At 43.1% G+C, this 57,671-nt stretch carries 57 protein-coding genes and 3 tRNA genes (1 of these 60 running past the window's edge); 26 read left to right on the top strand and 34 right to left on the bottom strand.

Annotated elements, in window-relative coordinates:
* Positions 1-232 carry the 3' end of a hypothetical protein gene (locus QXL29_06855; protein ID MEM2284310.1) on the top strand. The gene continues 233 nt to the left of window position 1, outside the view, so 232 of the gene's 465 nt are visible here — the last part of the coding sequence; its start codon lies beyond the left edge, outside the window; the stop codon is at positions 230-232.
* Between the two features lie 31 nt (positions 233-263).
* Here QXL29_06855 and QXL29_06850 read toward each other — a convergent pair whose 3' ends face one another.
* Positions 264-530, bottom strand: coding sequence for a MoaD/ThiS family protein (locus QXL29_06850; protein ID MEM2284309.1), 267 nt, complete (start codon positions 528-530; stop codon positions 264-266).
* 592 nt (positions 531-1,122) lie between these two features.
* On the opposite strand from QXL29_06850, the gene QXL29_06845 reads away from it, so the two are divergent.
* From QXL29_06845 to QXL29_06830, 4 genes are all read left to right on the top strand, one after another.
* Positions 1,123-1,196 (top strand) — tRNA-Thr (locus QXL29_06845).
* Positions 1,197-2,206: 1,010 nt separating this feature from the next.
* On the top strand, positions 2,207-2,344 hold the full coding sequence (locus QXL29_06840; protein ID MEM2284308.1) for a hypothetical protein: 138 nt from the start codon (positions 2,207-2,209) through the stop codon (positions 2,342-2,344).
* Positions 2,345-2,486: 142 nt separating this feature from the next.
* Positions 2,487-3,866, top strand: coding sequence for an acetyl ornithine aminotransferase family protein (locus QXL29_06835; protein ID MEM2284307.1), 1,380 nt, complete (start codon positions 2,487-2,489; stop codon positions 3,864-3,866).
* A complete protein-coding gene (locus QXL29_06830) occupies positions 3,859-4,065 on the top strand; it encodes a hypothetical protein (protein MEM2284306.1) in 207 nt (68 codons plus the stop codon). The genes QXL29_06835 and QXL29_06830 overlap by 8 nt, the downstream gene beginning before the upstream one ends.
* Before the next feature lie 77 nt (positions 4,066-4,142).
* On the opposite strand, the gene QXL29_06825 is transcribed toward QXL29_06830, so the two are convergent.
* A tRNA-Pro gene (locus QXL29_06825) sits at positions 4,143-4,247 on the bottom strand.
* Between the two features lie 59 nt (positions 4,248-4,306).
* On the opposite strand from QXL29_06825, the gene thpR reads away from it, so the two are divergent.
* From thpR to QXL29_06810, 3 genes are read left to right on the top strand one after another with little or no spacing between them, the layout of a single operon-like run.
* A complete protein-coding gene (thpR, locus tag QXL29_06820) occupies positions 4,307-4,885 on the top strand; it encodes an RNA 2',3'-cyclic phosphodiesterase (protein MEM2284305.1) in 579 nt (192 codons plus the stop codon).
* Positions 4,878-6,311: a CCA tRNA nucleotidyltransferase gene (cca, locus tag QXL29_06815; GenBank protein MEM2284304.1), complete on the top strand. Its 1,434-nt coding sequence runs from the start codon at positions 4,878-4,880 to the stop codon at positions 6,309-6,311. Before thpR ends, cca begins: the two co-directional genes overlap by 8 nt.
* A gap of 34 nt (positions 6,312-6,345) precedes the next feature.
* Positions 6,346-6,762, top strand: coding sequence for a hypothetical protein (locus QXL29_06810; GenBank protein ID MEM2284303.1), 417 nt, complete (start codon positions 6,346-6,348; stop codon positions 6,760-6,762).
* A gap of 31 nt (positions 6,763-6,793) precedes the next feature.
* Here QXL29_06810 and QXL29_06805 read toward each other — a convergent pair whose 3' ends face one another.
* The 10 genes from QXL29_06805 to QXL29_06760 all read right to left on the bottom strand — a co-directional run bounded on the left by QXL29_06805 (position 6,794) and on the right by QXL29_06760 (position 16,002).
* On the bottom strand, positions 6,794-7,234 hold the full coding sequence (locus QXL29_06805; protein MEM2284302.1) for a DUF61 family protein: 441 nt from the start codon (positions 7,232-7,234) through the stop codon (positions 6,794-6,796).
* Between the two features lie 61 nt (positions 7,235-7,295).
* Positions 7,296-7,931 (bottom strand): V-type ATP synthase subunit D, encoded by a 636-nt coding sequence (locus QXL29_06800; protein MEM2284301.1) that lies wholly within the window; start codon positions 7,929-7,931, stop codon positions 7,296-7,298.
* On the bottom strand, positions 7,903-9,336 hold the full coding sequence (locus QXL29_06795; GenBank protein ID MEM2284300.1) for a V-type ATP synthase subunit B: 1,434 nt from the start codon (positions 9,334-9,336) through the stop codon (positions 7,903-7,905). Before QXL29_06795 ends, QXL29_06800 begins: the two co-directional genes overlap by 29 nt.
* Positions 9,326-11,107 carry a V-type ATP synthase subunit A gene (locus QXL29_06790; protein ID MEM2284299.1) on the bottom strand — a complete coding sequence of 594 codons (1,782 nt, stop codon included), beginning with the start codon at positions 11,105-11,107 and terminating at the stop codon, positions 9,326-9,328. Before QXL29_06790 ends, QXL29_06795 begins: the two co-directional genes overlap by 11 nt.
* Positions 11,108-11,461 (bottom strand): V-type ATP synthase subunit F, encoded by a 354-nt coding sequence (locus QXL29_06785; GenBank protein MEM2284298.1) that lies wholly within the window; start codon positions 11,459-11,461, stop codon positions 11,108-11,110.
* Positions 11,442-12,416, bottom strand: a complete 975-nt coding sequence (locus tag QXL29_06780) for a hypothetical protein (protein MEM2284297.1) — start codon at positions 12,414-12,416, stop codon at positions 11,442-11,444. The genes QXL29_06785 and QXL29_06780 overlap by 20 nt, the downstream gene beginning before the upstream one ends.
* Before the next feature lie 4 nt (positions 12,417-12,420).
* Complete coding sequence (locus QXL29_06775; protein MEM2284296.1) at positions 12,421-13,017, bottom strand: V-type ATP synthase subunit E family protein; 597 nt, start codon at positions 13,015-13,017, stop codon at positions 12,421-12,423.
* Between the two features lie 27 nt (positions 13,018-13,044).
* Positions 13,045-13,524 (bottom strand): ATPase, encoded by a 480-nt coding sequence (locus QXL29_06770; protein MEM2284295.1) that lies wholly within the window; start codon positions 13,522-13,524, stop codon positions 13,045-13,047.
* Positions 13,525-13,672: 148 nt separating this feature from the next.
* Positions 13,673-15,703 carry a V-type ATPase 116kDa subunit family protein gene (locus QXL29_06765; protein MEM2284294.1) on the bottom strand — a complete coding sequence of 677 codons (2,031 nt, stop codon included), beginning with the start codon at positions 15,701-15,703 and terminating at the stop codon, positions 13,673-13,675.
* The gene (locus QXL29_06760) at positions 15,703-16,002 is read right to left on the bottom strand and encodes a hypothetical protein (protein ID MEM2284293.1); all 300 of its coding nucleotides are present in this window, start codon (positions 16,000-16,002) and stop codon (positions 15,703-15,705) included. The genes QXL29_06765 and QXL29_06760 overlap by 1 nt, the downstream gene beginning before the upstream one ends.
* A 350-nt stretch (positions 16,003-16,352) precedes the next feature.
* On the opposite strand from QXL29_06760, the gene QXL29_06755 reads away from it, so the two are divergent.
* Positions 16,353-17,882 (top strand): PINc/VapC family ATPase, encoded by a 1,530-nt coding sequence (locus QXL29_06755; GenBank protein MEM2284292.1) that lies wholly within the window; start codon positions 16,353-16,355, stop codon positions 17,880-17,882.
* A 12-nt stretch (positions 17,883-17,894) separates the two neighbouring features.
* On the opposite strand, the gene QXL29_06750 is transcribed toward QXL29_06755, so the two are convergent.
* The 8 genes from QXL29_06750 to QXL29_06715 all read right to left on the bottom strand — a co-directional run bounded on the left by QXL29_06750 (position 17,895) and on the right by QXL29_06715 (position 25,011).
* Complete coding sequence (locus QXL29_06750; protein ID MEM2284291.1) at positions 17,895-18,647, bottom strand: geranylgeranylglyceryl/heptaprenylglyceryl phosphate synthase; 753 nt, start codon at positions 18,645-18,647, stop codon at positions 17,895-17,897.
* Positions 18,634-18,948: a hypothetical protein gene (locus QXL29_06745; protein MEM2284290.1), complete on the bottom strand. Its 315-nt coding sequence runs from the start codon at positions 18,946-18,948 to the stop codon at positions 18,634-18,636. The genes QXL29_06750 and QXL29_06745 overlap by 14 nt, the downstream gene beginning before the upstream one ends.
* 132 nt (positions 18,949-19,080) lie before the next feature.
* Positions 19,081-20,766, bottom strand: coding sequence for a hypothetical protein (locus QXL29_06740; GenBank protein ID MEM2284289.1), 1,686 nt, complete (start codon positions 20,764-20,766; stop codon positions 19,081-19,083).
* A gap of 315 nt (positions 20,767-21,081) precedes the next feature.
* Positions 21,082-21,447, bottom strand: coding sequence for an Lrp/AsnC family transcriptional regulator (locus QXL29_06735; GenBank protein MEM2284288.1), 366 nt, complete (start codon positions 21,445-21,447; stop codon positions 21,082-21,084).
* Positions 21,448-21,492: 45 nt separating this feature from the next.
* Positions 21,493-22,020 carry an NTPase gene (locus QXL29_06730; GenBank protein MEM2284287.1) on the bottom strand — a complete coding sequence of 176 codons (528 nt, stop codon included), beginning with the start codon at positions 22,018-22,020 and terminating at the stop codon, positions 21,493-21,495.
* Between the two features lie 5 nt (positions 22,021-22,025).
* The gene (locus tag QXL29_06725) at positions 22,026-22,991 is read right to left on the bottom strand and encodes a helix-turn-helix domain-containing protein (GenBank protein ID MEM2284286.1); all 966 of its coding nucleotides are present in this window, start codon (positions 22,989-22,991) and stop codon (positions 22,026-22,028) included.
* A gap of 67 nt (positions 22,992-23,058) precedes the next feature.
* Entirely contained in the window at positions 23,059-23,763 is a 705-nt protein-coding gene (locus QXL29_06720; protein MEM2284285.1) for a fibrillarin-like rRNA/tRNA 2'-O-methyltransferase, read from the bottom strand.
* Positions 23,764-23,769: 6 nt separating this feature from the next.
* The gene (locus tag QXL29_06715; GenBank protein ID MEM2284284.1) at positions 23,770-25,011 is read right to left on the bottom strand and encodes a C/D box methylation guide ribonucleoprotein complex aNOP56 subunit; all 1,242 of its coding nucleotides are present in this window, start codon (positions 25,009-25,011) and stop codon (positions 23,770-23,772) included.
* A gap of 644 nt (positions 25,012-25,655) precedes the next feature.
* Between QXL29_06715 and QXL29_06710 the strand changes: the two genes are divergently transcribed.
* From QXL29_06710 to QXL29_06690, 5 genes are all read left to right on the top strand, one after another.
* Positions 25,656-25,859, top strand: a complete 204-nt coding sequence (locus QXL29_06710; protein ID MEM2284283.1) for a 30S ribosomal protein S30e — start codon at positions 25,656-25,658, stop codon at positions 25,857-25,859.
* Positions 25,860-25,917: 58 nt separating this feature from the next.
* Positions 25,918-27,234 carry a Glu-tRNA(Gln) amidotransferase subunit GatD gene (gene gatD / locus QXL29_06705; protein ID MEM2284282.1) on the top strand — a complete coding sequence of 439 codons (1,317 nt, stop codon included), beginning with the start codon at positions 25,918-25,920 and terminating at the stop codon, positions 27,232-27,234.
* Positions 27,224-29,137, top strand: coding sequence for a Glu-tRNA(Gln) amidotransferase subunit GatE (gene gatE / locus QXL29_06700; protein ID MEM2284281.1), 1,914 nt, complete (start codon positions 27,224-27,226; stop codon positions 29,135-29,137). Before gatD ends, gatE begins: the two co-directional genes overlap by 11 nt.
* 145 nt (positions 29,138-29,282) lie before the next feature.
* A tRNA-Leu gene (locus QXL29_06695) sits at positions 29,283-29,384 on the top strand.
* A gap of 190 nt (positions 29,385-29,574) precedes the next feature.
* Positions 29,575-31,908, top strand: a complete 2,334-nt coding sequence (locus QXL29_06690) for a plasma-membrane proton-efflux P-type ATPase (protein MEM2284280.1) — start codon at positions 29,575-29,577, stop codon at positions 31,906-31,908.
* A gap of 378 nt (positions 31,909-32,286) precedes the next feature.
* Here the strand turns inward: QXL29_06690 and QXL29_06685 are convergent, their stop codons facing one another.
* From QXL29_06685 to QXL29_06670, 4 genes are all read right to left on the bottom strand, one after another.
* Complete coding sequence (locus QXL29_06685; GenBank protein MEM2284279.1) at positions 32,287-32,910, bottom strand: indolepyruvate oxidoreductase subunit beta; 624 nt, start codon at positions 32,908-32,910, stop codon at positions 32,287-32,289.
* 5 nt (positions 32,911-32,915) lie between these two features.
* On the bottom strand, positions 32,916-34,811 hold the full coding sequence (iorA, locus tag QXL29_06680; GenBank protein ID MEM2284278.1) for an indolepyruvate ferredoxin oxidoreductase subunit alpha: 1,896 nt from the start codon (positions 34,809-34,811) through the stop codon (positions 32,916-32,918).
* A 183-nt stretch (positions 34,812-34,994) separates the two neighbouring features.
* The gene (locus tag QXL29_06675) at positions 34,995-36,593 is read right to left on the bottom strand and encodes a CTP synthase (protein MEM2284277.1); all 1,599 of its coding nucleotides are present in this window, start codon (positions 36,591-36,593) and stop codon (positions 34,995-34,997) included.
* Between the two features lie 6 nt (positions 36,594-36,599).
* The gene (locus QXL29_06670) at positions 36,600-38,135 is read right to left on the bottom strand and encodes an NAD(P)H-hydrate dehydratase (protein ID MEM2284276.1); all 1,536 of its coding nucleotides are present in this window, start codon (positions 38,133-38,135) and stop codon (positions 36,600-36,602) included.
* Positions 38,136-38,208: 73 nt separating this feature from the next.
* Between QXL29_06670 and rgy the strand changes: the two genes are divergently transcribed.
* The 3 genes from rgy (at position 38,209) to tpiA (ending at position 43,923) form a co-directional block, all read left to right on the top strand.
* Entirely contained in the window at positions 38,209-41,712 is a 3,504-nt protein-coding gene (rgy, locus tag QXL29_06665; protein MEM2284275.1) for a reverse gyrase, read from the top strand.
* Between the two features lie 259 nt (positions 41,713-41,971).
* A complete protein-coding gene (gene fbp, locus QXL29_06660) occupies positions 41,972-43,141 on the top strand; it encodes a fructose-1,6-bisphosphate aldolase/phosphatase (protein ID MEM2284274.1) in 1,170 nt (389 codons plus the stop codon).
* A gap of 50 nt (positions 43,142-43,191) precedes the next feature.
* Positions 43,192-43,923 carry a triose-phosphate isomerase gene (gene tpiA, locus QXL29_06655; GenBank protein ID MEM2284273.1) on the top strand — a complete coding sequence of 244 codons (732 nt, stop codon included), beginning with the start codon at positions 43,192-43,194 and terminating at the stop codon, positions 43,921-43,923.
* Positions 43,924-43,966: 43 nt separating this feature from the next.
* Here the strand turns inward: tpiA and QXL29_06650 are convergent, their stop codons facing one another.
* The 3 genes from QXL29_06650 to QXL29_06640 all read right to left on the bottom strand — a co-directional run bounded on the left by QXL29_06650 (position 43,967) and on the right by QXL29_06640 (position 45,868).
* A complete protein-coding gene (locus QXL29_06650) occupies positions 43,967-44,797 on the bottom strand; it encodes a mechanosensitive ion channel family protein (protein MEM2284272.1) in 831 nt (276 codons plus the stop codon).
* Positions 44,797-45,552, bottom strand: coding sequence for a DUF432 domain-containing protein (locus QXL29_06645; GenBank protein ID MEM2284271.1), 756 nt, complete (start codon positions 45,550-45,552; stop codon positions 44,797-44,799). The genes QXL29_06650 and QXL29_06645 overlap by 1 nt, the downstream gene beginning before the upstream one ends.
* Before the next feature lie 130 nt (positions 45,553-45,682).
* Complete coding sequence (locus QXL29_06640) at positions 45,683-45,868, bottom strand: preprotein translocase subunit Sec61beta (GenBank protein MEM2284270.1); 186 nt, start codon at positions 45,866-45,868, stop codon at positions 45,683-45,685.
* A 63-nt stretch (positions 45,869-45,931) separates the two neighbouring features.
* Between QXL29_06640 and QXL29_06635 the strand changes: the two genes are divergently transcribed.
* Both QXL29_06635 and QXL29_06630 read left to right on the top strand, forming a co-directional pair.
* The gene (locus QXL29_06635; protein MEM2284269.1) at positions 45,932-46,201 is read left to right on the top strand and encodes a MazG nucleotide pyrophosphohydrolase domain-containing protein; all 270 of its coding nucleotides are present in this window, start codon (positions 45,932-45,934) and stop codon (positions 46,199-46,201) included.
* Between the two features lie 445 nt (positions 46,202-46,646).
* Complete coding sequence (locus QXL29_06630; GenBank protein MEM2284268.1) at positions 46,647-46,907, top strand: hypothetical protein; 261 nt, start codon at positions 46,647-46,649, stop codon at positions 46,905-46,907.
* A 351-nt stretch (positions 46,908-47,258) separates the two neighbouring features.
* Here the strand turns inward: QXL29_06630 and QXL29_06625 are convergent, their stop codons facing one another.
* A complete protein-coding gene (locus QXL29_06625; GenBank protein MEM2284267.1) occupies positions 47,259-48,881 on the bottom strand; it encodes a hypothetical protein in 1,623 nt (540 codons plus the stop codon).
* 425 nt (positions 48,882-49,306) lie between these two features.
* Here QXL29_06625 and QXL29_06620 point away from each other — a divergent pair, with 425 nt between their 5' ends.
* The 3 genes from QXL29_06620 to QXL29_06610 all read left to right on the top strand — a co-directional run bounded on the left by QXL29_06620 (position 49,307) and on the right by QXL29_06610 (position 49,920).
* Positions 49,307-49,501 carry a hypothetical protein gene (locus QXL29_06620; GenBank protein MEM2284266.1) on the top strand — a complete coding sequence of 65 codons (195 nt, stop codon included), beginning with the start codon at positions 49,307-49,309 and terminating at the stop codon, positions 49,499-49,501.
* A 63-nt stretch (positions 49,502-49,564) separates the two neighbouring features.
* Entirely contained in the window at positions 49,565-49,732 is a 168-nt protein-coding gene (locus tag QXL29_06615; GenBank protein MEM2284265.1) for a hypothetical protein, read from the top strand.
* A complete protein-coding gene (locus QXL29_06610; protein MEM2284264.1) occupies positions 49,720-49,920 on the top strand; it encodes a hypothetical protein in 201 nt (66 codons plus the stop codon). Before QXL29_06615 ends, QXL29_06610 begins: the two co-directional genes overlap by 13 nt.
* On the opposite strand, the gene QXL29_06605 is transcribed toward QXL29_06610, so the two are convergent.
* The gene (locus QXL29_06605; GenBank protein ID MEM2284263.1) at positions 49,917-50,390 is read right to left on the bottom strand and encodes a zinc ribbon domain-containing protein; all 474 of its coding nucleotides are present in this window, start codon (positions 50,388-50,390) and stop codon (positions 49,917-49,919) included. The genes QXL29_06610 and QXL29_06605 overlap by 4 nt on opposite strands.
* Before the next feature lie 115 nt (positions 50,391-50,505).
* Between QXL29_06605 and QXL29_06600 the strand changes: the two genes are divergently transcribed.
* A complete protein-coding gene (locus QXL29_06600; protein MEM2284262.1) occupies positions 50,506-50,889 on the top strand; it encodes a hypothetical protein in 384 nt (127 codons plus the stop codon).
* A 7-nt stretch (positions 50,890-50,896) separates the two neighbouring features.
* Here QXL29_06600 and QXL29_06595 read toward each other — a convergent pair whose 3' ends face one another.
* On the bottom strand, positions 50,897-51,421 hold the full coding sequence (locus QXL29_06595) for a hypothetical protein (protein ID MEM2284261.1): 525 nt from the start codon (positions 51,419-51,421) through the stop codon (positions 50,897-50,899).
* A gap of 200 nt (positions 51,422-51,621) precedes the next feature.
* On the opposite strand from QXL29_06595, the gene QXL29_06590 reads away from it, so the two are divergent.
* Entirely contained in the window at positions 51,622-53,013 is a 1,392-nt protein-coding gene (locus QXL29_06590; GenBank protein ID MEM2284260.1) for a hypothetical protein, read from the top strand.
* A 177-nt stretch (positions 53,014-53,190) separates the two neighbouring features.
* Here QXL29_06590 and QXL29_06585 read toward each other — a convergent pair whose 3' ends face one another.
* On the bottom strand, positions 53,191-54,408 hold the full coding sequence (locus QXL29_06585) for a tRNA (guanine(10)-N(2))-dimethyltransferase (protein ID MEM2284259.1): 1,218 nt from the start codon (positions 54,406-54,408) through the stop codon (positions 53,191-53,193).
* An 86-nt stretch (positions 54,409-54,494) separates the two neighbouring features.
* On the opposite strand from QXL29_06585, the gene QXL29_06580 reads away from it, so the two are divergent.
* Complete coding sequence (locus QXL29_06580) at positions 54,495-54,827, top strand: hypothetical protein (GenBank protein MEM2284258.1); 333 nt, start codon at positions 54,495-54,497, stop codon at positions 54,825-54,827.
* Here QXL29_06580 and QXL29_06575 read toward each other — a convergent pair.
* On the bottom strand, positions 54,817-56,181 hold the full coding sequence (locus QXL29_06575; protein ID MEM2284257.1) for a RuvB-like domain-containing protein: 1,365 nt from the start codon (positions 56,179-56,181) through the stop codon (positions 54,817-54,819). The genes QXL29_06580 and QXL29_06575 overlap by 11 nt on opposite strands.
* Positions 56,182-56,262: 81 nt before the next feature.
* On the opposite strand from QXL29_06575, the gene QXL29_06570 reads away from it, so the two are divergent.
* Positions 56,263-56,751, top strand: a complete 489-nt coding sequence (locus tag QXL29_06570; GenBank protein ID MEM2284256.1) for a hypothetical protein — start codon at positions 56,263-56,265, stop codon at positions 56,749-56,751.
* Positions 56,752-56,760: 9 nt separating this feature from the next.
* Here the strand turns inward: QXL29_06570 and QXL29_06565 are convergent, their stop codons facing one another.
* The gene (locus QXL29_06565; protein MEM2284255.1) at positions 56,761-57,144 is read right to left on the bottom strand and encodes a Trm112 family protein; all 384 of its coding nucleotides are present in this window, start codon (positions 57,142-57,144) and stop codon (positions 56,761-56,763) included.
* Positions 57,141-57,671 (bottom strand): phosphoglucosamine mutase (locus tag QXL29_06560; protein ID MEM2284254.1); only part of this gene is annotated, 531 nt, incomplete at its 5' end. The genes QXL29_06565 and QXL29_06560, both read right to left, overlap by 4 nt.

Here is a 57,671-nt window from a genome sequence, read left to right as displayed (position 1 = left end):
AGCAAACGTTGACGGAGAGTTTCTAAGCAAGTTGGTCGAGTTAATAAGGAAGCATGAGAAGCTTGTTTTGATGGGTCTCTTAGACTCTGAAGGTAACGTGCCAGTCACAGTAACTTCAGATTACCTAGTCTTAGGCAATCACAGGTACTCGAAAGGTTCTCTAACGCTACTTAAGTCTACACTAGCTCTATTTCTAGAGGTAGCTGGACTTGTGAAAGTCGTGGAAGTGTGAGGAGTAGTAAGAGAAGACTAAACCAGCTTACTCAACCACCCATCTCCGGTGTTAAGAAAGTCACGCTGTCGCCGTCTCTAAGAACATGATTTAAGTTAAGTACACCAACTCCGTTGACTGATATGTATAGGAAGAGCCTCCCCTCAAGAATCCCCTCACCAACTCTCCTACTAATCTTGTCTCTAATAATTTTTAGGAGGTCAGCAAGCGTTGAGCCCTCGCTCAACTCAACTTCATAAACTCTTCTGCCCTCAACTAAATCACTAGCTCTACCAAGGAATGTTACTCGTACCCTCACACCCCCTCCCATGAAGCACTTAGATAAGAGGATATTTTAATTATATATTAACGCAGTTAAATAATACAGCTACTACAGTCCAACAACAGCTATGCTACCTCAATTATCAAGATTCTTACAACACAAGCTCTACGGAAGTGAAGAGCATTTGCTACTAAAAACCCTTTAGATTGAGGAGACGGGTGAATACTTCATAGCAGACAATAAGAGAGTTTATGTATGTATGGACAGCGGGCGCAGTTAGGAATGTTTTCCCAACACTCAGCTTCACTGGTTGAGGTGAACCCACACCCGTCCATGAACGAGCACTCTAGGCATGAGGATAGGTGACTAAGATAAAGCCTGAAAAGCATTTCTGAGTATCTGCCGCTCAGCTCCACTGACAGGAGCTTTTAAGTCTCCGCACTTCCGAAAATCACAATCTGACGTATGTTAGTGAAGCATCATAAATTTTATGAGTTGCTTACTCCCCAGGTTTTCTAGGAGGGAAAAACAATGTCCTTAGACCGTGGTAACTTAGAAAGAATAAGAAGAGACAAACAGAGAGGCAGAAAAACTAAAAAGCCTTCAACACTTAAAATACATAGTGTGAGCCGCCGTAGCTCAGCCGGGTAGAGCACCGGCCTCGTAAGCCGGGGGTCGCGGGTTCGAATCCCGCCGGCGGCTCTTGCCTTAAAAGGGTTGATGACTTATAGACATGCCATGATTTAAATGATTGGTCTTGCGGATTCATGAGTTTCGTTACGAGTTCTGCTGGATGTGGGTCTCTTTCGGAGATCAGTAATTTAACAAGATTATAAACTAGTAGTTTTACGTCTTGAGGTATTGTTGAAAGACTATCTACGTAGTCTATCGGCATAGGGAATCCTGTTAAGCCCAATACTAACACTACAGCTCCTATCACATCCTCAATACTCCAACTTGACGGATAGATAGGTATAAACAACCTTACGTGGAAGACGATTCAGCTCTAATAGTTTCAGGTAGCGTGTTGAAGAGCTTAAGCTTCTACTGGAGGAAGAAGATAGTAAACTACCAGTCCACGCTGAACAGCACGGGTTGAAAGCATTTAGGAAGCTTAGGAAAATGTACAAGAAGTGGAGAAGGGAAGTAAAGAACTATATTGATTAGGCTATGAAGAACGCTGTGGGGTGGCTTACTGAAGAGGTATTTCAAAAGCTTTGGTTAGCTACCCGAGGTACCTAGCTCAAAACTGTGATAAGTTCTTCAATGTGAATTTCGAAGCAGTTCACGTCTGAACATACGGATACCTCCTGAGGAGAATTGCCGAGGTATGCGAGGAGTGCAGCATCGGGGTTGAGCTCGTTAGTGAAGAGAACACGTCCATAACATGCTCACCATACAGAATAAAAAGACCAAAACCACAATAGAGTATATAGAGGCCTGCTGAAGTGCTACAAACACAACAGAGTATTCAACGCAGACCTAGTAGAAGCACATGATATCCTACTCAAGACAGAAACTATAGCCACTAAGTCCCGCACTGTGTAGGGTAGAGCGCCCGAGACCGAGCACAGGACTGAATTCAACTCTAGCCTGGGGATGTAGCCTTAAACCTCTCCAGAACCCTCGCTCTTCAGGACAAGGAGGAGGTCAGCTATTAGTAGTGCGTAAGTACCTCATAGCTACTTAAGTTCTTAGGCAATAGATTCATAATGTCTGAGAACGTAACTAGGAAACATACTAGGCACGAGAAAGTGTTTCCTAGAAAGATACGACAAAACATAGAAGATATAAGAGGTGAGGGAAGCAAAGCTTGCGTGATTCAATATCACATAATCTTAAGGAAATGAAACTTCAAGCTAAGGCTGAGAGTCTCGTGAGTTGAGTCGTTGGGTTCGAATCTTGTAAGGGCTTAGTTTTTAACAATAAAAATGTTTTATGCGTTAGTAAAATTTTTATACTTGCGCGAGTAATACTATTGGTGAGTAAATAGTGTTTTATTATTATGACAGGTACGATCCTAAGAGTCTGCCTAAAATAGTTGTAGAGCCGCCTGGTCCTAAGTCTAGGGAGATTATCGAGAGAGATCATGAGTTGCTAATGCAGTCTTTTGTTAGGTGGTACCCTCTCGTTGCTAAGAGTGGGTACGGAGTTGTGATAGAGGATTTTGACGGTAATTTATTCGTTGACCTCAACTCAGGTATTGCTGTCATGAATGTCGGGCATAGTCACCCTAGGATAGTTAAGGTTGTTGAAGAACAAGTCAGGAAACTAATACATTATTCACTCACAGACTTCTACTACGAGGAAGTAGTTGAGTATTCTGAGAACTTGTCTAGGATACTCCCCATTCCTGGTAAGAAGAAATTCTTCTTCGGTAACAGCGGTGCTGAGGCTATTGAGGCCGCAATGAAGATCAGTAAAGGTATTGCCGGAGGTAAGAGACCGTATATAATGGCTTTCATAGGCTCTTTTCACGGTAGAACGCACGGAGCAATGTCTTTAACAGCTAGCAAGCCAGCACAGAGGAAAGGCTTCCAGCCACTACTTCCTGGAATAATCCACGTTCCCTACCCATACCCGTATAGGTGCCCGTTCCACGTAGACCCTGAAGAATGCGGTGACGCGGTAATAGGGTTTATAGAAGAGTGGATATTTAGAAGAATGGTAGACCCTGCAGAAGTTGCTGCAGTGTTCATAGAGCCTATACAGGGTGAGGGAGGCTACGTAGTACCGCCTGATGACTTCTTCCCCAAACTAAGGAAGCTAACGAGAGACAACGGGATACTACTAGTCGCTGACGAAGTTCAGAGCGGGTTTGGGAGGACTGGCAAGTGGTTTGCGATAGAGAATTGGGGTGTAGACCCAGACTTAATAACTATGGCTAAAGCGGTAGCCTCGGGCATACCGTTAGGTGTAGTGGGTGGGAGAGAAGAAGTGATGAGTCTGCCACCAGGGTCTCACGCAAGCACTTTCGGGGGGAACCCTGTAGCTCTGAAAGCTGGCACTGAAGTCATAAAGATAATTGAGAGTGAGAAGCTTCTTGAGAACGCTGAGAAAGTTGGTAGTTACGTGCTGAAGAGAGCTAAGGAATGGATGGACCAGTACGAGATAGTTGGTGATGTGAGAGGGAAAGGTTTGATGATAGGGATAGAATTAGTCAAGAACAGAAAGACTAAAGAGTACGCTAGGAAGGAATTAGAGTCTTTCCTAACCAAGTGTTTTAAGAAAGGTGTTGCAGTGATAGGTGCTGGGTTCTCAGCTATAAGGATAGCACCTCCCCTAGTCATATCGCAAGAAATAATGGAGAGGTCGATGAACATAATGGAAGAAGTCCTTAAGGAGGTTATGAGGGAACACAGTATTGCTTGAAGAGACGGTAATCAACGCGTTGAAAGAACTTAAATCAGCTACTTTCGAGGATTTACGTAAGTATCTACGTGAGGAGAAGAAAGAAGAATTTCTAGACATTGAACTAAGAAGAGTCTTAACAAAACTTCTTAAAGAAGGTAAGATAGAGAAAGTACCTGACCCTAGAAAAAACAAGTTTCTTTTCAGTATTAGGTCTTGACTTAAGAAAGCGTCTCAGCCCTTATTTTCTCTCCTGATTATTTACTAAACCTTAGGAGATGACCGACGCGAATTGTTTGGTGGGGCCGCGGGGATTTGAACCCCGGACCACCAGCGATCCGGAGGTACCCATCGGGGAGGCTTCCCCAGGCTGGCATCCTATCCAAGCTAGACGACGGCCCCTACACCAAAGATTTCTGTTTAAGTTATCTTTTAAATATTTAAGCCTGATCAAAATTTGGTTGAGAGTCTTGGTAAGACTCTTCGTAGCTGTCGAGATAGAGAATAGCGATGTTTTGAGGAACGTGACTAGGTTTAGAGACGCTATCGTGTCTTGCTCTAAAGGAAAGGGAATTAAGGGGGTTGAGGACGAGAACATACATTTGACTCTGAGATTTATTGGTGAGGTTCCTGACAGTTACGTTCCACAAATAAGTGAGTGTGTGTCACGCGCTAACGAATTCACCAAGTTTCAGGTAAGGATTGAGGGTGTTGGTGCGTTCCCCTCCGTAAGCAGGCCTAGAGTGTTGTGGGTAGGAATTACTGAGGGCTTCGACAAATTAAGAGCTATAAGAAACAGACTAGAAGAGTGTTTAAGACGTTATGCAGAACCTGACAGAGAGGAATTCGTACCTCACATAACTGTAGGTAGGGTGAAGGGCTCTTACGACAATGTGTGCCTGAAAAACGTTGTCTCAACTTATGAGAATACGCTGTTCGGGCTTACTCAAGTAAGTAAGGTAAAACTAAAGAAGAGTATTTTGAGACCTGAGGGTCCTGTATACACGGACATCACCGTAGTCGATTTAAAGGATGGTTAAGTTGAGTGAAGACTTACGCGAGCTACTTGAGGAAGTCAAGAAAGAACTTAGACCAACAGAAGAGGAAATAAGGAAGGGTTTCGACTTATTCAAGGAGATAAGAGAATCAATAGAGTCTTCTCTAAACATAAGCTACGACTTCACAGTTTCTTTAGAAGGGTCTTTCGCTAAGGGAACCTCAATTAGGGGCGACATAGACCTTGATGTATTCATACTTGTAAGAAAAGAAGACTTAAATAATGAGTGGATTGAGGAGAATATCATAAAGCAGTTACTGAAGAGCAAGTTATGTAAGTATCCGCTTCAGCTTAAGTACGCTTCACACCCATACGTAACGCTACGAGTAGAAGACTTCGAGATCGACGTGGTGCCGGCTTACTGGGCTAAAGACCCCAAAGAGATAACGACTGCCGTAGATAGAACCCCATTCCACACCAGATACGTGAATTCTAGACTAAACGAGTACACGAGAGATGAAGTAAGGCTACTAAAGAAGTTCTTGAAAAGCATGGGTATTTACGGGGCTGAAGTAAAGGTTGAGGGATTTTCAGGATACCTCACTGAATTAATTGTGATAAAGTACGAGTCATTCATTGAAGCTCTTAAAGCTGTGAGCGGGTGGCGCGAGGGTGAGGTAGTAATAATTGATGATAAGCTACTACGAGAGCACCTAACTCCAAGAGAACTCAGAAAATTGTTTAGAGATGATGTCTTGATAGTACCAGACCCTGTCGACCCTAGGAGAAACGCCGCATCCGCAGTTTCTGACAGGGCTTTAAAGATAGCCATAATAGCTTCTAACACGTTCCTCGCAAAGCCCTCGAGAAAAATGTTTTTCTATGAACCGCGAGTAAAGCCGCATAGTGAGTTGATTAAGTTTCTTGACGAGAGTGAGAGGAGAGTCCTACTACTTAGGTATTTAGTCCCTAGAAATCTGCCTCCAGACGTTTTATGGGGAGAACTCAAGAGAGTCGGTAAGAGATTGGCTAGTTTGTTAGAGAATTACGGATTTTACGTAATAGATTATGACTTCTGGAGTAACGAGCTAGACCAGGCCTTCATAGCTTTAGACTTAGCTAGCAGAGGTGACTTACCCTCATATGAGGTCAGAGTAGGACCTCCTAAAGTTAGTAAGGGTCTCTTAAATTTTATAACGAAACACAGCTCTTCAGGCAAAACCTTAGCTGTGTGGGTAGCGAGAGACGGCTCCCCCAAAGTAATAACTAAGAGGAAATACAAGAGTGTTCAGGAATTGCTAAGCTCTCTTAGTAGTAAGGAACTCTCAGCTAAAGATTTAACCTTCTTAAGCATCATCAGTGAATTTACTGATATCCCTGAAGACCTTAAGAAAGATAAAGACTTCATGACTTGGCTTACCAACTTCGTTATGAAGGAATATCCCTACATAGAGCTTCAACATACTTAAAAACTTTGCTAAGAATAAATGCTAAGGTGTTTGAATGCCGCTGAGAGAAAACATAATTGACGCGAGATTTAATGGGAGAGAGGTAGAGTTCAGAGTTCTTGGAGCTCCAGAACCTATCAGAGGAGTTGTCGATGAAGTTTCCAGGTATGAGATAGGGGTAATATCAAATGATAAAGTATATGTTCTCTTCAGGCACGCCATCTTAACAGCTACTGTAGAGCCTTCAGACCTCCACGGTTTTAGCACTGAGCAACTAAATGACACAGTAATTGACGCTGAGTTAATAGGTGTTGAGCTAGAACTCCACCTAATTGACGGGTCTGTCATTTCAGGAGTATTGTCTAAGATATCTAAGTACGAGGTAGGTGTGAGGGCGGGCGATAAAGGATTAATAATACCTAAGTCCTCAATAACGTACGCTATAATAAAATCTCGACCAACCAGAGAGTAAGCTTTAGGTGCTGGTTTCTTCTCCAGCCGGATTACCAGACCTCCTCGTAATCTCTGATTTCCTTCAAAACTTCAGGACTGACAACGTACTGAATCAGAGTTCCTATTTTTCTCCTCAACTCTGCTAGCTGAACTGGATAGACGTAGAGTGGGGTAGTGTGGTGAATTCCTAAGAGAGTAGAAATTAGCTTAGTAGCTACTTCTTCTCTTATGACGCCCGTAGTGACTGTTTGCGCCGGGATTAGCTCTATGTATATTGGCAACATGAGTCTCTCAGCATCTTCTCCTATAACTTCTTTAGCGAGCATCAACTCAGATTTACGAAACATATGTATATCGCCACTCAGAGTGAGGATGTGTGGGTAGTCTTCTTTTAAGAGTTCTGTAAGTGTCTTTCTTTTTGCCGCCACATAACTGTTCACAACTCTCAACTCTCTCTCCAGCAAGTACTCAAGAGTTTTGTCCTCACCCATGTATGAAGACCTCACAAGACTCTATGAAGATCCTCACCGAACATCTATGTCGCAACAAAACTTATATACGTGCTTTACGTGATAAGACTTGCTTGATACGTTTCCTCCTAATCTTGTCTTCTCTTTCTCTTTCTTCAAACTTCATTCTCAGGTATTTTATGGTAGCTCTAAGTCTTGGTATTATAAGGTTTTCTAAAGCGTTGACTTTCCTCTTGACTTTCTGGACTTCCTTACCTACCTCAAGTAAGGATATTTCCGCTTCAGCTAACCTAATTATTCTTTTTATTACGTCCTCGTAGCACTCGCTCACCTCCTTAAGCGTGACGGGGTATGCTGACGGGTCATAACGACCCTCAACAATTTCATGCTCAAGTAATGGTAGCTTAACTCCAGCAACTATTCTCGAACCAACGACAACATTGAAGGACGCTATCTTAACATTCGAGAATTCCTCGAAAGTCCAGGGTGCCACATACGATGAAGCCCTTATTAACTCTCTCTCACACCTCACTATCTCCTCATGAACTCTCAGCCTGTGCTCTACTACCTCCCTATACAGAGCTACCAACTCTTGAGTTAAGATTAGCAACCTGTCTCTAAGCACTCGGTGAAGCCTTCTAGCAGTCGCTAGCCTACGCCTGAGTCTTATGAACTCTATCTTGGTAGGTCTAGCCAGCCTGAGCATCTGTTGTGACACTAGCTCCCACCGAAGACCTGTATTTCGGATGATATTTTCGTATGTTCTCAATACTTATTAACTTCAACTCTTCTTCCGGCAGGACTGAGAGAACCTCCCAGCCTAAGTCAAGCGTTGTCTCAATATCTCTTCGTTCGTTCTCTCCTTGATTAATAAACTTCCTCTCAAATAAGTCAGCAAAGTTTAGATATTTCCTATCTCTCTCACTAAGAGACTCAGCCCCTATTATAGCTGAGAGCTCCCTCAAGTACTGACCCTCCGTGTAAGCAGCTATCATCTGCATGAAGACTTGATAGTGGTCTTCCCTAGTCTTTCCCGGCCCTATACCATCTTTCATTAGTCTAGAAAGAGACAGCAAGACGTCAACAGGTGGGTATAAGCCCTTCCTAAACATATCTCTCGAAAGAACTATCTGACCCTCAGTTATATAGCCTGTTAAGTCAGGTATTGGGTGAGTTATGTCGTCGTCAGGCATCGTCAGTATAGGCATTTGAGTAACAGATCCTTTCTTGCCAGTTACTTTACCTGCTCTCTCGTATATTGTTGCTAAGTCTGTGTACATGTAGCCTGGGTATCCCCTCCTTCCAGGAACTTCTTCTCTGGCAGCCGAGAGCTCACGTAGTGCTTCAGCATAGTTTGTCATGTCACTCATTATTACTAGGACATGTATGTCGTGTTTCCAGGCAAGAAACTCTGCTGTCGTGAGAGCTACCCTAGGAACTGCTATCCTCTCTATCACTGGTGACGAGGCAGTATTTATGAATGAAATCACATTCTCTATGTTTTTAGCTTTCTTAAGTGATTCTATGAAGAAGTATGCTTCCTCGTAAGTCACCCCTATAGCCGCAAAAATTACAGCAAATCTCTCTTCTTTACCTCTCACAGTAGCCTGCCTCACTATCTGAGCAGCTATCCTATTATGTGGTAATCCAGCCCCGCTGAATATCGGTAGTTTCTGACCCCTCACTATAGAGAAGAGAGCGTCTATAGCAGAAATACCAGTCTCTATGAATTCTGACGGCGGTTCTCTCATGGCAGGATTTAGTGGGGCTCCGTTAATGTCTAGCCAGTCTTCAGGAATTATTTTAGGTCCGCCGTCAATCGGGTTTCCTAGACCGTCGAATATTCTTCCGAACATATCTAGAGACACGGGAATCTTTAAAGTCTCTCCCTTAAACCTAACTCTGATTAAGTCTACGTTTATCTCGCTAACGCCACCAAAGACTTGAATGACGCTTATGTCTTTACCTACGTCTATGACTTGACCTACTCTAGACTCGCCGTTAGGCAAGACTACCTCAACTACCTCACCATATTTAATTCCCTCAACAGACTTAACGAGTAGTAGAGACCCCCTAGCACTTAACGCTCTCCTAACTTCTTTAACACTTAAGCTAAGAACCACTTGACCCACCTACTCGGAGTTTCCCGAAATAATCGTTTATGTTTTTGATTAAGTCTTCGTAGACTTTCCTGAATTCTTCATTACGTACTTCCTTCATTCTAGCTATGCGTGAGATTACAGGGGCTTCCCTGATCTTGCTGAGGGGCACCCCCTCACTTAAAGCTTTCGATGCTTCCTCATAGAACTTAATGATGACATCTAGCATAAGGACAGTCTTCTCAGGCGAGCTGTAGGCGTCTATCGGGTGGTAAGCACTTTGCTGCAGGAAGTCTTCTCTAATCATCTTAGCCACATCTAGAAGCAACTTATCAGGGTCTGGAAGAGCTTCAGGACCTACCAACCTAACTAACTCCATCAACTCAGACTCTCTCTGAAGTATCTTCAAAGCCTCATAACGTAATTTCAGCCAGTTCTTGAAATCGCGTTCCCACCACCTAGCAACAGTCTCCACGTACTGAGAGTAACTAAGTAACCAGTTAATTGCTGGGAAGTGCCTCCTGTTAGCTAGCGACACATCAAGAGCTAATAGAGCACCAATGTATCTGAGCGTGTTGGTAGTGACTGGCTCGCTGAAGTCTGCTCCTGGGGGAGACACAGCCCCTAAGATAGTTAGAGATCCTACTCTGCTCGGATTACCTAGAGTAACTACTCTGCCAGACCTCTCGTAAAATTCCGCGAGTCGCGAACCTAGGTAGGCGGGGAACCCCTCATCTCCAGGCATTTCTTCAAGTCTCGCACTTATTTCTCTCATTGCCTCAGCCCACCTAGAAGTCGAGTCAGCTACCATGAGTACGTCATACCCCATATCCCTGAAATACTCGCCAATAGTCACCCCTAAAAAGACGCTAGTCTCTCTAGCGGCTACGGGCATGTTAGAAGTGTTAGCTATGAACACAGCTTTCTCTGAGAGAGGCCTGCCTGATGCTGGATCACTGAGTTTCCTGAAGCTATGTAGTGCGTCAGCCATCTCATTACCTCTCTCACCACACCCCACGAATATATTAACTTGAGTTCTACTCCATTTAGTCAAGGTATGCATAAGTACTGTCTTGCCGCTCCCAAATCCTCCGGGCACTGCTGCCTTACCTCCTTTTGCTACTGGGAACATCAGGTCTAGTACTCTAGTCCCGGTTATGAGTGGTTCAACAGGTTCTAGTCTGGCTTTGTAAGGTCTTGGCTTACGTATAGGCCACTTACTCATCAACTTTACTTCCTCTTTTCTCCCCCCACCAACGTCAATAACAGCTATAGTTTCTTCGACTGTGTAGTCACCGTCTGGAGCTAACTCCTTCAACACACCTGAAAGTCCTGGAGGAACCATAATTTTGTGTTGTAGTATTGGAGTCTCTTGAACATACCCTAATATAGTACCCCCCTCTACCTTGTCACCCACTTTAATGTCTGATTTCCTGAAAAACCACTTAACGTCTCTAGGTAAAGCAGGTAATTTAACTCCCCTGCTCACGAAAGCGCCGTAAAGCTCGCCAATAACTGATAAGGGTCTCTGAAGCCCGTCATATACTTTCCCTATAAGTCCAGGACCTAGTTCTGATGAGAGTAGCCCTCCAGTACCTTCTACGGGCTCGCCAACACGCAACCCCGAGGTATCCTCGTAGACTTGTATGAAGGCTCTATCGCCTTGCAACCCAATTACCTCACCTATGAGTCTCTCTTCACCTACTAAGACTACCTCATAAACCATTGAGCCCTCCATACCCTCAGCCACTATCAAGGGGCCTGAGACTCTCAGTATCTTGCCTTTAATCAACACTCACACCTCAATGCTAATACCTAAATAAGACTTGATCATACGTAAGTAATATTCTCTTACGTCTATCTTAGAAACTTCCTTAGAACTGGGTACGAACACTACTAGAGGCTCCTCCCTCACCTTCTGCACCTTATCAGCTACTAAATCTCTAAACCTATACTGTATTATTACAACACCAACAGAAGGGTCCTCATACAGTCTCGCTAGCGACTCACCCAACCTCTTCTTAAGCTCAGTAATGTCTTCAGCATCAGAAACCTCGACAAACCTCCTAACACCAGCTAACTTAAAACCGTTAATGAAGCTTAAGTCACCAACAACTACTACGTCTTTCTTACTCGGTAATCGACTCATAAAGTCTTAACCACCTCCCCACCTCATCCTTAATTAAATCTGGTGAGTACCCAGAATTAATTAGAAATACCACGTAAGAAAGAAGAGAAAACTCAACCTCTTTGAGGAGGAAGTAGTCGAGTAAGGTGTCGACAGAGACTGGAAGTGACTTAAGCGTGCTATGACAAAAATGTGTTGGCAGGATAGACAGCACGTATTCGAAGTCGTGTGTGTTCTTAGAGGCTCTGAATACAGCTTCTTTCTGTTTCTGCGTCAATACTGCCGCAGCAACTCTTAAATCTCCTCCTTCTAATAAAGCCTTCCTTAAAAGATACTTAACTCTCTCAAACTCTCTAAGAAACTCCACACATCTAAGTCCGTAAGAAGAGACATTTAGCTTTATTAGAGAATTCCTGAGACTTCTGAAGTAAGACTCACTTAATCTCGTGTAAAGCTCGCTAAAGTTTAACTCACTAATTTTCAGCTTCCTATACTCGCTGAAAACTGAGGATATCACCTCACTCATAAAACCTTTCTTACTCATTACCGAAACAACTTCACTCACGTCTTTAGCGGCCTTAAGAGATTCAGCTACGTGCATATCTAAGTACGTGGTTTCTCTTAACCCAGTACTTACAACGCCTATTAAGTCATTGATTACATACTTGCTCATGTAGAGGTCCACCACACCTACCACCTCCTTAGAAGGCTTGATTAAGTGTATCATATTCCTTAAATCGCTCTCCCAACACTTCAGTAATTTAGAGTATATTGTTACGCGAGATAAGGATAAGCCACTCCTCAGCTCACTACTGAGACAAGAGCTAATCTCGAATTCCTGCAGGGCAGATAACAAGCCAGGGAATGTGTAAGTAATTAATTCGTTTATTCTCTTCATATTCTCTGGATGTATAGTTTTATGAGAACGTATCTTGATATGATTAAAGAAGACCTCGTCATTCACTGTAACGGTCACTAAACTAACCTCCGAAAACCTCGTCGTTTAATTTCTTATAAACGAGAGAGAGTAGTCTTTCAAGTCTAGTAACGTAGGTGTTGTCTAGACCTAAAGACCCGTCTTCCGACTCTACCAACACACCACCCACACTTTCTGGAGAAAGAATCTTTATCTCTTTAACCCTGTCTTCAATACCTAGTTCCCTTAACACGTCCTTAATTAACGGAATATCTTTCTCAACAACGCACACATTTATCTTCTGTGCTACGTGTAGCTCGTTAAGACACTCAGTAATTAATTTCTTAAGAGATTTTTTTCTCTCCGCGTCACTCATCTCTCTTATCTTGCTTAAGATTTCCTCTCTTAATTCTTTGATTAGCTCATTCTTCAAGTTCAGAAGTCTCGTGCTTACTTCTAAGTTTTTCTCACTCAGTTTCTTTGAGAGTTCGTCTCTTAATTCCCTCAACTCAGCTTCTCTTGCTAACTCATACTTCCTCGAATACTCTTTCATAGCTTCATCTAGTATCTTCTTAGCTTCTTCTTCAGCACTCTTTATTATGGCGTCTGCTTTGGCTCTGGCTTTCTTCAGGATTTCTGCGCGTAACGCTTCTAAGCTCATGTCTTCATCCTCGCTAGTAGGAGAGTCTTAGATTGGTAAGCCAGCAACTAACGTCGTTAGTAGGTATCCGAGGACCATTCCTAATATGCCGAGCATTTCAACATAAGCAGCAAGTATTAGTGACGGGACTAGCATCCTGCCACCGGCTTTAGGCAACTCAATAATACCAGACATACATATCACACCTTGATACCACGCCGAGAATAACTCTGCAACCATGACGAAAGCTCCTATACCTAAGAACGCGCCTGCCTTAAGCCAAGTCACTTCAGGAATCCCTGGTAGAACAGAAGTAAGTCCTAGCAAAGCGAATATGAACCCATAGAATGTCTGAGTCATGGGCAAAGAAGAGAGTATGAGTACTTGCTTAAAACTGCCTGGATCCTCAGATATGACGGAAAGTCCTGCTGAAGCAGCTCTACCTATACCTACTGAAGACCCTATAACACCTCCTACAACCCCTAGAGCAAGCCCGAGAGACGCTACAGCTTGAGGACTCAAAGACACTACACACACCTCGTTAAATTTTATAAAAAGTTTTTAAGCTTTGCACACAAAAATTTGACTCACTACGACTCAACAGAGTTGGCCCGCCTTAAATAAGTGAAACTCTATTCACGATAGTTCACTAAAGCTTGCAGGATCTAGGGCTGAACTATCTGATCTTACCTAAAGTAACGTGTTTTTCTATCTTCAAAGTAAATGGCATGAATTCCCTCCCGTTTCCGTCATACCACTTAGGAAGGAATTCAACGAAGCACAACCTCATAGAATGGACAAAGCCTCCTATAGCTCCGAAAACCAGGTTGAACATATTCATGAATACTGCGACAGCCAGCATCACCACCAAGCCCAAGACAGCACCTACGACAGGCGCTAACCTCGAGAAATATTCGTAGATGCTGAAAGATAGCTTATTGAAGTTGACAGCCATTACGTAAGTAGCTATACCTAACCCAGCTAGTCTAGAATACGATAGGACGTCTCCTAACAAGCCAGTGATGTTGAATATCCACATGAAGAGGCCCACACCACCTAAAGATTTGACAGTCCCTACTATCATTACTAATACTCCGATTAGTGATGCGTAAAGAATATAAGTATATGCTTCTCCACTCAAGGGCAACAACTCGTAGTGGAGGAATTCATGCAAAACATATGGTATGCCGAAAATCTCTGAGATTATTAAGCCGACCCCACTCAAGACTCTACCTAAATCTCTCGCTTTAAAACCTACAACAACTGAGAGAACATGTCCTATGTTTATGTGTATAAGGCCGATAACTAGCGCTAAAACTAGGAAAAACATGGGGTCTGCTAAATTAATTAGAGTTGGCACGTTAATTAGCCCACCGCCCCCGTTACTAGCAACGACCAACACAATACGTCCTCTTTCTAAACCTACTGAGTATCCTGCGAAAGTGTTTGATAACACGCCGAAGACTGTGGCCGAGATACTCAACGTTAGCAACATCTTCTTTAATGAAGAGTAGCCGGGTGAGTAGGGATTATCTACGAACCCGCTCTTATCCAAGACATACTTAACTAGCAGAAGAAGTACTAAGCCGTAGACAGCGTCAGCCATCATCAACCCAAAAAATACTAAGAAAGAGTATGTGAGGATCGGGGTAGGGTCCCACTCACCAGGTGATGGCAAGCCGTAAAACTTTGTTAAGAGTTCGAAAGGCTTGAGCGGTCTTGGATTCCTTAATTTCGAGGGAGGCTTCTTGTCTGACGAAACCTTAACTATTAAATAAGTACTTATTTCACTGCTTAGCTTGTTTTCTACCGCCTTGATAGACTCTTCTGGAACCCACCCTTCTATGGCTAACAAGTACTCCCCGCTAGCGGCACTGAGGAGGAAATCAAGTTTAGACTTAACTATGTCGTTGATTACCTTAGCTAGGGCGAGTAACTCTAGGTTATCTCTCAAGATTTTCTCTAGTTCTTGGTCTATCTTTGCTAAAGTAGCTCTAAGTTCTTCTACGTGTTTGCTCAAGTAGTTTAAGTAGTTAGATATCGTGATGTCTTGCTTAGGAAATACTATAATTTCTGCTCTAGCCCTACTAAGCAACTCCTGAACTTCTTTCCAAGCGCTAGAAACGCCAACTACAAAAATTATCATCTCGTCCTCTACTAGGCCAAACTTGAATATTACGTCTTTAGGTATTGAGGTAATAAGCGGCTCCATGTCTTGAGACTTACCTAACGCCACAACAGAGAAGAGCGCTTCCCCAGTAAACGAAAGCTCGAAAACTTTCAGGTCCTCACCGACTTCACGCTTGATTATCTCCAATACCTTAATTTGTTTTAGACACTCACTGATCTCATCAGTTAGTTTCTTCTTATTATTAACTAAGTTCTCGATTTCTTGATGTACCTTACTCAGTTTGAGGTAGAGCTCATCTACCGTCCTATCTAAATCCTCAAGACTAACTTCTTTTTTGAGGTCTACTATAGTGAACTTATAGTAGTTCTCGACAGTATCTACTAGACTTGAGAAAGACCGTACCTTCTCAGCATAGATCCTGAGCTTCTCTCTGTCTTCCTCACTTAACTCTCCTGAAGTCTCTACGTGAATAACACCTAAACTTTGAAGTACGTTAGTGGCCTTACTACTCAAGTCTTTAGGGATTAGCAACCTGACGTAGTGGAGTCTCTCAGGAGTAGACACTATGAGTGCCATCATAACTCCCTTAAACCCATGACTAAATCAACTATCTCTTTAACTAAGTCCTTCTTCTTCTCAGCAAAAGACTTTAGAATTGCCTGCCTTCGTTCCTCTGCTCTCAACTCGATATCCTTAATCCTTAACTCAAACTCTCTCACAATCTTCTCTTTCTCTTCAGGTCCGAGAAGACCTACTAAAGACCTTGACTTGAGTTCCGCAGCCTCCCTCCTAGCCTTACTCAAGATTTCCTCTGCTTTCTTCCCGGCCTCCTCAACTATCTTCCTAGCCTCTTCCTCTATCTCACTGATTGACATTCAAACCCCTAAAAAACACCATACGACACCTTATTAATTATGTGTTACCATGGTTGAACACCTCACTAACCACATCACTATAGAAAACCCGCCTCAAAATTCTTGAGAGACGAACTCACGAATATACTCAGAAACTACAGCTCTGAGACCTGTACAGGACAAGAAGAGAGTCTCCAAGACCTGGCGTGAGACTAAACTCGCAAGGGGAGCACGCCCCCAAACCCTCTAGAACCTGTTCGTGACGAGAGAGGTTAGTGCTTCGCGAGAGGTCCTAGACCGCGAATGGGTGATGTCCTCTGAGATAGCGTTATAATTGTTCTTATCTTAAATATTTGAGATGGGTGTGTGGTGTGAGAGAAGTTGGGGTAGAGACTTACGTGCCTGACGCTAGCGTAATAACTAACGGAGTACTTAAAATGATTGTAGTAGAGGGCAAGATTAGAGGCACTCTAGTCATTCTCAGGGAACTCATAGATTATTTCGAGTCTCTAGCTAAGAGTAATAGGTCGCTCGGCATACTAGGACTTGATGAAATGAGGTTTGTTAGAATAGCATGTAGTTCTAGGGGGATACCAGTCGAGGTCCTCTCCAGCAGTAGGAGAGCTGAAGATATAGACGCTCTAGTTAGGTGGTATGCTCTAGAGACTGGCGCAACTTTAATAACTTCATCAAAGACTCAGCAACTAGCTAGCGAGGCTCTCGGAGTGAAAGTTTTTTACGTGGAGCCGCCTAGAAGTCGCTTGATAACGCTTGAGAAGTTCTTTGACGAGAAGACTATGTCCGTACATTTGAAGGAAGGAGCACCCCCCTACGCCAAGCAGGGAAGACCTGGTAAGTGGAGACTCGTTCAGCTCTCAGAGAACCCATTAAGTAGAGAAGAAATAGAAGCAATAGCTGATGAGATTCTTGAAGTGGCTCGCACAGACCCTGAAGCCATTATAGAGATCGAGAGACCTAACTCAATAATAATACAGTTGAATCAATACAGAATAATAATAGCGAGACCTCCGATGAGTGATGGGTGGGAAATAACTGCGGTAAAGCCTCTTGTGAGGCCTAAGCTGGAAGACTACGTCCTCCCAGAAAAACTCATGAAGAGACTTGAGGAGAAGGCCGAGGGCATATTAATAGCTGGTGCTCCGGGGATGGGTAAGACCACATTCGCTCAAGCTCTCGCGGACTACTACAGAAGGAAGAACAAGGTCGTCAAGACTATTGAGTCTCCTAGAGACATGCACCTACCTCCTGAAGTCACTCAATATTCTAAAACGTACGCTACTTCTGATGAACTTCACGACATACTTCTCCTCTCGAGACCCGACTACACAGTATTTGATGAGTTGCGGACGGATAACGATTTCAAGCTATATGTTGATTTAAGGCTCGCCGGGATAGGCATGATCGGAGTGATCCACGCAACATCACCTATTGACGCATTACAGAGGTTCATCGGGAGGATAGATTTAGGTATGATACCTTCAGTCATTGATACAGTGCTTTTCCTAGAGGAGGGTGAGGTGCGTAAGGTATATGATGTCAGCATGAGTGTTAAGTTGCCGACAGGTCTTAAGGAAGCAGACCTCGCAAGACCTGTAGTTGAAGTTAGAGACTTCTTAAGTGGGCAACTCGAGTACGAGATGTATACCTTCGGCGAGCAAACTGTCGTAGTTCCAGTCAAGCAGGCGGTAGGGGGTGACTTCGAGGCTATAGTTAGGAAAGCAATATTATCGCTTCTCCCCTCAGCCGAGATAACTTTTGACGGCAGTATAGTCACGGTGGTAGTACCTAAAGAAGAAGCTAGGTCAACGAGAAAGCTGAAGAGAAGATTAGCAAATATTGAGAGGAAGTACGGAGTAATAATCTCTCTCAGAATAATTTAATGTATGAAAACACTATTTCTTCTTAACAGCTCTTATGATTTCTCTGGCTTTCTCGGCATTCTCTTCTATTGCGGTGCCAGTCACTACTATATCAGCACCCGAATTAATAGCTTCTTTAGCGTGTTCGTAGGTCCTTATTCCACCACCAACTATCAGCACGGAGTCTCCCTTAACCGCTGAAGCTTTCCTCAAGAACTTGGGTGGTATAGGTTCTGGAGCTCCTGAACCTGCTTCCAGATACACGTACTTCATACCTAAGAACCTAGCTGCCAAGACGTATGCCACACCAAGTTCTGGCTTGTCGTAGGGGACTGGTCTCGCTCTCCCAACGTAACCCGCTGCGCCTCCGTACCCGACTATCACGTATCCTGTAGGGAGGACTTCCAGCTCGTACTTAGCTACGAGCGGCGCCCCAAGTACTTGAGCTCCTATGATGAAGTAGGGGTCGTCTGAGTTTAAGAGTGACATGAAGAGTATGGCGTCAGCATGCTTCGAGATTCCTGAGACGTTACCTGGAAACAGTATTACTGGCAACCCCCACTTCTTCAAGCTAACTACTACCTCATCTACGTCTCTTTCCGAGACTCCTATCGAGCCGCCTATCAAGAACGCGTCAGTACCTTCAGAGACTGTCGTCTCAGCTATCTTATCAACCTTACTCGAGTCACTTATTTTGTCAGGATCTAGTAGAGTAAAGTGTATCTTCTCTCCCGAGTTAAGCTTATTTCTGAGATACGAGTCAACCCAGAACCTACGTCCACTCACTAGACTCCCCCTTCTCAAACCAAGTCTTCATCTTATCACTACCAAAGAGTTCTAAGAACCTAGAATACGCGTCAACAGCCTCAAAGATAGAAGGCAACTCTATTAACTCGGCTCTCAACCCACACGCTGGATTCATACACCTAATTAAAGCTTTCTTCTTCTCCTCACCAGCGTCGTTGACGTACGTCTCAACATCTACTATTATAGTCATTGAACCGCATGCAGGACATTGAAAAATCTTCGGCAAAGTCCTCTGCGGAGGCCTAAACACCTTATACTTCTTCCTACTCCTCCTCCCCACACAACCACCAATACACTAAGAACACGAGTCTTATAAGTAATTTCTGAGAAACCGTTTCCCGACCCAAGGATTCTGTAAGTTTCTTAAGGCGGAGACTAAAAGTCTAGGTCTTACGTGTTTTATCTGCTAACGTTATTCAAGCCTAAAGTATATTCCAGCAGGGACGTTGTAGTAGCAGGTATTGCTTTTGTATTGATACTGGCTAATAGACATGTATACAACCTCGGATACGTTGTAGCCTCTTCCATCATACATTCCGTGATTGACTATGTTACCACTAATACGTATTGAAGGTCCCTGTGCTGATATGGAGACCTGAAATGCTGAAGAGAATTTTATAGCAGCCAGGCATGCTGGTGTGTTAGGACCGTAGCCAAGCCCTATACACACAGCTAGTGCTGCCGCCGCCCCGACTGGAATACCTACTTCAAAATCACTTTCGCAAACGTCAAAATACGGGAAGATCAGCTCAAAAGCCATGTATTCCCTCGGTTGCAGTATTCCGTCCGCTAGCATCGTGTTCGGAATTTTTGGATTTATTAACTCAGTTCCGTTAAAGAACATCCGCATTAAGTTGTCATGAGGTAACCCGTCATTCATGCCTCCCACTATTTGAAGCCCGCTAGTTAGTACGTCATAGATTGCACTTTCTGCGTCGTCTCTAATATACACACGAATTAACTCACTACCTCTACCAGTGCATGTGACTCTATAAACTTTGTATATAGCGAACATAGGTCTAGTCCATATCCATATCCACTTACTCTGGAGTGGCTCTACTACCGCATTGTAGCCGAAGTAGTATGTGGACCCGCCCCACGTGAAGCCACTACCTCTCCATAACTTCACGTTTGGAATGAGACCGCTTGCTGTTGAGTTAAGTATTGCCCCGCTCGTGAGAGTTGGGTAAACTCCTACATTTCCTTGACTTATACCTATGTTAATACTTGCGCCGACCACACCGCTTAGCGAGAGAGGATTGCTTACTATCAGTACTGGCGTTTTCACGTACAAGACCCCATTGGGATTGTTGAAGTAGTCACTCGGTAATTGAGTAGTTAGGTTCGCCGGGCCAATTAGCGTCACTAGTTCTCGTTCTATCCACCAAATCCCGCAGCGTCCTGAAGGCTCTATTCCCTTACCGAACTCCTCAATACTTGCTTGTAAGAGTAAGACCTCATACTGCCTAACAATGGCGTGTTCTACGTAGAGCTTAATAGGCTTTAGTGAATCTCTTACTAAACTCATTGTGACTCTTATTGATTTTTCTCGCGTTATTTCTACTGGTTTGTAGGTTATGGAGTCGTATGCTTCAAACAGTATGTCGCCAGAACTACCGTTATAGATGAACAACCTAATTATTAATCCTGAGTACGTCTCTTCAGGATTTCCTTCTCTCAAACTATATATAGAAATCCACTCTCTCGAGATTTCAAGTAGCTTATCTAAACGAATGAATACTGTCTTCTTAGGTTTTGCAGTAATTTTAGTCATCGTTAATGCAGCTTCCTCAGATTCGAGACTTGAAGGAGTTATAGCGTTAATCTCCAAATACATAAGTACATCAGGATTTTTAAGTATCTTTGAAGTCACATCCACTAATTTCTTCTCTTCAACACTTATATCGTAGAGGTTTATAGTAAGTAGAATTCCAGGACCTGCATTCTCACTATTCATCACAACATAGTAAGCTGTCAGAGCAGAACCTGCCAGCAAAAGAGTAATAAGTGCTAGAACACCTAGATTTCTAACAGTAAATATTCTTAAAACTCTCTTAACAGTTGCATCAGGCTTCACGTACTCATCCGCCGAATTCATTCTCTTGAAAGAAAATATAAATTTTACTGTATTATAATACAAATTAGAAAATTTAAACATAAGAGAGTCAGAGACGCTGGAAGGTTAAAAATATGAGGTTTAATTGCCTGGAACTCAACCAATCTCCTCAATAGTATGGAGTGATTATTGAGTATAGGCTCAGCTAACCAATAACTACGTAAGCACTATATTTACTACTGAAAGCCTAGTCTCTTAGGGTGGGAAGGAAGTCGGTGGAAACTGATTCTCGATACTAGAGAGTAAAGTCGGTTAGTGTATGTGGACCTCACTCAGGGAAGTTCTCAGTTAAATCAATCATGTGGAAGAGCTCTGTAAGAAATGAGTTAGCAGATTACACTTGTATGGATTGAAGAAGCCTCCAGTACCGCATCTATATAATTCTTTACACGTGAAGCACGGTAATCTAATGACAGGATTTAAACTAATCTTGAAATTTATCTCTTCTAGCTTCTCTGGTACGTACTTGAGCACGTATGTTTTTCTGCCTTTATAGAGTATTTGTTCTCTTCTTATCAACCCTTTACGAACTAAGCTAAGGACTGCTCGCGAGCCTTCTCTATTATCAACTCCTAGAAGAGACCATAACTCACTCTGAATAACACCACTCTTACTTCGCTGCTTAACTATCTCGAGTATGCGGCGTTCCAGCTCTATCTTCATCAGTGACACCGTTCCCCCATACCATAATATTATCTGGTTTGAAAGCTAATATAGTGAAGCCCGTATCTTAAAGTATAGAGTCTCATGAATCCGGTCTCTGTTTGAGACCGACACAGGAAATAATTCCCACTGATTACTTACTAGTTTAAGTAAGCTCTCTTTTAACTTCCAGTGGATGACGGCTAGTAGAATTTTATTACTTTTTAAGACGTAGTAGATAGCTGACTTAAGTTGAGGTACTGATAATTCCATAGGACCTATTTCATCTATAGCTATCAACTCAGCATTCTCTAGAGCTTTCTCGATCGCGTTGACTCCTATAGTTACTGCATCCTCAACATCAACACAGTATCTCCCGACACGTGGCCCCCCACTATCACATATTTTGGCTAACCAACCCTCATCACCACTCATTAAGTCAATTATTTTGAAGCCTACTCTCTGACCACCTCTCCGAACCTCAGGACAGATAAAACCACCTATCTTCAAACCGTCATTCTTTAGCAACTCAATAACTCTAAGAAATACGGTAGTTTTACCAACGCCTGGAGGACCACTAATAAAGAACTTCATATACCTTAAACCTTAATTACTTCCAGGTCTTTCTTCTCAATAGCTGAGAAGCTATCTCTTATTATCTTAGCTTTCTCAGCGTCATCCGTGACTATTCTGACCCCGGTTTCCGTAATCTTAGAGAACTTAACGCATTCGCCAGTCTTTATGAGTATCTCTCTCATACTATAGCCGCGAGATCTCGTCACATCCACCGTTATGAGGGTTTCCTTATCTTTGATTATGTAGTCTGGTGCTGATCGCCTTATCTCGTAGATCTTGCTTTCATCCACATCGAACAACTTCTTAATGTTGTTTTTTATGTGTACTGCACTACTGCTGACAAGTCCTTGCTGTTCTCTAAAAGCCCTACTAACAAACTCTTCTCTCAAGTCTTGCACAGATATAGACTTCACGACTTTCTCACCAAGTACTGAGGCTAGTTTCTCTGCCGTCTCTATAGTTATGTTACCTCCTCTCTTCTCGTAAGTTTCTAGGGTCTTCCTAGATATGTTTAATAATGACGAGAGCGACGTCAGAGTGTGTTTTAGTTCCGTCCTCTTCTTAGAGAAGACCTCACTATCAACTCTAACGAACAACTCTCCTCTCTTATATAAGGCTATCAAGTCTTCTCCACCCGAGTACATGTTTTGGAAGGTCTTCAAGTTAACCAAGTAGACTCCCTCTCTCTCAATCACTATATTCTCGTAAACTTCTGGAGCTTCTGAGACTACGAAAGGTATGGCATCCAATGCTAGGGAAGACTTAATTAAGTCTTGAGCTTCATTCTTATTTACGTGCATTAAGTCTTTAACTCTGATTATGAGGGTCCCGTGTTCTCTGCTATTAGCGACTATATCTATAGACCTCTCTCGATACTTGATAGGGAAATTAATGACTTCATACCTAAAACTAACTCTATTCAATACGTTATTGACTCCCTCGTAGAGTCTCTTAAGCACCTCCTTACTTCTCGCCCTAGACTCCATCATCATCAATAATAATTTAGGTAATACCGTAATATAAGTATTTATTTACTCTCTGCCAAAAACGAACGTGTTAACTCTTTCCATACCTGGCTAAGACCATGGCGTGGTCCTTATCGAACGGGTCTAGATGAACTACATCAACTATCTCAAAGCCTCCGCGAGTTAGCGTGTCTATTTCTCGCTTATAGATCTCGTCAGGCTCTTTAGTTACGTCAATACTTCTAGACTTTATAGCTAGGTAGAGGTAGCCACCCTCTCTCAGGAAGTACTTAGCGTTTATGTTTACGATAGCTGCTTGCTCTGGTTGAGCTATATCCGCGTATAACACGTCAACTAAAGGCACTATGTGAGAATATTTCTGCGGGAAGCGCGCATCACTCAGTAGAGGAATTATGTTCTTGCGGTCTTCACAGACTCTCAACAAGTCTCTTATCACTCTAGGCGCGAATTCTACAGCGTACACAACACCTTTCTCACCAACCAGGTCTGATACGTGACTTGGAGTAGTCCCTGACCCAGCACCTAAGTAGAGAACCTTAACGTCTCTACTTATGAATAGTCCTTCTATGCCCTTCAGCAGAGCCCCTGCCAGCTTACTTCTGTAGGGGTTCCACTCTCTATACTCTACACCTTCATACGTGTAGAGTCTCTCGCCGTAGACTCTCTTGCCCGGAGCTATGTTCTTGGTGGCTAACTTAATACTGCCGTCCTCTAGCTCGACCAAGTATACACCGCCATATTTCTCGTGAGGCTTAATACTGGTGACTTCGATCATCTCTCATCACCTCCCGCCTCTCCCTCTTTTACCCTTCCTAAACGGAGGTCTTTCAGGCCCTTTAACTTTCTCAGGTACTGGCTTAGCAGGCGGCTTAGCGTACAGCTCCTTAATTTCCGCAATCCTCTCTTGCAGGTCTTTCTTAAGCTTATCCGCTATAAACCTGCCAGTAAAGTAGTCGGCCTTAGCCGCTATAGCTAGCTTAGTAGCGACGGCTCTCGCGATCTTACCCCTCTGCCACTTAGGCGCTGTGTGTATTTCGGGATGCTGGAACAACACACCATGTTTCGGAGGTCTCCCACCAGTTCTTAAAGCTCTAAATAGCGCTTTCTCAGCTCCCAAGACTTGTATAGTGCTTGCAGGCATCTTAGCTAAGTCTTCAAGACTCCCTGCGAGTGATAATAGTCTAGCTCCTAAGGTGGGTCCCACGAGCTCCGTTATGTTCGGGGCTACCTCCTTCATGACCTGACTCAAGTATTCTGAAAGCTTATCTCTCAATTCATATAAGTTCAATATAGTGCCTACAAAATCTCTTATCCTCTCAACATCTACTTCTGATAAGTCAGCACCCATACTCTTTTTCGAGGCCTCATAGATTTTAGCGGCTCTACTCTCGCTAAAACCTAACTTCCTCAGCTTCTCAAGAGACATCTCTTCCCTACTACCGAACTCGTAAACTACCGTAGCATACATTTTGTGATCTTCTATTAAGTCGTCTAGCTCAGGGAAGTGAACGCTGTACCACTCACGCATCCTAGACGCGAACAAGTTTATAGTCTTGTCTATGTCGTCTATAGACCTAATAGCCTGAATAGCTAGTAAGTCTCTCTTAGCAGCAAAGCTCCTGAGTTTAATCCTCGTGACCTGAAGCATCACCTGATTTAGAAACGATACCCACTCATCCTCAGACCTCACAATACCTTCACTAATTACCGTCGAGACTAAAGAATCGCGTAGCCTGCGGAGAACGCTATTATCTGGCTCTACAAGCGCTTTCAGCTTTAGTGAAGAGACTACTCTAGCATGATCTTCATCAGGAACTACTACCTCAATATCATCACCATACATCCTAACCAACTCCTCAATACTACTAACAAACTCTTCAGTCGCCTCACCGCTATCTAGTCTCAAAACACGCTCAGCTAACTCATTCACGTTAGTCTTACTAACTAAGCGTTTCACGACTATATTACCTTCAGCGTCAGCTATTAAAGACCCAATAAACGTATCAAGAGCTACTACCCTCACCACTAGCACCAAATAAAAATAACTTGCGAAAATTTATATATGAGAACTAAACGCGGTGTTCAGCGCCCAAGACGTAAAATAAGCACCGGCCTCCTCAATACTACCGTCAAGAATTAACCGTTTCCTGTCCTAGGTTTTGTAGGCTTTCTAGGATGGGTTGTGCATCTTGCCGCGGTTCATCTTGGTTGCTAGCTACTTTACGCGGGGGTCATAAGCACTCTTCAAGCCCGACGGCACGGGACTCACATCTTAGCTTGGTCCCTGGGTGGCTCGGGGCACCGCCCCCTCGCCACCCAGACTCACCCAAACACCAACATAAAACCCTACAAAACCATTATAAACCCAACGCACCGAAACAGTTGTCAACCCTCTAGACACGCTTTGCTAATTGTCGCTTCACTTATTTCTCCTCTTCTTACGCACGCGTCACGAGATACTGCAACAAATATAACACTAAATCATTACTTCTGTCTATTCTAGCAGTCATTAAGTCACCTGATTTCCTCTTGACATCGTATAAAACTCTTAAGAGTTCTTGACAGTAGTATCGCGACTGCTAAGATAACTAACCTGTTAAATGTTGGTATGTCTCTCGATATAAAAGCTTATAATTCTCTGAGAGCATTTTAATGCGGGTTGAGGACATGCCTACACACGGCTCGATGACTAAGGCTGGTAAAGTCAGGAGTCAAACCCCTAAAATAGAGAAGAGACCTAAGAGGAATCTCCCGCCGAAGCAGAGGAACAGGCGTGAGTACTGGATTAGGAAGAGGAAAGAAGCTGGACTTCCAGTACCTACTGTAGTGCCTCCTTCTTCAGTGCCTAGAAAGGAGAAGGTCTCTACTTAATTTCGTGTTAGCTAAAGGAATAATTACTTTTATAAAGTTCTTTAATTGAGGTGTTGGCTTGGCTTCATACGTGAGCGTAGGAGATAGAGTAAGGATTAAGAAGGGTTCTCTAGTTTATGAGGGTGTAGTCTTACCTAAGAGTGAGTTTAGTTCTGACAAGATCTTAGTGATTAAGCTAGATAATGGGTATAACGTCGGTGTTGACGTAAGCGATGCTGAGGTAGAAGTTGTGAGAAAAGGTGTTGTGAGATTTCATGAGCAGGAACTCTCCCGCAGTGTTGTTAGAGGTAGTGGCAGTCTTAAACTTACTTTCTTGAGTACTGGCGGAACTATCGTAAGTAAAGTTGATTACGAGACGGGGGCTGTGAGGCCGGCAATAACAGCTACTGAGCTTCTTGAGGCAGTTCCCGAGTTTATTGACTACACGTCAGAGCTTGCTGTGATAGAGTACAGCAGACTATTTAGTGAGGACTTAACTCCTGCGTACTGGACTGAGCTAGGCAGTGAGGTGGGGAAGCTGATTGAGTCAGGTGTTGACGGGGTTCTCATAGCTCACGGTACCGACACAATGACTTACACGGCCTCAGCACTAGCTTTTGCTTTGAGGCACCTTCCTATACCGGTTGTTTTGGTCGGTTCTCAAAGGAGTAGTGATAGACCTAGCTCAGACTCGGCCCTCAACATGAGAGCTTCTTTAGCGGTCTTTAAGGAAGCACCATTCGGTGAGGTGGTAGTGTGTATGCACGGAAGCATCTCAGATGATTACGTCTTAGCTCACAGGGGAGTTAAGGTTAGGAAGATGCATTCGAGTAGGAGAGATGCGTTTCAATCAGTTAATGATATGCCCTTAGCTAGGATAGACTTCCCGGGCGCGAAGTTCAAGTTAATCAACCAAAGATTCATTGCTAGGAGCAAGAGAGAAGACTTTCAGGTCATGAGTAAGTTCAGTGATAAGGTGGCGTTACTGAAGTTCTACCCAGGCATGGATTGCGACATTATTGATTTCTTCGTTGACAAGGGTTACAAGGCTGTGGTTATTGAGGGGACTGGATTAGGGCATGTAAGGAATGTGTGCGTAGACAGCATAGCTAGAGCTACTGAGGAAGAGGTGCTTACAGTCATAACAACGCAGACTATATTCGGTAGGGTTAACATGAACGTCTACAGTACTGGCAGGAAGCTCCTTAAAGCTGGTGCCATACCCGGACACGATATCTTGAGCGAGACCGCTTATGTGAAGCTGTCTTGGATGCTTGGTAATTACCCCGGCCTTGATAGGAGAGAATATGTTGAACTCTTCCACAAGAATTTAGCGTATGAGTATAATCCAGTACATAAAGACTCGCTCTTCCCGGTGTGGACTCATGAGTATTGATTACTCTTCAGTAGGTCTGAGAGTAGGTATTGAGATACACCAGCAACTAGCTACTAGAGAGAAGCTTTTCTGTTCATGTCCTGCCGAGCTAGCTAGTGAGGAGGTCTCAAGAAGGGAAGTAAGGAGGTTCTTAAGAGTTGCTAAGAGTGAGGTTGGAGAAGTAGATCCTGCGGCTCAGTATGAAATCATGAGGGGAAGAAGCATAATATATGAAGTGCCTGAAGGTCATGCGTGCTTAGTAGAACTGGATGAAGAGCCTCCTCACGAACTAAATAGAGAAGCAGTCTTAATAACTCTAGCTATAGCTAAAGCCCTGAACTCTACTCCGGTTGACGAGATAGAAGTCATGAGGAAAATAGTCGTTGACGGCTCAAACACTACGGGATTTCAGAGAACAGCTATAGTTGCTGTGGGGGGTTACTTAATAGATGAGGAGGGACTGATAAGGATACAGACTATATGTCTTGAAGAAGACGCCGCAAGGAAAGTTGATGAGGGAAGGGGTTACGTCAAGTATAATTTAGACAGGCTTGGAATACCCCTCATCGAGATAGCGACAGGTCCTGACATAAAGAATCCTGAGCAAGCTATGAGAGTTGCTTTCAAGATAGGGTTGTTGCTGAGGTTGAGCGGTAAAGTCAAGAGAGGGATAGGCACTATAAGGCAAGACCTCAACATATCTGTAGAAGGGGGTGTCAAGACGGAAGTAAAGGGTGTTGGAAAACTCGAGTTAATACCTAAGGTTATAGAATACGAGGTTTCCAGACAACTAAAGCTACTTGAGATAAGAGAAGAGTTAATTAAGAGGGGAGTTTGCGAGAATGACTTGACTTACTTGATAGTTGACGTGACTAACGTCTTCTCCAACACTAGGAGTAAACTAGTTTCTTCTTCGTTGAGTAAGGGTCTTAAGATTTATGCAACTCCCCTGAAGGGTTTTGGCGGATTATTAAAGAAGGAGTTAATGCCTGGGAGAAGATTCGGCACAGAACTCTCTGACTACGCTAAAGCTTGGGGTGGTGTAGGAGGAATAATACACAGTGATGAGTTGCCGTCTTACGGAATTTCAGAAGAGGAAAGAGATGCGGTCTTCAGTCTTCTCTCGCTAGATAAAGAGAAGGACGCGTACGTCCTGGTCATTAGTGATGCAGACTCTGCTGAGAGGGCTCTTAAAGCAGTCGTGGATCGTGCCCGATACGCTCTAGTAGGTATACCTAAAGAAACGCGTGCTGCAAACCCTGACGGCACCACCAAGTATATGAGGCCACAGCCAGGAGCGATGAGGATGTATCCAGAAACAGATATTAAGCCTATCCCAGTTACCCAAGAATTACTTGAAGAAGCTGAACGTCTTAAGCCACCTACACCTGAAGAATTGTTAGCGAGGTTGATAAGAGATCATAAACTAACGAAAACTCTTGCAGAACAACTAATCAGGGACCCGCTAATCCACACGTACCTAAACCTAGTTGAGGAGCTAGGTGATAAAGTTCAGCCCCACATAATAGCTACGACACTAATGATACACTTAAAGAGTCTTAAGTCAGAAGGACTTGACGTGAGTATAATAGATGAGCAAGTCTTGAAGACTATCTTAAGTAAGGTGAGCGAGAACGTTTTGAGCAAGGACGCAATACCAGAAGTGTTAAGAGAATATTCACTCAAGAGAGGGGAAGCCAGCCTGGAAGAACTCATAAAGAAGTATACAGGAATAAGAGTCAGCGAGTTAGAAAAACTAGTGGATGAAGTCATAGAAGACCTTAAAGAAACCTTGTTAACGAAGAGAGAGAAAGCTTTCAATATAGTGATGGGTGAAGTAATGAAGAAGGTTAGGGGCAGAATCGACGGAAAAATAGTTGCAGAGACCGTAAAGAACAGACTCAGAGAAGCACTCGGTATCTAGTGCTCGTGAATTCGTAGTTACCGGGCGCAGAGCTGTGCCCGGCGAGAACCGAGAATGTAGCTCTTCGCCCTTTAGGGCGGGGAGGAGGTCAGATGAGGTGTGGCAGAACCCAACTTATAAAGCACTAAATTAAATATCATTATTGGCGGGGGTGCCCGAGCCAGGTCAAAGGGGTCGGGCTCAGGTCCGAACATGGTGGGAGCCCCGATGGCGTAGGCCTGCGTGGGTTCGAATCCCACCCCCCGCATCAATACTTACACTCCTAACGAGCAGGTCTAGCTCTTCATGAGGGCATGTCAGTAGCTAAAGAAGCCCGAGCAGCACAAACACTATTAAAGATTCCCCGTATTTGCTTCTTAATTGATAACGAAGCTGTATCTAATAAAGTATAAATAAATTTAGTAATTATCGAATTAACAGGGCAGATGATGCACTAAATGAGCAGGTATGTAGGTTTAACTAGTAGGGATGTTGCTGAGAGACTGAAAGTTTATGGTCTTAATAAAGTACCTGAAAAGAAGGAGAGCGTAATAGCGGCTTTCTTAAAGAAGTTTACGGGGTTAACGCCTTACACTATAGAAGTGGCAGCTGCGATATCTTTTATTTTGGGGAAATATATAGACTTCACTATAATGGTGTCGTTGCTTCTTGTGAATGCTGTTGTAGGCGTTATTCACGGATATAGGGCTAGTAAGGCTATTGAGGTACTTAGATCAAAATTAAAAGTGACTGTGAAGGCTCTGAGAGATGGTAAGTGGGTTAACGTTGCAGCTGAATATATTGTTCCAGATGATGTTGTGAAGGTCTCTATGGGTGATGTCGTGCCTGCCGACGGTGTTATTTTAGAGGGTTCTGTAACTGTTGATGAATCCGCATTGACTGGGGAATCCATGCCTGTAGGAAAAGGCGTTAACGATAACATTTATGCTGGAACTGCAGTTGTCAGGGGAGAGGCTATTATCAAGATTGTTGCGACTGGTGTGAAGACGCGCTTTGGAAAAACTGTCGAGCTAGTTCAGATAGCGAAGCCTAGACTCTTAATAGAGGAGATAACTAACAGCATAACTAAGTGGCTTCTCTTAGTAGACTCTCTATTCATAATCTTAGTCGTAGTTAAACTCATTTTGGCAGGGCTTAACATTTTAGAGCTCTTACCCTTCGCTCTAACGTTGTTGCTAGCCTCAATACCTATAGCTTTGCCAGCCATGACTACCATAACTCTCGCTTTAGGGAGTGTTGAGCTTGCAAAGAACGGTGTAATTGTTAGGAGGCTTGAAGCAGTAGAGGCCGCCTCTATGATGGATATTATATGCTTAGATAAAACAGGCACGATAACAGAGAACAGAATAGTAGTAGATAAAGTAATTCCATTAGATAGTAGGTACAGCGAAGAAGATGTGGTGCTGTACGCGGTACTAGCATCTGAAGAAGTGACGAAAGACCCTATAGATAACGCTATTAGAGAGAAAGCTAAAGAGATGAACATTGACGTAAGTGTAGCGAATATCCTAGAATTTAAGCCATTTACGCCAGAAACAAAGAGAAGTGAAGCACTTGCTCAGATTCATGAGCGAAGGATTAGGGTTATTAAGGGTGCGCCTCAGGCGCTCCTCCAGATAGCTACTAACAGCAATATAGAAAACCTTGAAAAGACCGTCATAGAGCTCGGTAGAGAGGGGCTTAGACCACTAGCCATAGCAGTAGAGACTCAGCAAAACTCTGTTGAGATTATTGGATTATTGGGATTATATGACAGACCCCGCGAAGACTCCAAGCAGTTTATAGATGTTATAAGGAGCCTTGGTGTGACTCCAAAAATGATTACGGGAGATAACATACATATAGCTAAAGCTATAGCGAACAAGGTTAATATAGGTGAGAAGGCCGTTAGCGTTAGAGAGGTTCCAAAAGAACAGTTAGCCAGTAATATTGAGGAGACCGAAGTGTTCGCGGAAGTAGTGCCTGAGGACAAATACTATATTGTAGAGACTCTACAGAAGAGAGGGCATATAGTTGGTATGACAGGCGACGGAGTAAATGATACACCAGCACTTAAGAAGGCAGACCTAGGCATAGCTGTGAGCGGGGCCACTGACGTAGCAAAATCTGTTGCTTCGGTAGTGCTCACGTCTCCGGGGCTAAGAGAGATTACTGACATTATAAGACTTGGGAGAATGACTTATAGGAAGATAGTTGTCTGGACCATAAACAAGATCGTTAAGACATTCAGCATAGTGTATTTTGTGGCTATATCAACGCTACTTCTCGGACTTCCGGTATTAACCCCAACACACATGATATTAATGCTTTTTCTCTACGACTTTGTAACCTTATCCATAAGTATTGACGTACTGAGACCAAGCAAGAGACCGGAGAAGTGGAATATTAGGAAGCTTACAGCAATATCAACTCTGCTCGGCGTCGTGAAACTTGTAGAGCTATTTATAGCGTTATTTATAGCGAATCTCATTAACCTACCGTACCCACAACTACAGAGTTTCATGTTCTACGTACTCCTCATCTCAGGACTTCTAAACATAGTGAACTTTAGAGAAACTAAGGCATTCTGGAGCTCGAAGCTAAGCAAGTACGTGTTGCTAACTATAGTAGTTGACAGCATAGTCGCAACAATACTTGTGTGGAAAGGCATAATAATACCTCCACTATACCCGCATGTTATAGCATTAGCGCTGACTTATACTACTATAGTAACACTGCTAGTCACTGATATTGCTAAGATAGCGGTATACAAATTGTTTGGTCACATATAAAACTTTCTCAGCTTGCATAGTCTAAGAAGATTAGCCCTCACTGCCGTGAACACTACTATCAAGTACTAATATTCACTATAAAGTCTATTAGAAGAGCCTGTAAGTGCGTCCCTCAACCACTTTCCAATACTCTTAATGGACGTACTTTATACGTAACTTTGATTCTCCCGCATCAACTATTCACTGAAGTACTGAAGACCTTTAAGGAGGTCGCTAGTAATTGATGACTTACTAGGGTAAGAAGAAAGTCAGACACAAATTATCTATTTTCAGAAGCCTGGTCAACATCATTTAATCAGACCTTACAAGGTTCATCATGTTATTAAAAGCTCATGTCACTGAAAAATAATGATTAGAGAATTGGGATTTGATGTGAAGCTAGATGTGTTTGCTTGCTTTTAACGACTCTATAGTCTCTTTACCTACTTTGGTTAAGGCTTCCTGATACCCTGCTTCAAAGAGTCTAGTGTTGATTTCTCTAGCTCCTAGCTTAAGTACTTCATTTAATACAGAGTTTTTAGTTACTATTGCTGCTTTCTCTAAGAGGTAAGTCACGAACCCTAACATGACTACGTTAGCTCCTATGGTACTACCAAGTTTTAATGATGTGTCTGAAGCACTAACTAGGTAGAAGTGCGAGGTTGTTTTCTTTATAGCATTAATTAATTCTTCTTTTGAAGGAACCTTCACGCCAGGTACTGAGGGTCTGATGATCTTATCGTTAACTACTAATACCGTATTCGGGTTATGGAGGTAGGAATATCTGGTAGCCTCAATAAGCTCCATTGACATGTGTAGGCGTATGTCGTCTTCAGGCGGCAGAGGAGCCATGACAGAATCTCCTATCCTTAAGAAGACTGTTACGGAACCTCCTCTCTGACTCATCCCATGAGTCTCTGATATTATTACTTTAAGACCTTCATTGAGTGCTGCCTGACCTAACACCCTAGATAAGGTTAGCAGTCCCTGACCACCAACTCCTGAGATAAGGATGTTGAGCACTATACTCACCTCCAGAACTTCTCAACCTCTTCTCTATTGTACTCTTTCAGGGGAACTATAGCTTTCGTAGGACATACCTGAGCACACGCACCACAACCAACACAAAGTTCTGGGTCTATCCACGCCTTTCTATCACTCCCAGGCATTATTGCTGGACAGACAAACCAATCATAACATATACCGCAACCAACACACTTATCTTCTAAGACTACGTAGGGAACTATCTCGACACCAGCTCTCCTAAGGTCTCTAACAACTTCTAACGCACACCTCCTTCTAGCAACTATGACTGCCGGCTCTTTATGTTCCCTAACGTAATTCAGAGCCTTCTTAACAACCTCTCTGACAGTCTTGATGTCGTAAGGGTCTATGACTTCGACAAACCTAATACCAAGTCCTGAAACCACGTTCTCTATAGGTATGTAGTGTGCTTCCCCACCGTCCTTACTTGATGGGGCTGGTTGGTGACCCGTCATCGCGGTTACTTCATTATCTAATACTATAATAGTTAGCGGCTTCTTATGCCATACTGCGTTTATGAGTGGCGGTAAGCCTGCGTGATAGAATGTGGAGTCACCTATTATAGCTATCACGTTATCATCTGTAGTTATGCTGAGGCCGTATCCAACCCCTATACTGCTTCCCATTTCAATCATTACGTCTTGCATTTTGTAGGGCGGGTTATATCCTAGCGAGTAGCACCCTATGTCTCCCGAAGCAATATAAGGTATTTTCTCTTGATTAACCAGCCTCCTCAACTCGAAGAATATCGGCCTGTACGGGCATCCCGGACATAATGTAGGTATCCTAGTTGGCACGCTGATTATGGGCTGACCAGGTGCTTGAGGTATTGAGTAATCAAGACCTAAGAATTTAGCTATAGCTCTCCTAACCCTCAAGTGATTTAACTCGAACTCATAACCTACTAAGTCTTTACCCGTTACTTCTGCTTCAATTCTTGAGTCATAGAGTACTGACTTAACGCTCGTCTCGACTAGTGGGTCAAGCTCTTCAACAACTAGTATCTTATCGACTTCCTCAGCAGCTTCTATGAGTAGCTTCTTAGGTAACGGCACCGGAGTTCCTATTTTGAGAACTCTAACTCTATCCTTAATCTTGAAGTAATCGAGTGCTTCCCTCACGTAACCGTAGGCACTGCCTGAAGCTATGATCAGCGCTTTCCCGTCACCCTCAATCCTGTTAAACGGGAGCTCATTCACGACCTCGGAAATCGCGTTCCATCTCTCGAGTAGCTTAATCTTGTTTTTCCTAGCGTTAGCGGGCATGACGACAAACCTATCTTCTTTATTAAACTTCCCCTTAACCCTTACCTCTGGTATAGGTTCTAACTCTACAACCCCCCTACTATGACTCACTCTCGTAGTAGTGCGTAGTATCACTGGATGCTTAAACTTCTTGCTAAACTCGAAAGCATATTTAGTCATTTTCTTTGCTTCATCGACGTCAAAAGGCTCGAAGACAGGTATGTATGCGTGAACACCATACCACCTGTTGTCTTGCTCGTTCTGACTACTATGCATGCTAGGGTCGTCGGCCGTAACCACCACTAGAGCACCCTCAACACCTGTATAAGCAGAACTCATTAGGGGATCTGCAGCAACGTTCATGCCCACATGCTTCATAGCAGTCAACGCATTAACACCTGCTAAAGAAGCGCCGTAAGCTGCCTCAAAAGCTACTTTCTCGTTCACACTCCACTCAGCGTAAATACCGACTATATCTTTCACCGAGATTAGAGACTCAAGAATCTCTGATGATGGGGTGCCTGGGTAAGCAGCGGCAAACCCTAAACCACCCTCTAAAGCGCCTCGAGCTATCGCCTCATTACCTAATAGCAAGTACTTACCACTACTCATGCTCACAATCGACTTAAAACTCATTGAGCTAGACCCTACATAAAAACCTATCAGAAAAAATAAGCACTACTATGTTTAAACACTTTATAGACTTTACAGTGAGGTCATGACATGACTTCTTAGACACTAAATAAACACGAGAGTAGCGTAGGGGACGCAAGACTAATGCTAAGACCACGAAAACAATATGATCACTTATGATGACAGTTAAGTTAATAACGCGTTAATGAATGCTGTGAAAACAGGTGAAGGTCTTAACGGTCTGCTCTTAAATTCTGGGTGGTATTGAACACCAAAGTAGAATCTATAATTTCTCAACTCCATTATCTCAGGAAATCCTTCAGAACTAAACCCACTCACTACGAAGCCGTTTTCCTCGAACGCGCGTAGGTAAGCCGGGTTTATTTGGTATCTGTGCCTGTGTCTCTCTCTCACGGTCTCTGAACCGTTGTAAATCTTCCAAGCGAGCGTGCCTGAAACTAACCTAACTTCGGTAGAGCCCAGCCTCATAGTACCGCCTTTGACTATATTTCCTTTCTGGGAACTAAGTAAGTCTACTACAGGGTGTGGCGTATTAGGGTCTACTTCAGTGGTGTGTGCGTTAGCCAGACCAAGGACATTCCTAGCAAATTCAACAACCATTAATTGAAGTCCGAAACATATCCCTAATACAGGCACTTCAGCCTCTCTAAGAACTCTTATTGCGTTGATCTTCCCTTCAACCCCTCTCTCACCAAATCCAGGTAGTATTACTGCCCCTTCAACCGAACTCACGATATCTCGAATATTGAGAACTCCTTTCTCCACGTCTGTAGCCTCAACCCAAATAAACTCAGGTCTTGTCCTGAGCAGGGCTCCTGAATGCTTTAGTGCCTCAATAATACTTAGGTAGCTGTCTGTTAGCTTTGTGTACTTACCAACCATAGCTACCCTAACCTTATGTTTAGGGTTTCTGAACTTCTCTACGTACTCTGCCCAAAGACTTAAGTCAGGCTCTACGTAGTTAAGCTTTAGCTTCTCAGACAAAACCTTAGTTAGTCCCTGAGCGTGAAGCCTCAAAGGAACCTCATAAATTACGTCTACGTCAGGATTACTGAATATATGTGACGGTGGTAAGTTACCGAATAGAGATAGCTTCCTTCGAGCCTCGTCAGTCAGGGGAATAGAAGACCTAGCAACTAGTATGTCGGGCTGAATACCTATCCTACGTAGCTCCTGCATGCTATGCTGAGCAGGCTTTGTCTTAAGCTCTCCTAAAGTAGATAGTCTAGGAACTAAGACTACGTGCGTGAAGAGAACATTCTCAGAACCTCTCTCAAGCCTTAACTGCCTCGCTGCCTCAAGGAAGGGAAGACCCTCTATGTCTCCTACAGTCCCCCCGATCTCCACTACAGTTACGTCACTACTATACTTCCTAGCAACGAGCTCTACCTGGCGTTTTATTTCGTCAGTGACGTGAGGGATTATCTGGACAGTCTGACCTAGGAAGTCCCCTCTTCTCTCCTTCTCGATTACTATACTGTATATCTTGCCGGTAGTGATGTTATTGTCTTTAGACAGGTTCATGTCCAAGAATCTCTCGTAATGCCCTATATCTAAGTCTGTCTCGCCCCCGTCTTCAGTCACGAAAACCTCACCATGCATGTAAGGATTCATAGTACCTGCGTCCACGTTAACGTAGGGGTCTATCTTAATCGCTGTAACTGAGTAACCCATAGACTTAATCAGCAGAGCTATGGAAGCTGCTGTAACTCCCTTACCTAGACCCGAGAGAACTCCGCCAGTCACGAAGACATACTTACTCACGCGAGCTCACCTCACATTATCTGAGCTACTCCTCAACTCCCTCACTTTTAAGGCAGTTTTTAGAGGCTCTTTAAGAACCTGAGGTATGTATTTGAGTATGTTCATCGGCGAAGACTTGCCATCAATTAAATAAGCCAGCTCGCCAGCAACGGCATTGACAAAGGCAGCTATAGACGCTGCTCTAAACGGGTCTTTAGCTCTCGCAAGTGATGTAGCTGCTAGACCTGTTAACACGTCGCCTGTCCCCCCACAACTCATGTCTTGGTGGCCTATGCCAGTACGTATCTTGAAGTTGCCGTCAGGCGACATTATTACGTCTACATAGCCCTTCAGAATTAGGGTTGCTCTATAGCGCTCTACTATATCCTTAGCTACGCTAATCCTAGTCTCTAGAGTGTCCTCTGAGATTAGGTGACTAGGTTCAACCCCGATGAGTATGGCTGCTTCACCTAAGTGCGGAGTCATAAGAACCTCAACTCCGGTGAGGTCCTCTTTGCTGGCCAGTTTTAGAGCGTCAGCATCTAAGACTATAGGTTTTCTAATCTCGCGTGCTGTAGTCAGTAAGGCCTTAACAAATCTCCTAGTCTCTTCTCTAACGCCTAAACCAGGGCCTGAGACTATTACGTCGGCCTTCTTCATTATCCCCATGACGTCTTTAAGAGAGTCTTCAGTTAGGTAGTCGCCCTCAAGAGGCAGACCTATCACCTCAGGCGAGAATCTAGACTTAAGCACATACTCTGGTGCTGCCAGGTAAACTAGGTCAGCGCCGGCAACCCAAGCACCTAAGGCGGTCAACCACGGGGCACCTACGAACTCCTTAGAACCTGTGATGACTAGGATCCTGCCTCCATCGCCCTTCTTAGCTCTCAAGTCTTTCTTCTTAAACCAGACCTCCACGTCACCCGGGCCCACGGCTCTTAACGCGTTAGGTGGCAAACCTATGTTCGCTACTACTAGCTTGCCGACTACGTCAGGCGCTTTAAGAAGACCCGGCTTAGGAGCTACTAAAGTGATCGTAACATCAGCTCTAACAACGTCTCCAGGTGCTTCTCCCGTGTCTGGGTCAAGTCCTGAGGGCACGTCTATAGCTACTTTAATTCCCCTAGAGTTATTTATTGTTTTTATTGCGTCAGCATAGATATCCTTAGGTGCTCCCCTCACGCCTATCCCTAAAAGCCCGTCAACTACCACGTCATAGTCTAGGAGCATGCCAGCCTTATAGTCGTGAATTAAGACGTTATGTTGATTCTTAAGTATCTCTAGGTTCTCTTTAGCGTCCTCATGCCTTATGATTTTTGAGACTAAGTAAACGTGCACCTCATAATCTTCTCCTGCTAGGTGTCTTGCCGCCACGAAAGAATCTCCTGCCTTGCCGCCGCTACCAGCGACTACGGCTACTCTGCACGGCTTACTACTAGTTAAATCTTTAATCACTCTCGCAATACTTGCTCCCGCGTTCTCCATGAGAAGTCTCGTGCTAACGCCCCAGAAGACTGAGTTTATGTCTGCTGCCCTCACCTCGTCACTACTGAGGGTTCTCAATTCTGCCCTACCTAATTATTATGACTCCATGTTTTTAAGGTTATTCAGGATATGAAGAATATTAACAGGCTAAATGATGTTAAGTACTGTCATGTCTGAGTTAACGTTAATGAAGTCTTTAATGTTCTCGAGACTCAATTCAGGTCATGACTCAATACATATGGAGCTCTTGAGAGAGGAGTTAAGTAGGTTCACCGAGTTTTTCTCTACCGTTACTGGCGGGAAAGTCTTGTGGAGTATTCAGAAGACTTGGACTAAAAGGATCTTGTCAGGAGAGTCTTTCGCTTTGATAGCTCCTACAGGAGTAGGTAAGTCCACGTTACTTCAGGTCTACTCTCTCTATACGGCTTCTAAGAGTAGACCCGTAATATACGTAGTACCGACTAAGTACTTAGCTAATCAAGTCTTGAGAGTTCTTAAGGACCTCAATCCAGGAGGTATTGAGATACGTGATTCTGAAGCGATTAAATCTAGCGGAGTCTCTTCAGAGGAGAGAGTCGACGTAATCACACACACGTTCCTACACAGGAACAAGAAGTTATTTGAGAATTTCAGGTACTATCTAGCAGTAATTGATGACTTCGACGCGTTGCTTAAGTCTTCATCTCTATTGAATACCATGCTTAATTTGGTGGGAGTCTCCGAGGAGTCTATCAAGATAGTTCAGAAGCTTGTCTCAGCTAAGAGAGAGCTACTCTATTACAAATATAGCGGAAACTCAGAAAAAATCAACGAGATACTTAAGAACATTGATGAGTTAGAATTAAGTCTTGGTAAGAGTCTTAACTACATGAATGTAGGTCAGGTACTAATAGCTAGCGCAACCGGGAGAGGTAGGGGAGAGAGAGTAAAAGTTTTGCGTGAGTTGCTAGGTTTTGAGGTAGGTTCTATAACTGATTATCTGAGAAATATTGTAGAAGTAGTTGAGCCTTTAGCGAGTGTGAGAGTAGAAGAGCTGATTAAGAAACTACATAGGGGAACCTTACTATTCGTGAGTAAAGACATGGGTCTAGAGAAAGCGAGAGAAGTAGCTACGCACCTCACCAACTCTGGTGTGAGAGCTTTAATAGCTGGTAGTAGGAGAGCAATAGACAAGTTAAGAGAGAATAAAGTTGATGTCTTAGTAGGTGTTTCTAGTTATTATGGTATACTCACTAGAGGTCTTGACGAGCCTCTCCACGTATACAATACTGTTTTTTACGGGATACCTAAGTTTAAGCTAGATCTAGACTCAACTCTACTTAATCCACTAACTCTGATTAAGTTGATTAAAGAGTTACCTTCTTACGGGTATGTCCAGCGAGAAGAAGATAAGCAGTTAATAAACAAGGTGTTGTCGCTAAGACCCGGCGCTCTTAAAGTGCTTACTCAGGGTTTACGAGGCGTCGTACAATTAGAAGGCTTCTTAAAAGACTTAAGCGTAGAAGTGCTTAAAGCTAGAGACAGATTAAGAGACTCTATCGACGAAGCTCTCTCCAAGAATTCCGGCAAGGTAGTCTTGAGTTCTTTCGTTATCAGAAGAGATGAGAAAGAGAAGGTAACTGTTTTAATACCTGATGTCATGACATACCTCCAGGCTTCAGGACGTAGTAGCAGGCTTTACGGCGGTCACATGACTTTAGGCTTGTCTATAGTTCTTTACGAAGACGAAGACCTGCTCAAGATCTTCCAAAGGAAACTGCGTTATGTGTTACCTAGCTACACACCAGTCAAGTTAAGTGATGTTGACTTAGCAGAAGTTGTTAAGAAGCAACAACTCAGCAGGTCTGGTCTTGGGGGTGAGCTTCTCCTAGATAAGGTTAGGTCCGCGTTGATCGTGGTCGAGTCTCCTACTAAAGCTAAGACGATAGCTAGGATGTTTGGCACGCCTGGCAAGAGATTTATAGGGGGCTACGTAGCTTACGAGACTGTTATAGCCTTCGACGACAAGATCTTCTTAGCTACCATAGCGCCAAGCATGGGTCACGTTCTAGACTTAGTCAATGATGAGGGGTTGCACGGCATCTTGTTATCTGGTTCTGACGTATCGCCAGTATATACTACGATAAAGAGGTGTGCTAGTTGTGGGCATCAGTTTACTGAGGAGCTCCAGAAGTGTCCCAGGTGCGGGTCTATTAGACTTAGAGATAGTAGGAAGGTCTTGGAAGCACTTAAGAAAATAGCTAGGGAGGTTGATGAGGTCTACATAGCTACAGACCCTGACGACGAAGGCGAGAAAATAGCTTATGATTTGCACGTGGTGTTGAGCTCTGTAAATTCAAGGATCTACAGGATAGAGTTTCATGAAATCACTAAACAAGCTGTTCTTAAAGCGTTAGAGAACCCTAGAAATATTGACTTACTCAAAGTTAGTGCTCAGATCGTTAGGAGAGTTGATGATAGATTAGTAGGCTTCGAGTTAAGCAGGATACTTCAGGAAGACCTCGGTAAGAGGTGGTTGGGTGGGGGAAGAGTTCAGACACCTGTTCTGAGGTGGGTTGTTGAGAGGTTCTTAGAACACGAGGGAAGCAGGGGCTACCTACTCAGAACGTATCTACCTAACAACCTCAAAATAGACTACTTCCTAGATAATCGTGAAGAAGCTGTGAAGCTCCATGAGGAGGTCAGCAGGTCTGGCGTGGTTATTCACGTAATAGAGACTTACGAGAGGGAGGTAAGCCCCCCGCCACCTTACACTACGGACACTCTACTAGCTGATGCTGCCAGAGAATTGAGGCTCCCGCCAACGCACGCTATGAGGGTGGCTCAAGACCTTTTTGAGTCCGGCTACATAACTTATCACAGAACTGATAGCACACACGTTTCTAGTCTAGGGATAAGTATTGCTAGAGAGTATGTGGAGAAGTCAGGTGTTTTAGAGCTTTTTACTCCGAGGGCGTGGGGTGCTGAAGGAACACATGAGTGTATAAGACCTACTAAGCCTGTTGATATCATTGAGGAAGAGGATGTTCTCGTGAGTAACCTAACCTACCTTCATAAGAGGGTATATCAAATGATATTCAGGCGTTTTATAGCTAGCCAACTAAAACCTTCTACAATGCTCTACGGCAAGGTCAGAGTATACTTAGGTGATAAGCAAGTAGAGCTTGAGGTTCCACTCAAGATCCTCAAAGAAGGATTTACTAAGATTTACCCAGTACGAACTTATGATGACTTAGCTGGGATTGTAAGATACATCCCGACTAAAATAGAAGTGATCAGCGCTTCTAGAATCCCACTACCCACGTCAGCAGACATCATAAAGATGATGAAAGAACACAGAATAGGTAGGCCGAGTACCTACGCTAAAGCTATAGAAAATAATTTAAGGCATGGCTACCTAATACTCTCAAAGAAGAGACAATACTTAATACCTACTAAGACAGGTATTGAAGTACTTAAGTATATTCAGGAGAGATTTAATATCTTGACTAACGTGGAGTTTACTAGACACCTAGAATCGTTGGTAGAGGGGGTTAAGTCAGGCAGAATACCTTTGAGCACTGCTTTAACGTATTTGCTGACCGACGTTGTTGTTCTAAGGACTGTTCAAGAAACTTTTAAGACAGGTGTCGAGTACGGTGAAGTGCTTACCTAACTACTTACTAAACACCGGATAGTTTATTAGTTACATTGTTTAGGCTTGGTGCGTAGAGTTTAGGTCGATGAGTTATAGAGTGAGTTGAGACTCTCTAACCTCCTCCTCGCCCTTTAGGGTGTGGCTTTCAGTTGTAATAGCTCTTCATTGAGGTCTCTCGGAATTTGCACAACATTCTGAATAGCAAATGGGTGGGGATTGTTTCTTGACTCAACAACTTATAACTTCGTTTTGAGTATAGTATATGAGGTGTTTAGATATGTCGCAAGAGAAGACTACTATTTCAGTAATTAAGGCTGACATAGGTTCTCTCGCTGGTCACCATATAGTTCATCCGGAGACTCTTGCTGTGGCGACTAAAGTTTTAGCGGAGGCTAAGTTTAAGGGTTTGATAATTGATTTCTACGTGACTAATGTCGGTGATGACCTCCAGCTCATAATGACTCATAGGAGGGGAGTTGACGCGCCGGAAATACATGAGTTGGCTTGGAGCGCGTTTAAGGAGGCTGCTAACGTTGCTAGAGATTTGGGTCTGTACGCTGCTGGGCAAGACTTACTTTCCGAGGCTTTCTCGGGTAACGTGAGGGGATTGGGACCGGGAGTTGCTGAGATGGAGTTTGTTGAGAGACCTTCTGAACCTATAGTTGTGTTTATGGCTGATAAGACAGAGCCGGGCGCCTTCAACTTACCCATATATAGGGTTTTTGCCGACCCCTTCAATACTGCTGGTTTGGTTATTGACCCTAAGATACATGAAGGTTTTAAATTCGAGATCTTTGATGTTTTCGAGAATAAGGCAGTAGTACTCTCAGCCCCTGAAGAATCTTACGATATTTTGGCACTCATAGGGACTCCGGGCAGATTCATAGTGAGGAGAGTTTACAGGAAGCCTGATAACGAGATTGCTGCCGTAGTCAGTGTAGAGAGGTTGAGTTTAATGGCTGGTAGGTACGTCGGTAAGGATGACCCAGTAGCCATAGTTAGAGCTCAGTCAGGTTTCCCTGCAGTTGGTGAGGTGCTAGAGCCTTTCGCATTCCCGCACTTAGTTGCTGGGTGGATGAGAGGCTCTCATCACGGCCCGTTAATGCCTGTCTCGCAGAGGCACGCTAAGTGCACGAGATTTGACGGTCCACCGCGTGTCTTAGCACTCGGTTTTCAAGTCAAGAACGGGAAGTTAGTAGGTCCGGCTGACTTATTCGATGACGTAGCGTTTGATGAGTCGCGCAGAATTGCGCAGCAGATAGCTGATTACATGAGGAGACACGGACCTTTCATGCCTCACAGGCTGGGTCCTGAAGAGATGGAGTATACTACGCTACCTTCAGTACTTGAGAAACTTAAAGACAGATTCTTTGTGGAGAAGGTATATGAGGTAAAGAAGCCTAAAGTAACTACGTCGCTCTTGACTGGGAAGGAAGGCGAGGATTAAGTAGGTAGCTTCGGTGCAAGGTAAGACGCTGGAGTATGGGTGTGGAGTGAATGTATGTTTTAGCTATAAACTTTAAGAGCTATAAGACTTCCTACGGGTCGAGAGCCTTAAGTATAGCTAAGGAAGCAGACTCAGTAGCTAGAGAATATAGCGGTTTAGTAAGGGTTGTTTTGTTGCCGCCAGCTACGGAGATAGTAAGAATAGCTAGTGCAGTATCGTTTAGTAGCGTTTTTGCCCAACACGTAGATCCTGTTGATGAGGGTGCGTATACGGGGCACGTAACAGCTGAGATGATTAAGGAAGCTGGGGCTGCTGGAATCATGATTAATCATAGTGAGAAGAGACTTAGGATAGATGAGATAAGCTTTATCTTGGGTAAGGCTCGCAAGCTAGGCTTGGAGACACTAGTATGTGCTGACACTCCTGAAGTAGCGGCAGCTATATCTGTCTTAAGTCCTCATATGCTTGCTATAGAGCCTCCTGAACTAATAGGTACGGGAATACCCGTTTCTAAAGCTAAGCCTGAGGTAGTGACAGGAACTGTTAACAAGGTTAGAGAATTAAATAAAGAGGTTCTCATACTTACCGGAGCAGGCATAACAACAGGAGATGACGTTAAGGCAGCAATAAGACTAGGAACGCAGGGTGTTCTAGTAGCTTCAGCCGTCATGAAAGCTCAGGAACCTAGTAAAATAATTAAAGAAATGACTGAATCTCTCATAAAAGCTTTAGATCCACTTCCCCCTGCTCTTCAGGATGGGGGAGAAGGTCTGAATGCGTGACATGGTTGGTAGTAGGAGACTTCTTAAGGTCGGGACAACGTGCTCATGTCTTGTCTGTATTTTTATTTTCTAGTCGAAGGTTATTAGCAAACCAGACTACTCTTTGTGGGAAAGGTATGCTTATGCCGTTTTCTTCAAGTTTTCTTTTTATTTCCCATAATAGGTCCATTTTCACCGTGTACCATTCTTGTGATGGCGCCCACACACGAATTATTATGTTGACTGAACTCTCGCCTAAGTTATCAACGAAGACTTGAGGTTCGGGTCTCTTGAGTGCTAGTGGGTGTTCTTCAATTACTTTCTTGATTACTTCTATGGCTTTCTTCGCATCATCCCCGTAACTTATGCCTATGACGTACTCAAACCTCCTGGCAACATGTGCTGTGTAGTTAGTTATGTTTGATGTGAAGACTGCTGAGTTAGGTACTCTGACGAACAACCCGTCGTAAGTCCTTATTATGGTGGAGAAGATATTCACGTCTTCAACTACTCCAGTCACGCTACCTAGTGAGATGCCGTCACCTATTCTCACAGGTCTTTCTATGGCTAGGAAGATGCCTGAGACTAAGTTAGCTACTACGTTCTGGAGAGCGAACCCTATTATTATTCCTGTAATACCTCCTGCTAGAAGAAGTCCAGACAAGTTGATACCTAGTAGTGGGGTTGAGCCTATGAAGACAACGATTATTATAGTGTAGTAGATGATTTTCAATATCATGTCGAGCAAATTTCTCTTTATCTTATCTATGAGTGCTCTCTTGAGAGCCATGGTAATTAACTTAGCTAAAACAACTGTTACAGTCATTAAAATCAGGAATACCAAGATATTTCGTAGGGTTACGTCACCATAAATAACAGTATCTATTAAGCTCATCACAGACCCCACTCCATAACGAATCTCTCTTTAATTATTGGTAGGCGCTTCTGTCCTCTTATAGTTAAAGATTTACTCATCCCCTCTCTTAAGGGCTCGTCCGTGAAGGAAGTCTCGGCAAGTGCTTGCGAGAAGACGAGTACTTGAGCTGAGGTTGAGACGTGTTTATCGTCATAGTATATTGTCATGCCATTTACGCTCAATACTAGATTGTTTATAGTTACCCAGTACTCAGAATTATTAGATATCTGGAGTTTTAAAACCCCCTCTCTAAGTAAGTCTGTTTCAGGTAATTCAGTGGAGACTCTAGTCTGCCAGTACCTGCACACGACACCGCTTCTAGGCGTCCCATACAACGTGTACTTCTGCTTAGTTAAACTAAAGATATCTAAGATTTCTGAGTTCTTCCCGTTAATTATGAAAACCCCTATCTCGATAGGGAATGTAGAGTACGTCTTCACAGTTGATGAGGGTGCTATGACAACTGGTTCAGTAAACTCTAGTAAGATGAAGTTTGTTAGAGGTTTGGGGAGGTTGACGGGCTCTACAGGATTTATTAAGAGGTACGTGTCCGGTGAGTACGCGACGTATTTCTCTACGCGGGACCTTCCCTCACGTGAGTACTTTAGTAAACCCCCGTATTCGTGTAATACTATCTTAATATCCTCGAATTCCAGATAAGTGCTCTCTAAGTTAACTCTGCCGTAAAAGACCTTCTTGTTGAGACTCTCGCTTTTTTCGGAGGTATTACTCATTTCTCATCACTCAACTCATGACGATATTGGTGAGGAGTTTTATAGTATTTTATATGAGAGCAGTCTGCGTAACCCCACTGTTTCCTTTCCATCCCACTTTTTCCCACTTTCAAACACGATCTCAATTCCTCTAAGGAACAAGAACTGGTGCTAAGTAACCAAGCACCAACACAGCCACAGCAAATAATATAGCAATAAAGATTAACTGGTATGGAGAAATACTTACTTTAGCCTCAACTTCCTCAAAGAACCTAACTAACCCAGCACCAGACATCATGGAAGTCCTCTTCTTTTTCTTGCTTGACACCCCCAACACCAACACAAATAATACTAAACTAAATATAAACCTTAAACAAAAAACACATGAAAAGTGATGAAAATGCGTCAAGAAATAACCTTAAAAGAAATACAAGAATTAATGAGTAAGCATTACTTACAAAGAGACCGCGAGAGAGGCCTATACGCAACATTCACGTGGCTTATAGAAGAAATAGGCGAACTAGCAGAATCAATACTAAACCAAAACAAGAAAGCACAAGAAGAAGAAATAGCAGACGTGCTAGCATGGCTAGCATCGCTAGCCAACCTACTCTCAATAGACCTAGAGAAAGCCTTCAAGCAAAAATACCTAAACCCACAACCACCATAACAAAACTAGAAACCCCCACCCCTCTGTTTCCACTGGAAACTACTAAAATAATTAGAATAAAATTAATTTAAAATTATTCTATATAAAGAGATCATCATACAAAAATTGCATAAAATATGTTGATAAAATTATTTGAACTCAATACTATCACTGCATATTTATAGATAATTTTGTATGATGATCTATATATAGAGATCATAAATTTTAGTAAAAAAGAATTTCTAAGTTATTTGTTTTCTCCAGTGGAAACAGAGGGGTGGGGGTGTTGATTTTTATCTTCCTCTACATGTTTTAGTGATAGGGGGTATTATCCTTATTAATTAGCGGTGTTAGTTTTATGTGGCTCGTATTAAGGGGCGTTTCTTGATGTAGGTTGAGTTTTTCTTCTTAGTTATATTAATTTCTGTTTTGTTTTATTATATGGTTGGTAGTAATGGGGGTGTTTGTGCAGATTTTTAGGGATAAGAAGGAGATAGTGATTGCCGGGATTCCTACTCAGTGGGTTGCTGAAAGAATAATTATGGATATTAATGACATGATTCATAAGAAGGGTAATGACTTGACGTATTTCTTTGAGGGGAGCCCTGGGATTTACGGTAGCGGGATAGTAATCAGGATAGTGCTTAGCAAGTTCTTAGGAGAAGACGAGATTAACGTTCTAGCAAAGTATTTTGAGTTAAGGAAAGCGCATATAAGTATTCACTAGAGCTGATTCAACCTCACCCTCAACCGGACCGAGCAACTAACCTCCTCCCCTCCCTAAAGGACGAGGCTTTTAGACACGTAAAGTTCTTAATACACGCGCTCTACACACCATTCACAGAATCCTTGCTGAAAGCAGAACCTTCAAAGCACTCAAAACAGCAACTTCATAGCGAGTGAGACACCTATCATTAAAACAAACATAGACGCTCATAATATCTTAAACTTAATCCTAAACCTTGGCAATATTAGTTCCGAAAGATATAGAAGCATTAAATATGAGTCAGTTTTTGTTAAGAGCAGAACACACTAAATTTCATTACTTCTATGAATAGGGTAGTTGTAGTACCATTTACTACTTGCAACTGAAGTATATCCCGATTGTCACGTTGTAATAGCACGGAGAACACCACCAGCACCACCACGGTGGGTCTACCTTATACCTAAATTTACTAAAAGCTACGTCAATTAACTCAAGAACGTTATGGTCATTAGGAATTTCTGGTATATCGCCTTGATTAACTAGATTGCCTGTAACAAATGCTGAGCCCCCTTCCATTGATAATGAGACTCCAAATCTTGACAAGAATGCTGAGCAAGCAGCTCCTGCTACAGGAGTACCGAGCGCGCCGCACGCGAGAGCTGTTATAGCCCCGACCGGTATACCTACTTCGAAGTCGGCATCACATGTGTCGTAGTAGTTGAATATTTGTTCTAAGGCGACATACTCGCCCGGTTCTAGGTCTCCATTACTTAAGTGAGTGCCCGGAATAATGAGACGCTTTAGTGTAGTCCCGTTAAATAACATATTTATTAGTGATTGGTGAGGGAGTCCACTCTCACTCCCTCCAAGAATCGTAGACCCCTCAGTTAATATGTCCGCAATAATGGCCTCAACCTCATCATACCACGGAACACAATTGAATGGACCACAATTATAGGTGTTATACACTGTATATACTGGTCTAGCCCAGACCCAAATCCATCGAGCAGTGTTAGGAGGAACTATGTGGTTATACCCGAAATAATATGAAGTCCCGCCCCACGTGAATCCAGAGCCCTTCCATAAAGTTACAGAAGGCACTATCCCGTTGTTTATCTTGCTAAATATGTCTACTCCTACAGTGAAGGTTGGGTAAACACCTGTTCTAGCAGTTCCCACACCAATATTTATACTCATACCTATAGTGCCGCTAGTGTTGTTTTCATTAAGGTCGTTGCGCACTATCATGATCGGAGTCTTAACATAGAGTTTACCGTTAACGTTCTTGAAGTAACTACTAGGGAGTTGTGAAGTGAGATTTTCTGGCGTAACTCTCAAGACTGGAACCCTAATGATGGTATAGGGCGAGTAACTTGCATTGGTCTCAACTACGTGAAAACCTACTCTCACTAGATTTTGGACGTAGCTTGTTTCTAAATATGATGCCTTTGCGGAGTTCCTTATCGCATGGATTGTTATAGCTAACGACTTCCCACTAGCTATCTCGTAGGGGATATAGGAGATAGAGTCGTAGAACTGGAAAAAGACTTCACGAGAAGCTTCATTAAATATTATAATTCTTAAGATTAACCCGGAATATGTATTTCTCACATCACCTCCCCTAGATTCGATTGTTGAGACCCAATCCCTAGCTACTGCTATCCAGTTCTTGAGTGGAATAAAGAATTTTCTAGAAGCTCTAGAGTAAGACCAATGTAGAGTTACCACATCCCCCTCGAAGCGAGGCGGGGCAATGGCGTTAACCTCGACATACATGGAGATATTCTGTCTTTCTAGTACTTCTGTTATATCAACAACTCTGTGATTCTCAGTATCGATCTCATAAAGGTTAAGGTTAACGTACAAGCCAAGACCGCTGTGGACAGTGCTAGTAATGGATGACGAGATAGATACAGAACCAATTACTAGAGTTGCTAAAATGATCGACAGATAGATATGTGGTTCGCTAAGTATTGACTTAATCCTCTTTATCAAGAGTTGAGTACCCGTGTATATAGGAGCTTTCAAAACTTATAAGCTTTACCCATTTGAAAACAAACAATCGTAACAAAAAGATGGCCCTCGTGCGTAAGATTTTATTTTGCTTAAGTCATCAGTAGAGACACTCGTTTACTAAGTACTTTACGGTGATTAATAGACTTTCCGGTCTATAACTGTCTGGAACTACATAATGATGTCTTAACGATGACGTGACCAACTACTGCTCTCATATTTTAGGGATGTTGCCAGCGGATTGAACGAGAATAGAAAGGGGCTGTTTTCTTTTTGTTATTTTCTTGTGTTGTTTATGTGCTTTGTGATTGTTCGTGGTCTTCGTTCTGGAGGTATTTGAGTGTTATGAGGTATGCTGATGTTGTGTGCCTGTCTAAGCCGTACTTCTCTATTACGAAGCGGTGCTCATGCTTATAAGTCTTTACGTAGATGATGGTCTTGATGTAGGGATGAACTCGATGAGCTTGGCGAGAGGGACTCTAGGTGCACCCTGCTTCACTGCAGGGAGCCGGGTGAACCACGGGCAACCGCTGGAGACACACTCCCGCAGGCGGGGCGGGGGAAGAAGGAAGCCGTTGAGAAGTAGATGGCCGGGAGGCTAGATATAAAAGAGCATGAAAACTATGAACAGCCATCTACCGAGAAACGGTGGTGGAAGACCTTACATGCTGATTGCTTCTTTGTATGAAGCAACACACCTCATAAATAATTTAGGTATCGAGAATATCGAGAATCACATAATGCGTGTTAAGAAGTACTTGCACAAGAAGCTAAGTAGTGAGGGCTACGCGATTTACGGCCTCAGCGATGACCAGAGGCATTGTCGGGCATAACTTTAGTCAAGACCGGACTGAACAAGAATAGAGAACTCAAGTTAGTTGAGGAACTCAGCAAGAGAGGTGTGGTAGTATCTTATAGAGGAGCCTCAGGAATCAGAGTATCTACCCACATCTACAATAGCAGGGAAGACATAGATGTCTTGATAGACGAATTAAATAGACTTAAAACCCTAATTACCTAGATAGTATCTCCCAATATTCTGACCTCCTCCCCGCCCTGAAGGGCGAGGGTTTCGGGGAGGTTTGGAGCTACATTCCCGGCTATCGCCGGGTTTAGCTCTGCGCTCGGTCTCAGGCGCGTTACCCCTACCCCGTGTAGAGTGGGGCTCGGGGGTATGGTTTTTGTTTTGAATAGAATATTGTATGCTCCAACTAGGTCTGCGTTGAATACTTTGCTGTGTTTGTAGCACTTGAATAATCCTCTGTATACTCTTCTGTGGTCTTGGTTCTTCACTATACATAGTGGGCAGATAGTGGATGTATTCTCTTCGCTGACAAACTCCACTCTGATACCGTGCTCTTCTCCAATCTCAGTTATTCTCATCAACAGATACTTATACGTCCATATATGAACAACCTCGAAGTTGATTTTAGAGCTTTTATCGCTGTTTTGAGCTATGTGCTTTGGGTAATCCTCAACTTTACTCGGCAATAAAACACCACCCAAGCATTTTTAAAAGATGTAGTTAAAAATTACTCCCTATCACTTCTTAAGGAACGACTTTTTAAGTAATGCTGTTCTTAGAGAAGAATTTTTGGGTAGTAACATGAGTGAGCTCCTCACGTGCATCTCAAGAAGAATCTCACACGTTATCTCGAGCAAGTTTCCAGGCACTGCGCAAGCAATTAATGCCGTTATACGTTCGATAGAAGAAGAACCAGAAAAAATTATTGATATAAATCCTCAGCTTTACATAAGGCTAGTAAACGAGTTCAGCAACCTACACTTAATCCTCATAGTTTCATTCCCAAACGAGAACTGGATTTATGAGATCCTTGCTGCTCTACAAGGTAGTGAGGATTTAACAAGAGTACTACTCAAGAACAGAGATCAAATAATTAGGTACTGTGACGAGCAACCAGTAGAAGCTTCTAGCACGAGAATAAACGCAATAGAAGAAGCCTTAATGAGAAATGCCTCCTGTCACTAAAACCCTCTTATTCTTTAAGTAAGTCGCTAATCAAGTCAGCTAGCTTCTCATGATACTTCTCCTCTTCTATGAGCTCATCTACTATAGTAGATAATATCTCTATCCTCCTCAAATCTCTCGACTTTTCACTTGCTTCAATGATTAGCTTCTTTATAAGTGGATAAAGTAACTTTCCGTAAGTCTCCTCACCGACAAACTTCTCCAAGATTTTCATGCCAGCTAATAACTCGCTAACAACTCTTGAATCAGCCTTATCGGTTTTCACTATCTTCTCAAATAATTCCATAACAGTAACCCAAGGCTCCCCGACAACTGCAGAACAATCAACTTCTACATAATGCAGATTTAGGAATTTGAGTATACTCGACATTAACTCTGCGTGATTAAGACTTTCTACGGAAACCCATTTAAAAACCGTGCTTAAGAACTCGTCCTCAACCTTCTTACTCAGCTCACTATAAAATCTCGCAACCAGCCCCTCAAATCTCTCCGCACATATCAGCACATCACTTAATTCAAGCACTAAATTCACCGAATTATATAGTCAAGAAAACCTTTAATCATTTAGGCTCTCTAGAACCTATTGCTCATAAACATATTTTCACGATTAAGTAATGCGGTATACTCTTTAGAAAGCTTGTAAATAGCTCTTGAACAGCTAAACCTCGAGCATGTTGAAAATATTAATTGCTAGCGCCATCTATTATGTAGGCTCGCGAGGTTGGGTAAGGGTTGAGTGAGTCCCTTATTTTGTTTGTGTTGATTCTCGCGTCTCTAGCTATTGTTCTGTTATTCCACATCTCTAAGAGACTCAGGCCCTTAGCGAACCCTTTCCTTATTCTCTATGCTGTCTTTGTTATTTCTTTCTTGCTTCACGCACCATTTACACAGACTTTCCTGGGTTTGACTGGGTTAAAATATAGTGATATAGTTTATGGAGTGTTCTCAGTCAGGTTCTCTTCCGGATTAATCAATAATCAAGAGCAAATAGTTAGATACTGGCTCAAACCAAAGTCTTTCGAAGACTTAGTAAGTAGAACCAGCTTGTGTCCTGTCCCTTACGTAGACTACAGGTTTGAGTATCCGCCAGTAGTAGGCTTCTTCTGGTTCTTAACTACTTGCACTTCCTTTGTTATTTCAGACAAGCTAGCCGTAACTACTGACCAGTTCTTCAGCACTTCCTCGTCTGTAAACTACGTGCTTCAGTCACTAATACTATTTTCTTTCATGGCTTTATGTCTATATTATATTAAGAAAATCGCTTCTTCACGTGATTTGGGCACATGGAGGGCTATCCTCTTCCTAGTTCTTCCCTCGACAATACTATACACTACCTACAACTGGGACTTGATAGCTGCTGGTCTTGCAGTAAGTTCCCTATATTATTTTCTGAAAAAGAGTTACAAGGCTTCCGGATTCTTACTAGGGCTTTCCGTAGCTAGTAAGATACTGACTGGAGGACTCTTAATACCCCTTACTGCACACCTACTGAAGAATGTTGTGAGAAATGAGCAACCAGCAAGAAACTTGGCATCATACCTTACTTCTTTCTTGGTAGGAGGACTAGTACCCTTCATCTTAACGTATGTTGTGTCGGTTGAGGGGTTCTTCGCTTTCATAAATCATCACGCGAGCTGGTATTGTGAGAACTGTGTTTACGCGCTACTAGTCCAGGATATTTTCAGCCCGTTGCACAAGTACTTCTTCATGGCCTCAGGGCTAACAGCACTAACACTAATAGCTATCCAGACACTCAAGGGAACAAGAGACCTGATTCCGCTGGCTTATGCTTCAGTAGGGTCTATAGTAACACTAAACTACGTATTCACGCCTCAGATGATGTTGATGATCTCGCCAATCGCTATCTTAACGCTCGGCAAGAAAGAACTGCTTAAATATGTGGTCGCAGACACAACAAACTTCTTTCTAATAGTAGCATTCTTTGAAGACTCAACCCTCAGGTCAGCAGTATCGAGAATCATACCAATAAAGACAGGATTTAATCCATGGACCATAGACTCACCAACACAGTGGCTAGCAATAACTAGGAATTTGCTGATATTAGCGACGATAGTAAGGTCTCTAATTAATCATAGACAAGAATTCAAAGCAGTACAGACCTGACGTGAACTACATCCTACTCCAAGAATTTACAAGTTTGACGTGGGTATATTCACGCATCAATATCTTAATTCCCGCACATCATACACCACCATAGCCCGGACTAACGCCCTCCAAATTTGCTACAGTATAGTGGGTCCTTCCCTTTATCGCTTATTAAAACACTCTTCTGCTGAGTACTTAGCCAGACACACATTTCAGTAAGGCTTCTTGATCGGCATTCGTTCTAATATATTGTGGTGCTAGGTGAGTTCTGCTAGCCTTGAATCCTGCCCTCCTCAAACAATCCAGGACAGTCTTGACTGGCGGTATGTTAGTTTTTAAGAATTTAGCCAAGGTGATGAGGTTGTAAGCAGGTAATTCCGTTATCTCGTTTTCAAGGAGTTCTAATAGCTTTGCTATCTTATTACGTGTCTGTAGGTAGCTAAACTCGCTTAACAAGTCCTTGAGAATTTTAAGGAATGAGTTATTAGATAGTTCTCCTCCCCATAAAGGTCCTATAAGTTTTGCGGGGCTTCCACAAAAGGAGCATATTTCTTCCCTCACTTTATCAGTAAATGTTCTGAATCCACACTTATCACATATCATGAGGTAATGTATCTGGTTAGAAAGAACTTCGTTAGCTTTAATAGCTCCTCTAGAAACTTTCACGAATACCCTGTAGTAGTGGCCTGAGTAGAAGGAGAGTAACGGCGTTATCGCTCTGTCATGTGTAGCTCCTCTCCTAGCTATGAAACCTAATAAAACACGTAGCCCGACCTCAATACCGACGTCGCTAGGGAGTAGTTTGACGTCATATCTTCTAGACCCTGCTAAATGTCTAGACCCGCTTAGGGGGGCTGTATCTGTTGCTGTAATAGCTAAAACACCACTATTTCTGGTGGTCCAGACACCTGCATCAACGTATGGTGCTGGAGTCCCGTAAGGGTCTATGTCTACGAAGACGAAAGAATACCCTAAAGACTTCAGCATGTAGAGGATGGCGTTAGCATCTCCTCTAAAGACTCTCACCCTATCCTGAACTTTATTCATGCGAACATTTTCCTTGATCAACTCAAAAGCTTTAGGGTCTAAATCGTTAGCGTAAACTTCATCAACACCGGGCACTTCAACAGCGTATCTCACTGCTCTTACACCAGTGCCTGAAAATGGGTCGGCCACTCTAACAGGTCTCTCAAAATCCTGTGTTCTGAGTAAAGCACTTAACACAAGAACTGAAACGTCTCTATTCAGTGTCTGGGCTGGGTTATAGAAGACTGGCGCCCATGCAGGTTCATACACCATATCAGGTCTTAAGTACTTGAGAGGGTTTGGCACCTTAATTCTCGCCTTACCCTCCTCGATAACTACGTAATCTTCTGTCATTTCAGAAACACCAACCAAGCAAGGATTCCTCACCAGCCTCCTTCATTATTTCCTTAAAGAAGAATTAGGTTGATATCTTAAAAATCAATTAAGCAGGTAGAGGTATTGTTGGGGGAGTAATGTTAGACCTGTTCTTGATGATGGCTACTCTAATTCTAGTATTAGTCTCTATTACGGGCTATGACAAGTACGTAGCCGCGAAAATCCGCGGACGCTTAAGACGAGAGTATGACGTTAACGAATTACGAAATAGTTTAGGAGGATATGAATTAGATAACTTCACTAAAATGAAGGTCAAGAAAGTCAAGGCGTCCAAGATCGGTAGCTACTTAATAATTACTTTACTTGTGAGCGAGGGCGAGGAATCAGGGAAAGGTGAGGTGGTAGAAATAGATAACCCGGTTTTGTTAACTTACCTAGAGGATGAGGAAGAAACGGCTGCTACTTCATGAATTGTTCTTCAAACTGTTTTATCAACTTCACACTCTGCTTAGTGTCTATGAAGAGTTTTGATGCCTCCTCTATGTCTTCAGGTGTTATCTCTTGGTGTTTTCTGCGCTCGGCTATTATATAAGCAGGTCTGAGTAGCTGGACAGCGTACCTGAGGCTATGATTGGCGCCTATATCTGCTAAGCGCTCAAGACCCTCCTTACTTAGCTGGACTTCCTCTTCCTCTGCTCTTATAAGTATTATCTGCTTTATTTCTTCTCTAGTGTACGGTTTCACAGGAATTATCAGCAGTCTGTCTAGTAAGTCTAGAGGTATGCCGTGGGGTGCTTCAATGTCAGTCCCTCTTATCCTAGTAACTCCTCTGTTAGTAGCTAGTATCAGTATCGGCGAGAACTCAGACTCTAAAACCTTAGTTAAGAAAGAGAATGCCTCGAGGTCTAGAAGGTGTGCGTCATCTATGAAGAGGACGCCGGGCACTATCTCACCCTTACCCTCCTCAAGCCACTTCTTAACCATAGAATTGACTGATTTCCTCACGTCTTCATCGATTTCTTTCTCTAGTTCAACTCCGAATAAAGAAGTTATAGAGAATCTCTGGCTAGCAACATATAGGTCGAGGTCGTTAAACGTGAATACACGCACTATCTCTTTATCTCTCTTCACAGGTCCTGAAGGCATTTCTTCTTCAATACGCGTTGAGTCTATATCATAGTACTTAGCTTCCTCAACCCCCTTCACGCGACCTACCTTGTGTACTATGCCTGTCTCCGCATCTATCCATATGTGGTCTCCTCTCTTGATCCTGAGCTGAACTAACTGACTAGTTATTTCCTCACCTACCGATATAGTTATTGAGTCATCTTTTGTCTCAAGAGTTATTCTAGCTTCACCAGGTATTCTGGCATACGGGTTAAACGGATGCTTCACGAATCCTATCTTTATATTCTTAACTACACCCTCATAAACTTTCCTGAGCTCCCTAACCTTGACACCTATAGCTTTACGTACAGCCCGCATGAGCACCTCAGTCTTCTTTATCTCGGCAGAGTAAATCTCGGCACCATCTATAGCAACGAACGGGGTATCCTCGCCTAGCTCCCTAGCTATAGCCACAGCAAGCGCGGTCTTCCCGGTGCCCGGAGGACCAACAAATAAGATTCCCTTACCAGTCATCTTACCCTGTCTTATAAGATCAACCACCACACCAGCAGCTTTTCTCGCTTCAATCTGCCCTACTAAGCCCCCCGCCACGGGCTTGGGCTCCATGTTAGAGTCCAGCCCAAGACCCCTTATGTGACTGTGGAGACTCAAGACTATCTCAGATCTAGTACTCTTTATTTCTCTAATCTCACTCATTTTCTGACCCCCAATAATAATATAATAAGGGTCTAATCTGATTTATTAGTGCTAGATTAACTTCATTTAGGGGCATACAAGATGCCGCAAAAGCCTCAGCAAACCTCAAGCACGACGTCTAAGGAGTTAAGAATAATCGCTAGACCTGTGGCAACATTAGACGCCGTTAAAAAAGACCCTGACAAGCTGAAGCTCCTCACTATAATAGACCACCTCCAGGTAATATCTGAGAGGAGCTTAAACAGCCTAATATACGCGTTAATCAAAGAAAAGAATGCTAAGTTTAAGTATTCTTTCGTGTTAGTAGATCAAATACCCAGTAGTAAAGAGTTAAGTGAAGATATTCGATTACTTCTTTATTTAGGGCTAGTAGAAACGGAGCCGGCGTTGAGGAAGCTCAGGCTGACGAGTTCTGGCAAGGAATTCTTAGGACAGAATAAATTAGACGAAAGCACACTCAACGAATTGTTGAAGGCTGTTGACGAATTGAAGGAAAAGATACTTAGTGAGGAGAGAGTAGCTGAATTTTCTGCTAGGACTACGAGAGGCAGGAGGAGGTTCAGACGCTGAGCAACTCAACTACTTAATTTTCTCGCGAATCTCGCTAGGGAGCAAATCCATGTATTTTTTGAGGAACTCTTCCTCCCTAGATTTGACTCTTGGGTGTGACCTCCTATTATCTGGATACATAAACGGAATCCCGTTTATTATCGGGTACCACCGACTACATTTCTCACATAAGAGAACTCCACTCACAATATCTTCCTTAACACAGAGTTCACATTCTAACTTGCTGACGTCTAAAGAACTAACTAACTTCTCATGCTTACCACAGTAGTAATCACAGAAAGGCCTAGCAACAGCGTATTCTTTCTGTGAAGTCTTTTTCTCTATTACGTAGAGTTTCAGCGGAAAATTCTTACACATTGGACACGCGAGCAGATTTAGTAACGGAAACCTCATTTTAATACCTCACTAGTAATTCCTAGCAAGTCCTTAAGAATTTCATTCGCTTTGTTCTCATCACTCGCCTCTACGAAAATCCTGACTAGAGGCTCTGTCCCGGAAGGTCTTACTAAGAACCAGAAATCAGGTCCTATTATTTTCACACCATCTATAGTTATGCTTCTGTAGCCACTATAACTCAATAAAATCTTCTCTACCAAGTTGCTTACTAGACTCTTATCCCTCAATGGCACCTTAGTCTTTATCAAGTGTCTTCTAGGTAGCCTATCATGCAACTCGCTGAGTGAGACGCCTTCAGCACTTAATAACTCAAGCATTAATGCCGTAGTCATAGCCCCATCTCTCACCATTTGATGTGGTGCATACATAAAGCCCCCGTTCTCCTCAAAACCAGCCATAGCGCCCAAGCTCTGCATAGTTCTAGCAATCACTATACTCCCCACTCTAACCCACACCACCTCCACGCCGTACTCACGCAACAAGTCCTCTATTATAGTTGATGATGAAACAGCCGTAACTACTCG

It is taken from the genome of Zestosphaera sp. (genome assembly GCA_038843015.1).
Lineage (GTDB): Archaea > Thermoproteota > Thermoprotei_A > Sulfolobales > NBVN01 > Zestomicrobium.
The sequence above is the reverse complement of the archived record's forward strand: the minus strand, read 5'-3'. Positions and strand labels throughout refer to the sequence as shown.

Coding starts and splice junctions, on each gene's coding strand:
- QXL29_06840 (MEM2284308.1), top strand. CDS start 2,207: ATGTCTGAGAACGTAACTAGGAAACATACTAGGCACGAGAAAGTGTTT.
- cca (MEM2284304.1), top strand. CDS start 4,878: ATGGTTAAGTTGAGTGAAGACTTACGCGAGCTACTTGAGGAAGTCAAG.
- QXL29_06810 (MEM2284303.1), top strand. CDS start 6,346: ATGCCGCTGAGAGAAAACATAATTGACGCGAGATTTAATGGGAGAGAG.
- QXL29_06805 (MEM2284302.1), bottom strand. CDS start 7,234: ATGGGTGAGGACAAAACTCTTGAGTACTTGCTGGAGAGAGAGTTGAGA.
- QXL29_06785 (MEM2284298.1), bottom strand. CDS start 11,461: ATGAGTCGATTACCGAGTAAGAAAGACGTAGTAGTTGTTGGTGACTTA.
- QXL29_06775 (MEM2284296.1), bottom strand. CDS start 13,017: ATGAGCTTAGAAGCGTTACGCGCAGAAATCCTGAAGAAAGCCAGAGCC.
- QXL29_06765 (MEM2284294.1), bottom strand. CDS start 15,703: ATGGCACTCATAGTGTCTACTCCTGAGAGACTCCACTACGTCAGGTTG.
- QXL29_06760 (MEM2284293.1), bottom strand. CDS start 16,002: ATGTCAATCAGTGAGATAGAGGAAGAGGCTAGGAAGATAGTTGAGGAG.
- QXL29_06740 (MEM2284289.1), bottom strand. CDS start 20,766: ATGAATTCGGCGGATGAGTACGTGAAGCCTGATGCAACTGTTAAGAGA.
- QXL29_06735 (MEM2284288.1), bottom strand. CDS start 21,447: ATGAAGATAGAGCTGGAACGCCGCATACTCGAGATAGTTAAGCAGCGA.
- QXL29_06730 (MEM2284287.1), bottom strand. CDS start 22,020: ATGAAGTTCTTTATTAGTGGTCCTCCAGGCGTTGGTAAAACTACCGTA.
- QXL29_06725 (MEM2284286.1), bottom strand. CDS start 22,991: ATGATGGAGTCTAGGGCGAGAAGTAAGGAGGTGCTTAAGAGACTCTAC.
- QXL29_06720 (MEM2284285.1), bottom strand. CDS start 23,763: ATGATCGAAGTCACCAGTATTAAGCCTCACGAGAAATATGGCGGTGTA.
- QXL29_06710 (MEM2284283.1), top strand. CDS start 25,656: ATGCCTACACACGGCTCGATGACTAAGGCTGGTAAAGTCAGGAGTCAA.
- gatE (MEM2284281.1), top strand. CDS start 27,224: ATGAGTATTGATTACTCTTCAGTAGGTCTGAGAGTAGGTATTGAGATA.
- QXL29_06690 (MEM2284280.1), top strand. CDS start 29,575: ATGAGCAGGTATGTAGGTTTAACTAGTAGGGATGTTGCTGAGAGACTG.
- iorA (MEM2284278.1), bottom strand. CDS start 34,811: ATGAGTTTTAAGTCGATTGTGAGCATGAGTAGTGGTAAGTACTTGCTA.
- rgy (MEM2284275.1), top strand. CDS start 38,209: ATGATGTTAAGTACTGTCATGTCTGAGTTAACGTTAATGAAGTCTTTA.
- fbp (MEM2284274.1), top strand. CDS start 41,972: ATGTCGCAAGAGAAGACTACTATTTCAGTAATTAAGGCTGACATAGGT.
- tpiA (MEM2284273.1), top strand. CDS start 43,192: ATGTATGTTTTAGCTATAAACTTTAAGAGCTATAAGACTTCCTACGGG.
- QXL29_06650 (MEM2284272.1), bottom strand. CDS start 44,797: ATGAGCTTAATAGATACTGTTATTTATGGTGACGTAACCCTACGAAAT.
- QXL29_06645 (MEM2284271.1), bottom strand. CDS start 45,552: ATGAGTAATACCTCCGAAAAAAGCGAGAGTCTCAACAAGAAGGTCTTT.
- QXL29_06635 (MEM2284269.1), top strand. CDS start 45,932: ATGCGTCAAGAAATAACCTTAAAAGAAATACAAGAATTAATGAGTAAG.
- QXL29_06620 (MEM2284266.1), top strand. CDS start 49,307: ATGCTTATAAGTCTTTACGTAGATGATGGTCTTGATGTAGGGATGAAC.
- QXL29_06615 (MEM2284265.1), top strand. CDS start 49,565: ATGCTGATTGCTTCTTTGTATGAAGCAACACACCTCATAAATAATTTA.
- QXL29_06600 (MEM2284262.1), top strand. CDS start 50,506: ATGAGTGAGCTCCTCACGTGCATCTCAAGAAGAATCTCACACGTTATC.
- QXL29_06580 (MEM2284258.1), top strand. CDS start 54,495: ATGTTAGACCTGTTCTTGATGATGGCTACTCTAATTCTAGTATTAGTC.
- QXL29_06575 (MEM2284257.1), bottom strand. CDS start 56,181: ATGAGTGAGATTAGAGAAATAAAGAGTACTAGATCTGAGATAGTCTTG.
- QXL29_06570 (MEM2284256.1), top strand. CDS start 56,263: ATGCCGCAAAAGCCTCAGCAAACCTCAAGCACGACGTCTAAGGAGTTA.
- QXL29_06565 (MEM2284255.1), bottom strand. CDS start 57,144: ATGAGGTTTCCGTTACTAAATCTGCTCGCGTGTCCAATGTGTAAGAAT.